Here is a 56,687-nt window from a genome sequence, read left to right on the forward strand (position 1 = left end):
GGTGCGGCGGCTCACCGGGATGTGGGTGTGCTCGGGCAGGTAGAGCCCGGCGAACCCGCGCTGCTCCAGTTCGCGCGCCAGCCGCACGGGTGTCACCGTCTCGTCGGTGAGGAAGATGGTTGTGGCGATCCGCATCGAACACCTCCGTCGTCTGTACGGGAGGCCAAGGTATGCCGCGCGCCGGTGAAATCCGAGACCATGTCAGCCATGAGCACGACCACAGGCAGGTCCGCAGGGCGGCGGGAAGGGACGTGGGATGGGAATGGGACTGGGCTTCTTCCTGCTGCCCGCAGGCGGTGTGCTGAGCCTGACCGGCGTGTTCCTGGGCAGCAGCACGCTGATCGGGCTGAGCTGGATCATGTGGGCGGCCGGGGTCCTGCTGCTGATCGCCCAGCGCTACCGCCGCCCGCCGGACCCGGCGCAGCTGGCCGTCGCCGCTGCCGCCGGGGACGCCCGTGCCGTACGGGGGCTGCGCACGCTCGCCCTGGACGCGCGGAGCCAGGGGCGGCCGGACGCCGCCGAACGGATGCTGCGGCAGGCGGTGAAGGCCGGGGACGTGGAGTCGATGTGGGAGCTGGGCCGGCTGGTCCAGGAGCGCGAGGGGCTGGCGGCGGCGGAACCGTGGTTCCGGATGGCCGCCGGGCGGGGCCACGTCGTCGCCCGGCGGCTGTTCCGGGCGGGCGGCGAGCTGAACCCGGACGGGACGAGCCCCCTGTAGCCGCGCGTGTACGAGGACGGGACGAGCCCCCCGTAGCCGCGTGCGTATGCGTACATGCGACTGCAGGGGGCTCGCCCTTGAGACCAGAAGTTCTGAAGGTCAGAACGTGCCGTAGCGGCCCGTCAGGTCGGCCTCCGTGCACAGGGCCGAGCCGATCAGGCAGGGCAGGCCCACGTACTTGCGGGTGTAGACGTTGGTGACCTTGCCGCCGTTGTAGATGTAGATGTGGTGGTTCGGCATCAGGCGGTGCTTGCCCGAGCGGATGGTCCAGTTGCCGCTCTTGGTCATGTTGATGGTGGCGGCACCGCTGATGGCCCCCTTGACCCCGCCAAGACCCTTGCAGAACGGGTTGGCGGCGTGCATGACGAACCGGATGTCCACGGAGTTCTTGCCCGACCCCAGCTTCTTGGCGGTCATGTGCTTGTCCGTGGCCGTCTTCGTGGCGACCTTCTTGCCGGTCGACTTCTTGTAGACGTGGGTGGGCTTGACGGACTTGTTGCCCACCACCTTCTTGTTGCTCCAGGTGACGGTGGCGTGCAGGGCCGCGCGGTACTTGTCCGACTTCCAGTCGAACTTGGAGCGGCCGTCGCCGCCATACTGGTAGCCCTTGGTGTAGTCGCAGCCGGCCGGCGGGGCGTCCACCTTCTTGAACGGCAGGAACGCCACCCAGCTGATGGTGGTGGTCTTGGCGGCGGCGGCCGCCTTGGCCTGCTGGACCGCCTCACCGCGCAGCCCGGCGAGGGAGCCGGTGGCGGGGACGGAGACGTTCATGCCCCAGCTCCTGGCCCCGGGGTGGCCGCCCTCGGGAAGGAGCGGGACCACCTGGTAGTCGTACTGGGCGCCCGCCTTGACCGCGGTGTCCCGGAAGGACTGCACGCCCGCCGCCGGCCGGGCGATCTCCTTGCCGTCGCGGGTGATGACGTAGCGGGCGTTCTCGGCGTAGGCCTTCCAGGACAGCTCCACGAAGCCCTGGCCGGCCGCGGAGGTGATGCCCTCGCCGGCCGACGAGGTGTCGACGACCGCGGTCTCGCCGGAGGCGGCCCGCACGACGCCGAGGCCCTGGGCCTCAAGGGTCTTGCCCTGGGCGCTGTCCGCGCTGAAGCCGGTCACGTCCTTCAGCCCGCCGTACGACTCGGCGGAGAGCTGCGACACGGCGAACGCCGGTGCGGTCCGGTCGGAGGAGGCGGTGGAGGCGGAGGCCGGTCCGGAGGTGGAGGCCGAGGCGAGAGCGGTCGCCTGAAATCCGCCCGCGACGAGCGCGAGCGGTGTCACGGAAAAGGCGGTCACCTTGGCGAAACGCGAGAACTGCATGTATTCCCCTTCATCCCCGTCGACGCCATGGGCGAGCCATGGCATCGGGTGCCCTGATGTCAGGCACCTGACAGAGACCCTAGGGAGGGGGGTGAGAGGCCGCAATTGACCGTTGAGGCATTGCCCTTAAGGGCAATGCCTCAACGGAGGAAAGTCCCGAGAACGCTCCGGTCGGAAATCAGAAGCCGCCGGTGTAGACGAAAAGGAAGGAGACCGGAAGGACCACACCCACGACACCGGCGGCGAGGCCGATGTAGCACTGGACCCGGTTGACCTCGACCTTGCTGATCAGGCCGAGGACCCCGAAGGTGATCGCGAGGGCGCCGGCCAGAACGGCGAAAATACCGAGGAAGAACGTGGCGATCAGCGCGATGACGCCCAGCCCGAGCGAGACGGGCGCATAGAGGGTTGCAGGGCTTTCGGTGGTTCCGGTTGCCATGTCGCGTCCCTTGTCGTGAGGTGTCGGTCGGCATCGTCCGAGGTGGAGGGGCGACGGGAACACCTTCCCGTCGTCCCTCCCATGATGGCATTCGCCGTCAGCACGCCCGGAACGGCCCCTGAGCGGTTCGGGACCGAGGGAACACCGCTCAGGCCAGGCCCAGCGCCACCGCCCTGGACAGGAACGCCAGCCGGGCCGTCTTCTCGGGCTTCTCGATCTCCGGGCCCAACTCGAACCCGATCCGCACCATCCGCGCGAGCGCCTTCTCGTTGCGGGCGTCCGGCTCGACGACGACCCGCAGGTGGGCCGGGTCGCTGAAGACGTAACCGATGAACACGGTCAGGAGGGCGTCCGTGTACCCCTTCACCGCTCCCTCGGCCTCGGCGGGCGCGATCAGCAGGTGGATACCGAAGTCCCCGGGCCGGACGTCGTAGCACTCGCCCACCGGGTCGGCGTCCGGCTCGTACGTCTGGAAGAGCGCGGCCGGGACACCGTCGCGCAGCGCCAGGTAGGCGTGGTGGGTGGGGAGCGAGTCGACGAACTCGTAGATCTCCTGGACCTGTTCACGGGTGTGGTCGGCCATGCCCCAGAACCGGGCGCGCTCCTCGGTGACCCAGCCGTGCAGCAGGCCCGCGTCGGCCGCCGGATCGACCGGGACCAGGCGGACCACGCCGAAGCCCTCGACCTTCTGCTCGTGGACGGCGGGGCGCAGGGCGGGGACGGTGGTGGCGGTCATGGTGGTGCTCTCCTCGGTGCGGTGCAGCAGGTTCCAGTCAGTGGTCACGGGGGCCAGCCGACCGCTCGCCCACAGCTCCGTCTGGTCGCGGTGGTGGGCGGAGCCCGGTACGCCGGACGCGCCGAACGGCACCACCCAGAGGCTGTCCGCGCGGCGGGCCAGGTCCCAGACGTACCGGGCGGCGGGGCCTCGGGCGAAGAGGTCGGTGATGCCGGGGACGCTGGAGGTGGAGAGCACGCAGTCGTGGTCGCCCGCGAGCCCCGGCCAGACCTCCTCGGGGGTCGCGCCCGGCAGCGCCTGCCACGGGGAGACCCGGTGGACCTCGCCCCAGGGGCTCGGGCCGGGGCCCTGCGCGAAGGTGGCGGCCACCGCTTCGGCCGAGGCCGCGACGACGGTCAGCCGCTCCTCGTACGGGAGGAGTCCGACGGTGAGCAGGGTCTCCAGGGCGTAGCCGATCCGGGGCACGGCGGCGAGCCAGGGGCGGAAGAGGGGCGGGTACGCGGCGGAGCGCCAGGGGTCGGCGTCGCCCGTGACGGGCCGCAGGGCGGGGTGGGCGGCCAGCCGGTGGGCGACGTCCGCGCGGAGTCGGGAGTAGAGGGTGGCGTCGGTGCTGTCCGCGTCCATGTGGCGGTCCCAGCGCAGCAGCCGGTCCCGCAGGCGTTCGGCGTCGGGGCCGAGGTCCGGGGCCCCGGCGAGCAGGGAGAGGAGCTGCCGGGAGGAGGCGAGACGGGTGTCGGTGTGGACGGCGGCCATGTCGGCGGGCGACCAGGGCGGGCCGGTGAGCCCCCTCGCGCCCCCGCCCGGGGGCGCGCCCAGCAGCTCCCGTATGCGGTCGGCCCGGTGCGGGGGTGCGAACTCGATGCCGAGGGGGGCGGCGAGACCGCGCTCGTTGGCCATCACGGCAGTGCCGGTGACGGCGTCGACCTCGGTACGGGGGGTGGGCTCGGCGCCCTCGCGCCAGGCGTACGCGGGGTCGTGCGCGGGGACGACCCGCAGCCGGTTCCCGTAGGGGCGTACGGGAACGTGCCCGGCGACCCGGTGCAGGGTGGCCCCGGTGGTGTCGGCGGCCAGGACCACGTTGACGGGTTCGACCCAGCCGTCCAGGGCGGCGTCGAGGTCGGCGACCGTACGGGCCCGGAGGAGCGCGGGCAGCACGTCGAAGCCGAGGTCACCGGTGACGCGGGGCGGGTAGCGGAGGCTGATGACGGGCCCGTCGGGGGCCGCGTCGGTGTTCGGATCGCCGTGTACGTCCCCGGTCGCGTCCCCGATGATCACCGGTCCCCGGTCCGTCTCCACGACCTCGACGCTCTGCGGCTCTCCCCCGGCGACCTCGACGGTCTCCGTGTGGGCATGGACCGCGTACCAGCCGTCCGGACCGAGCGCCTCCACGTCCCCGTCCGCCGTGCGGCGCAGCTGCTCCCGGTAGAGGTCCTGGTAGTCGGCCATCGCGTTGGTGATCGCCCAGGCGACGCCGCCCGTGTGCCCGAAGTGGGCGATGCCCGGGACGCCGGGGACGGCGAGGCCCACCACGTCGAACTCGGGGCAGGCCAGCCGGATCTGCTGGTAGACGCCCGGGGCCTCGATGAAGCGGTGCGGGTCGCCCGCGATGACCGGGGCCCCGGTGGTGGTGCGGGCGCCGGTGAGGAGCCAGCCGTTGGAGCCGGAGGTGCCGGGGCCGTCGGTGGCGAAGAGGGTCGCGCGGTCGTCGCCGAGCCTGCGGGCGACCTCTTCGCGCCAGAGTTTGGTGGGGAACCCGGCGAAGAGGATGTGGGTGGAGAGCCAGACTCCGAGCGGGGTCCAGGGCTCCCAGTGGCCGGGCGCGAGCCCGGCGGCGGCGAACTCCGGTGTACGGGAGGCTCCTTCGGCAAGCCCCGCGTTGACCCCGTCCACGTAAGCGTCCACCCAGGCGGCGGTCTCCGGCGCGAGACGGCCGAAGCAGCGGCGGGCGGTGTCGGCGAGCCGGGCCCGCCGGGCGAACCGGTCCCAGTCGACGGCCTCCGCACCGAGGTACGCGGCGGTCGTGCCGAGCACCCGGTGGCGCTCGGTCTCCAGCTGCCAGGCCCGGTCCAGGGCGGCGTTGTGGCCCTGGGCCCGGGCGAGCGCGAGAGCACTGCCGGCCTTCAGATGGGGTATCCCCCAGTCGTCCCGGAAGACCTCGAAGTGCTCCGAGCCGCCCTCGGCGCCCGTACCCTGCCTCTCGCTGTCGGCGTCGGCGGTCATCGCTCTGCCCCTCCCCTACTCCCGGTGGTTTTCAGCCACTCCTCAGCCCCCGGGATTTAGGTTAGCCTAACCTAAAGCGACCCTTCGGGCAGTGGGCCGGGGCGCCAGGAGAAGGTGGGAAGCACCGTGGGGCATGGCTGGGAAGGCGTCGTTCTCAAACTGTTCCGGGGGCGGGATTTCACGTTCACCGTGACCGGCGCGGAGCAGGTCACCGACCGGTTCCGCCGGGTGTACGTGACCGACGGAGGGCTGCTCGCCGCGACCGGCGGGGCGCACCCCACGATGTGGGTGCGGCTCTGGTTCGAGAAGGACGGCAAACCGCACCAGCGCGCCTACACCCTGGTCGACCCGGATCCCGAGGCCGGCACCTTCAGTCTGGAATTCGCCCTCCACGAAGGGCTCGCCTGCGACTGGGCGAAGGCGGCCGAGCCCGGAGACACGATCGACGCGACGCTCCAGGGCACCGGCTTCACGCTGCCCGACCCGGCGCCCGCGCGGCTCTTCGTGATCGGTGACCCGGCCGCGCTCCCCGCGATCAACTCGCTGCTGGAGGCCGTCCCGGAGACCCCGGCGACGATCTGGTTCGAGTCATCCGACGAAGGCGACCGGAAACTGCCGTTCCGCCTCGACGACGCCCACCACACCCTGCACCACGTGGAGCGCCGCGAGGGCGGTGCGCACCTGGTCGCCGAGGTGAAGGCGGCCCTGCCCGGGCTGCTGGGCGATGACCACTCGGACGCGTACGTCTGGGTCGCCTGCGACACGTCGACCACCCGGACCCTGTCGGCCTACCTCCGCAAGGAGCTGGGCCTGCCCAAGGACCGGGTGAACGCGCTGGGTTACTGGCGCCCGTAGCCGGACACGTCAGCCGTAAGGAGACCTCAGTCCTCGACCACGAGGGCCGGGGTCTCCTTCGTCAGCACCTGGCCCCGGAAGAACGCCGGGCTGCGGCGCTCCATCGCGACCATCAGCACCACGCCCAGGAGCAGCAGCCCGACCCCGATGACGAAGACCGAGCCGACGCCGAAGACCGAGGAGCCGGAGCCGTACGCCGGGTCCCACATGTCGTAGAGGGTCTTGCCGAAGACGGCGGCGAGCAGCAGTCCGCCGACGGCCGGGAAGATCCCCTTGAAGACCAGGTCCCGGGTGGAGCGGCGCAGTTCGGCGCGGAAGTACCAGGCGCAGGCGAAGGCGGTCAGCGCGTAGTAGAAGCAGATCATGAGGCCGAGCGCGTAGATGGTGTCGATCAGCACGTGCTCGCTGACCAGCGTCATCACGGTGTAGAAGACGCCGGTCCCGATGCCCGCCACGACCGTCGCCCGGCCGGGCGTCCTGAAGCGGGGGTGGACCTTCGCGTACGAGGCCGGCATCGCCTCGTACGCCGACATCGCGAGGACCGTGCGGGCCACCGGGATGAACGTGGTCTGGAGGCTGGCGGCGGCCGAGGCGAGGACGGCGACGAAGAGCAGCACGCCGAGCCCGGAGCCCATGACCGGTCCGGCCAGGGCCGCGAAGACGTTCTCGCCGGTGTCCGGGTTGGCGAGGCCGAGCCCGGTGGTGCCGGAGCCGACGGCCATCTGGGCGGCGACGGCGGTGGCCAGGTAGGCGCCGACCAGGACGACCATGGCGATGAGGGCGGCGCGGCCGGGGGTCTTGTCGCTGCCCGTGGTCTCCTCGTTGGCGGTCAGACAGGTGTCCCAGCCCCAGAACATGAAGATGGAGAGGGAGAGACCGGCCGTGAAGGCGGCGAAGGACTGGACGGCGAACGGGTTCAGCCAGGACCAGGAGAAGTCGAGTGAGGTGGCGAAGTCCGCGCCGCCGCTGCCCGCTTTGCTCAGGGCCATCGCCACGAAGAGCGCGAGCACGGCGAGTTGCAGGCCCACCAGGGCGTACTGGATGCCCTTGGTGGCGGTCATCCCCCGGTAGCTGATCGCGGTGGCGGCGGCGATGAGGACGAGGCAGGTGCCGATGTGGACGAGCTTGTTGTCGTCCAGGGCGGCAACCCATGGACTGCCTGTGACCTCGCCCGCCAGCAGCCAGAAGAACGAGGTGGCGACGCCCGCGAGGTTGGACAGGACGATGATCGTCGCGATGACCAGACCCCAGCCGCACATCCAGCCGACGCGCGGGCCGAACGCCTTCACCGTCCAGGTGAAGGAGGTGCCGCAGTCCGGCATGACCTTGTTGAGCTCACGGTAGGCGAAGGCGACGAGCAGCATCGGCAGGAACCCGGCCAGGAACACGGCGGGCATCTGCACACCGACCTCACCGGCGGTGGAGCCGAGGGTCGAGGTCAGGCAGTAGACGGGGGCGACGGTGGAGACACCGATGACGGCGCTGCCCATCAGCCCGACGGAGTTCCCGCCGAGCCCCTTGCCGCGTACACCGCCGTCCCCGTCACGGCCGTCGGCCGGGGTGCTTCCCCGTACCGTGTCTCCGGCCTGTGGCCGCGCGTCCAGCTGAGTCATGAGAGGGACGGTATGCGCTGCGATATCCACATCCGGAGCGTGAGACTCCAACGTCTCACCCTTGGTTACACCGGCCAATTACCGATGAATACTTCATGAATTCAAGGTCACATGCGCACAGAGCCTTGCAATGCACGCCGGTCACGCAAGGGTGGCCACGTACGGTAATCGCAGCACTGTCCGTTTTGTGCCGTTTCAAAATTTTCCCGCGCTCTGTGTGAGCGCCCTCAGCCGGGCCAGACGATCGCCTGCGTCTCGCTGTAGGCGTGCAGCGCGTACGAGCCCACGTCCCGTCCCACGCCGCTCTTCTTGAACCCGCCGAACGGGGCCTCCATGTTCCGCCCGACCGTGTTGACGCCCACCCCGCCCGCCCGCAGCTGCCGGGCGACACGGAAGGCGCGGGCCACATCGCCCGCCCAGACGTAGTCGATGAGGCCGTAGTCGCTGTCGTTGGCGAGCGCGACGCCCTCCTCCTCGTCGTCGAAGGGGACGACCACGACGACCGGGCCGAAGATCTCCTCGCGCACGACCCGCATGTCGGGGGTGCAATCGGCGAGGAGGGTGGGGGCCACGTAGAAGCCCCGGTCCAGGTGGGCGGGGCGGGCGCCGCCGGCGTGGACCCGCGCGCCCTCCTTCCGGCCCAGCTCCACGTAAGCCTCCACCCGGTCGCGGTGGGCGGCGGAGATGACGGGGCCGACGGCGGTGGACCGGTCGGCGGGGTCGCCGACGGTGAGCGCGTTCGCGTACGCGGCCAGCGCGGCGATCAGCTCGTCCTGGCGGGACCGGTGGACCAGGACGCGGGTCGGAGCCGTACAGATCTGTCCGCTGTAGAAGGAGAAGGTCGTGCCGATCCCCGCGACCGCCGAGTTGAGATCCGCGTCGTCGAGGACGAGTGCGGCGCCCTTGCCGCCCAGCTCCATCAGCTGCCGCTTCATCCCGCGCCCGCACACCTCGGCGATGCGCTGCCCGACGGCGGTGGAGCCGGTGAAGCTGACCATGTCGACGTCCGGGGAGTCGACGGCCGCCTCACCGGCTGAAGCGCCCGAGCCGGTGACGACGTTGACGACACCCGGCGGAACGCCCGCCTCAGCGAGGGCGGCGGCCATCCGGTAGACCGAGAGCGGGTCCTGCGGGGCGGGCTTCACGAGGACCGTGTTGCCCATCGCGAGGGCGGGCGCGATCTTGCCGGCCGGGTTGGCCCAGGGGTTGTTGTACGAGGTGATGCACGTGACCACGCCGACCGGCTGGCGGACGGCCAGCGCCCCGAAGACCCCGGCCCGGCCCATCGGACCTGCCTCGTTGATCTGCGGCGCGATGGCCTCCTCGACGGGCTCCAGGGCGCCGCGCGCGTACCGCCGGAAGCGGGCGGCGCCGACGGCGACCTGCATGGACCGGGCGGTGGAGGCGGTGGCTCCGCTCTCGGCGCGGGCGACGTCGGCGTGGGCGAGGAAGTCCCGCCGGATGAGGTCGGCGGCCCGGTCCAGGATCGCGGCACGCTCCTCGGGCCGGGTCCGCGACCAGGGCCCGAAGGCCTCTTTGGCGGCCGCGGCGGCCTCGTACACCTGGGCGCGGCTCGCCTCGGGGGCGAGGCCGACGACCTCCTCGGTGGCGGGGTCGATGACCTCGTAGTGGCCGTCGGCGGGTTCGTTCCACTCACCGCCGATGAAGAGCTTCCCGGGGGCGGGGCTTCCGGGCCGGGGGCTCACGCCGTACTCACCGTCCGGGTGTCGCGGCCCGAGCGCAGCACCGTCCCCGGCACCGCCCCCGTCACCTTGTCGTCGCGCAGGGTCTCGACGCCGTTGACGCGTACGGAGACGATGCCGATGGCCTTGGAGTCCAGGCGCGGGCTGTCCCCGGGCAGGTCGTGGACGAGGGTGGCGGGCCCGGCGTCGATCCGCTCGGGGTCGAAGAGGACGAGGTCGGCGTGGAAGCCCTCCTCGATCCGGCCGCGTTCGCGCAGCCCGAAGAGGCGGGCGGGATCGTCGGTGAGCATCTTCACGGCGGTGGTCAGCGGCACGAGCCTCCGCCCGCGCAGACAGTCGCCGAGGAACCGGGTGGTGTACGGGGCCCCGCACATCCGGTCCAGGTGCGCGCCCGCGTCGGAGCCGCCGAGCATGACGTCCTCGTGCTCCCAGGTGCGGCGGCGCAGGGCCCAGGAGTCCGGGTCGTTGTCGGTCGGCATCGGCCACAGGACCGTACGCAGCTCGTCGGCGGCGCAGATCTCGACCAGGCAGTGGAAGGGGTCCTGGCCGCGTTCGGCCGCGATGTCGTCGACGACGCGCCCACTGAGCCCTTCGTTGACGGTGCTGTACGTGTCCCCGATGACGTACCGGTCGAAATCGGCGAGGCGGCGGAAGACCCCGGCCTCCTTGCTGTCGGCGCGGCGCAGCATCTCGGCGCGGATGGCGGCGTCCCGGAGGCGTTCGATGCGCTCAGGGACGGGGAGCGCCAGGATCTCCCCCCAGCCGGGGATGAGGTTGAGGGCGCAGAAGGTGCCGAGGGACATGTTCATGGGGGCGAGGATCGGCATGGTGAGCGCGACGATCCGGCCCCCGGCCGCGCGGGCGCGTTCGCTGGGGACGAGCTGGCGCGGTACGCGTTCGGGGACGGCGGCGTCGATGGTGAGGACGTTCCAGTTGAGCGGGCGTCCGGCGGCGGCGGTCATGTCGACGAGGAGGTCGATCTCCTCGTCGGAGAACTGGTCCAGGCACCCGGCGACGATCGCTTCGAGCTGCGTCCCCTCGTGCTCACCCACGGCCCTGGAGAGGGCGAGCAGCTCCTCGGGGAGGGCGTGCCGGGAGGCGACGGGTTCGCCGTCGCCGTCGGCGTGGGTGGAGGACTGGGTGGTGGAGAGCCCCCAGGCGCCGGCGTCCATGGCGTCGTGGAGGAGGGCGAGCATGGCGTCCGTCTGGCCCGGGGTGGGCTGCCCGCCGACCGCGTCCGCGCCCATCACATGCCGCCGCAGGGCGCAGTGGCCGACCATGAACCCGGCGTTGACGGCGATACGGCCTTCGAGGGCGTCGAGGTACTCGCGGAAGGTGGACCAGGTCCAGTCGACGCCTTCCTCCAGGGCGGCCAGGGCCATCCCCTCCACCCGGGACATCATCCGGCGGGTGTAGTCGGCGTCCTCGGGCCGGTCGGGGTGGAGGGGCGCGAGGGTGAACCCGCAGTTGCCGCCGGCGACGGTGGTGACGCCGTGGTTCATGGAGGGGGTGGCGTAGGGGTCCCAGAAGAGCTGGGCGTCGTAGTGCGTGTGCGGGTCGACGAAGCCGGGGGCGAGGACGAGGCCGTCGGCGTCCTCGCTGGTGACGGCCTCCTCGGTGATGGTCCCCGAGTCGGCGATGACGGCGATCCTGCCGCCGCGGAGGCCGACGTCGGCGGTGTAGGCGGGGCCGCCGGTGCCGTCCACGACGGTCGCGCGGCGGATGAGGTGGTCGAGCATGACGGTTCCCTTCCGGTGGGTTCCTTCTTCGGCTCGGGTGGGACAGCCGGGTTACGCACGCTCGGGCCGCGGTACGCACCCCGGCTCCTCGACCGCCGGAGGGGCTCGGTTCGTGCGGGCCCTGGCCCCTCTTCAGGCAGAGGTGGCAGAACCGCGGAACCGCGAGGTCCGATGCACCGGATCCGTGTCGATCCTCGGGATCACGTGCTCCCCGATCAACCGGATCGTCGTCATCGTGTCCTGCGGGCTGATCCCGATCGGCAGCCCGAAGCTCAGCTGATCCGCCCCCGCCTGATCCCACCGCCGGCACTGCTTCAGCACCTCGTCGGGATCCCCGCAGATCATCAGCTCCTCCGCGATGAGCAGCTCCACGATCTCCTCGGTGTACTCCGGCAGCAGCTGCGGCCACTCCGGGATCCCCTCCGGCCGCGGAAACGTGTCGTGGTAGCGGAACAGCAGCGACTGGAGGTAGTTCAGCCCGCCCCCCACCGCGATCCGCACCGCCTCCGCATGCGTCTCGGCGCAGATCGCCGTCGACGTCACCATCACGTTGTCGTTGACGAACGCCCCCACCGGCTCCGCGTCCTTGACCGCGTTCTTGTAGGACTCGACGACCCACTCCATGTCGGAGACCTTCTGCACGCTGAAGCCCAGCACCCCGAGCCCCTTCTTCCCCGCCATGGCGTACGAGGACGGCGACCCGGCCGCGTACCACATGGCCGGGTGGGCACCCCCGTACGGCTTCGGCAGGATCTTGCGCGGCGGGAGCGACCAGTGCTTGCCCTGGAAGCCGACGTACTCGTCCTGGAGCCACATCTTGGGGAACTCGGCGATCGTCTCCTCCCACAGCTCCTTCGTGTGGTTCATGTCGGTGATGCCCGGCATGAACCCGAGGATCTCGTGGCTGCCGGCCCCCCTCCCGGTGCCGAACTCGAAGCGTCCCTCGGAGAGATGGTCGAGCATGGCGACCTTCTCCGCGACCTTCACCGGGTGGTTGACGGGGGCGAGCGGGTTGAAGATGCCCGAGCCGAGGTGGATGCGGTCGGTGGCGTGCGCGAGGTAGCCGAGGTACACGTCGTTGGCGGAGAGGTGCGAGTACTCCTCCAGGAAGTGGTGCTCGGAGGCCCAGGCGTACTTGAAGCCGGACTTGTCCGCCTGGATGACGTACTCGGTCTCCTCGATCAGTGCCTTGTGCTCTGCCTCGGGGTCCACCCTTGCACGCGCGGCGGGCACGTACCCCTGAACAAAGAGCCCGAATTCCACGGAGGTTCACCGTCCTCAAGTTTTCCTGCCCAGGTCTCCGACGGCTTCTGACGCACCGTCAGATAGCGATGCGACCGACTGTTCCACCGCCGCCGCGACCCGTCAATAGCTGACGATCCGTCAGGTGGCGTGATCACAAGAGGCTGACCCCCGCCAGCCACCCCCCGTCGATGACGAACGGCTGCCCGGTGATGTACGAGGAGTCCTCGGCGGTGAGGAAGAGGGCCAGCGCGGCCACCTCCTCGGGCCGGCCGATCCGGCCCATCGGCACGAGCTTGCGGTAGTACGCGTCCAGCGCCGCGTCGGACCTGCCCAGGTCGGCGTCCGGATCCAGCAGGGCCGGGTTGCTCATCGCCGTGTCGACCGCCCCCGGGCAGATGGCGTTGACCCGGATGCCCTTGCCCGCCAGCTCCACGGCGGCGACCTTCGTGAGGCCGAGGACGGCGTGCTTGGTCGCGGCGTACGCGCCGACCAGCGCCATGCCCGTCAGACCGGTGTACGAGGACGTGTTGACGATCGTCCCGCCCCCCGCCGCCTCGATCTCCGGCGCGAGCGCACGGATCCCGAGGAACGCACCCGTCAGGTTGACCTGCACCACCTGCTGGAACTCCTCCAGCGGGGTGTTGACCAGCTCGTTGAAGCGGAGGATGCCCGCGTTGTTGATGAGCCCGTCGATCTTCCCGAAGGCGTCCCGGGCCACGCACACCGCCTCGGCCCACTCCTCCTCCCGCCCCACGTCGAGCCGCACGAACCGGGCGGTGGCCTCCCCCAACTCCTTCGCCAGCGCCTCCCCTCGCTCCACCAGCACATCGGCGATGACAACCCGCGCCCCCTCCGCCGCGAAGAGCCGCGCCTCCTGCTCACCCTGCCCGCGCGCCGCTCCGGTGACCAGGACGACCCGCCCGTCCAGCTTGCCCATGACGTTCTCCCTACAGGCTGAGATGAGGGGCCACGTCCGCTCCGAACGCCGCCATCTGATCGGTCAGTTCGTCGACACTCCGACTCCGGAACCGCACCTGGATCTGGTGCACGCCGATCGCCGCGTACTCCCGCAGCGACTCCGCCAGCCCCTCCGGCTTTCCGGCGAGGGTCCGCCGCCCTACGGGCCACCCGGGCTCACCGACGTACAGCGGCTCGGTGATCGCACCGATGACGATCGGCTCCCGGACCCCCGCCTCCTCCCGCAGGGCGTGCACCCGGGCGATCTGCACGGGCAGCCGGTTGCGGGCATCGCCCTGCGGGAGCCAGCCGTCACCCCGTACGGCCGCCCGGCGCACGGCGGCGGGCGAGGAGCCGCCCACCCAGATCGGCACCCGTTCCCGCGCGGGGCGGGGCAGCTGCCCGAGGCCGCCGAAGGAGAACCGTTCCCCGGCGAACTCCGGGTACTCCTCCGGCCCGAGCGCCGCCCGCAGGGCGTCGATGCTCTCGTCCAGCACGCCCCCGCGCCCGTCGAAGTCCGCCCCGACCGCCTCGAAATCCTCCCGTACGTGCCCGGCCCCGACGCCCAGGATCAGCCGTCCGCCGCTGAGGTGGTCGAGGGTGGCGTACTGCTTGGCGGTGATCAGCGGGTGGCGCAGCCCGAGGACGGCGACATGGCTCATCAGGAGCACGCGCCGGGTGACCCCGGCGAGGAACGCGAGCGTGGCGACGGGGTCGTACCAGACCGTCCCCATCCCCTCCGCGAGCCGGCGCGGGATGGCGATGTGATCGCAGCTCGCGAGGTAGGCGAAGCCGCCGCGGTCGGCGGCCCCGGCGATGCGGACGAGGTCGGCGGGGGTCGCCGCCGCCTCCCAGGGCTCGGCGTAGATGGCGCTCCGCGACTGGACCGGGAGCTGTATCCCGTACAGCAGCGGTCCGTCGGGGGACGGCAGCGGCGGTGGCGGTATCGGCACGGCGGCCTCCTTCCGTTCGCCCCCGGGGCACTCCCCGCTCCGGATGACGGCCGCCATCGTCGTACCTGACGGCTCATCAGACAAGGGGCGGAGGGAAGGGGGAGGGCATGGGCTCCCCCCGCGCGAACCCGAGGAAGACGTGAATGCGGGACTCCGGTTGAATGGGCGGGAAATGCGGGCGCACCGCCACCATCGATTCCCCCCTTCCCTTTCCCATGGTGTTGGTCACAGGAAAAGCGCAGACCCGGAGAGCAACTGCCCCTTTTCACTCTCTCTGTCTGCTGGCGATGACACCTTTCGGCCCGCACCGGCCGGGAAATACCCACCGTACGTTCGTACGTCCGCCATACCATCGCCACAGGCCACCCGTGTGATCCCTACAGCCGGGACGGCCGCTCCCCATTCTGCGTCCCGGACCAAAAAAGGGCTCAAGTGAAGATTCGCAGCATTCTCGCCACGGCCGTCGCCGTCGCCGTGACGACGCCTGCCGTCATGCTCTCCGTCACCCCCGCGTTCGCCGACACCAAGCCCGCCGCACAGACGCCGGCCAAGCCGACCGTCAAGGAGCTCGAAAAGGCGGCGGCCGAGGCGGAGAAGGCGTACGACGAGGCCGTCGCGGCCGAGAAGACCGCGTACGAGGCGGTGGAGGCGGCGATCTCCGACACCGCGCCCCTCACCGTGGCGGCCAAGGCCGCCCGGAAGGCCGCGGACGAAGCCGCCACCGCGAAGGCCACCGCCGACCAGGCGGTCACGGTCGCGCAGGCCGCACGCGACGCCCTGACCGAGGACAAGGACGCCAGCGACGAGGACAAGGCCGCCGCCGAGACGGCTCTCGCCGACGCCAAGACCGCCGCCGCGACGGCAGCGACGGCGGCGACGAGAGCCGAGGCCGAGTCCAAGGCCGCCACCAAGCTCGCGGACGACGCAAAGGCCGAGGCGTACAAGGCCCTCAGCAAGGCGCAGGACGCCACGAAGGAGGCGCTCGCCGCCAAGACGGCCGCCGACGCGGCCCTGGAGCGCGCCAAGCAGGAGGAAGAGGAGAACCCCGGCGGCGGGGCGTGCGTGGACGAGCCCGGCCTCACCACGGTCGTGAAGGGCTTCCCCTCCACGGTCACCGCCGGCACCGTCACCACCTTCTCGGTCCGGGTGGCCAACGGCACCGAGAAGGACATGGAGAAGGTCCTCACCTACGCGAGCGTCCACGCGACCGACAAGAGCGGCGCCAAGGACATCGCCAAGTACCTGAAGCTGAAGTGGTCGACCACCCAGTCCCCGAAGTGGCAGGCCCTCGACGGCGACCTCTACATCGACGCCATCGGCGCGCTGAAGCCCGGCGAGCAGGCCGACATCAAGCTGCGCCTGGACGTCGACGCCAAGACCCCGGCCGGACAGGGCCTCACCTTCATCGCGGGTGACTACTTCAACAAGGATGGCTCCTGCGGCCTGACGCCCGACGCCGCCGTCAACGAGTTCGACATCGAGGCGGCGGCCGGCAAGCCCGCCCCCAAGCCGACCCCCAAGCCCAGCACCAGCACCAGCGCCCCGGCCGCAGGCTCCGGGGTCACTCCGCAGGGCTCGGGTTCGAGCGTCCCGGTGATCACCACGAGCGGCACCCTCGCCGCGACCGGTTCGTCCGACGCCACCACGCAGCTCGCCCTCGCGAGCGGCGCGGCCGTGGCGCTCGGCGCCGGCGCGATGTTCCTCGTGCGCCGCCGCGGGGCGGGCGCCGACGCCTGAGGCGTACGAGCGCGACCAGGAGGGGCCCCATCGCTTCGCCGCGGTGGGGCCTCTCCGTCGTACGCGTCCGTCGTACGCGATTCAGGCGCTGCACACACCTTGCCAGAGCGGCTCACCCCTCTCTATCTTCACCAGGGGAAAGCGCTTTCTATCGTTGCCCCCTCCACGAGAACCACCTCCCGCACGCGGTCGTGCGAGGGAGCGCTCCCACATGTCATGAACGCAACAACCTTCCATCCGAAGACGAATGGGGAGACGAACATGAGACGACCAGTCGCACGGCGGCTGCAGGCCGCCGTCGCCACCCTGGCCCTCGCGGCCGCCACCGGAGTGGTGCTGACGTCGGCGCCCGCGGCCTCGGCGGCGACCGGCAGCGCCACCGGGTACGCCACCCAGAACGGCGGGACCACCGGCGGCGCCGGCGGGCAGACCGTGCGGGCCACCACCGGCACCCAGATACACGCGGCCCTGTGCGGACGGGCCAGCAGCAGCACCCCGATCGTCATCGAGGTCGAGGGCACCATCAACCACGGCAACACCACCAAAGTCTCCGGCAGCAGCTGCAACACGGCAGCGGGCGTGATCGAGATCAAGCAGGTCAGCAACGTCACGATCGTCGGCGTCGGCAGCGGCGCCGTCTTCGACCAGCTGGGCATCCACCTGCGCGAGGCCCGCAACATCATCATCCAGAACGTGACCGTCCGGAACGTCAAGAAGTCCGGCTCGCCCACCTCCAACGGCGGCGACGCCATCGGCATGGAGACGAACGTCCGCAACGTCTGGGTCGATCACACCACCCTGGAGGCCTCGGGCGGGGAGTCGGAGGGGTACGACGGCCTCTTCGACATGAAGGACAACACCCAGTACGTGACCCTCTCGTACAGCATCCTGCGCAACTCCGGCCGCGGCGGGCTCGTCGGATCCAGCGAGACCGAGCTGTCCAACGGCTTCATCACCTACCACCACAACCTGTACGAGAACATCGACTCCCGCGCCCCCCTGCTGCGCGGCGGCATCGCCCACATGTACAACAACCACTACGTCAGGCTCAACGAGTCCGGCATCAACTCGCGGGCCGGGGCACGCGCCAAGGTGGAGAACAACTACTTCAAGAACTCCAAGGACGTCCTCGGCACCTTCTACACCGACGCGGCCGGCTACTGGCAGGCCAGCGGCAACACGCTCGACAACGTGACCTGGTCCAGCCCCGGCAGTACGACCAACCCCGCCGGGCCCGAAATGAAGTCCACCACCACGGTCGCCATCCCCTACACCTACCGTGCCGACGCGGCCAGTTGCGTCCCGGACGTCGTGAGCCGGACGGCGGGCGCCGGCAAGGGGAACAGGGTCTCGGACGGCAACTGCTCCCCGCAGACACCGGCTCCGGGCCCGACCGACCCGACCCCGGGGCCCACCGACCCCACCCCCGGACCCACTCCCCCCACCGGCACCAACCTCAGCATCGGCGCCGGCTCCGACGGCTCCAGCAAGGCCGCCGGGACGAGCTACGGCGACCTCCGCGACGGCAGCATGACCACCTACTGGTCCCCCGCCGGCGCCACCGGCTCCGCCTCGATCAAGTGGGCCTCCGCCACCGCCGTCTCCTCGGTCCACATCCGCGAGGCAGCCGGCGCCACGGGCAACGTCAAGGCCTGGCGGCTCCTCAACGGTGACACCGGCGCCGTCCTGGCCTCCGGCAACGGTGCGGGGCCCATCGCCTTCCCCCGCACCTCCCTGCGCAAGATCACCTTCGAGATCACCAGCTCGTCCGGCACCCCGAGGATCGCCGAGTTCGAGACGTACGCGGGCTAGCGGCGAAGACCCCGCCCACCACCTTCCTCGACCCGCGTCCCCCACGTACGTTCCGGGAGACGCGGGTCGAGGCCGTCCGGTCGGCGAGCGCCGTCCGGACAACGGCCGCCGTCCGGTCAGCGGGCTTCGGACAGCCAGCGCGCCGGCGTGTGGGCGCGGGCCTCGGCGGCGGTGAGCTGCGGGCGGTTCGCGGGGACCGTGACCCGGGCGCCGGGACCGGTGTTGCGGTGCTCGGCGAAGCGCTGGTCCTGCCACGGGAAGCCCGCGGACATGGTGGCGTACGGCGTCACGGCGTCGATCCCCGGGCCGAGGTGGCTGTCCCGGACGGTCAGCATCGGGCGCGCGGTGAGGTCCGACGACGGCACCCAGGGGCGGGCCAGCTTGTAGTACGCGTCCGGGGCGGTGCTCGTGACCCGGGAGCGCAGGACCAGGAAGCCGTACGGGTTGGCCCCGGCGGTGCTCGGCGCGAAGACGAAGCCGTACGGGGCCGAGGCCAGGTCCGTGCGGGTGAGCGTACGGAAGTGGCAGCGGTCGAAGACGGCGCTCGCGCGGCCGAAGACGAAGTCGACGTCCCCCTCCACGTAGCAGTCGCGGTAGTAGTGGCGGGCGAACGAGGTGAGGGCGGGGGAGTCGGCGTACAGGGTGTCCTGGTGGCCGAGGAACCGGCAGCCGTAGAACGCCGAGCGGTCGCCCTGGACCTTGATGGCGACGGCCTGCGTGCCCGTGTACTCGGGGTTGTCGGAGCGCAGCCAGTCGTTGGCGAAGGTCAGGTCGCGGGCGGTGAACCCGGCCGCCCGGACGGTGACGGAGGCCGATCCGCTGGTCCCCAGGGTTCCGGACCCGTCGGGCTTCGGCGTGCCCGCCGCGTTGCCGTACACGAGCACGGTGTCCCGGGCGTCGCCGCTCGCGCCGATCAGGGTGAGCCCCTCGCGGGCGGCCCCGACGAGGACCGTCGCCCGGTACACCCCGGGGGCGATCACGAGGGTGCGCCCGGTGCCGGTCGCCGCGTCGACGGCGGACTGTACGTCGGCGTGGTCGCCCCGGCCGTACGGGTCGACGTACAGCGTGCGGGGGTCCCGGCGCCGGGCCGGTGAGCCGTGGCGGCCGAAGGGGCGGGGGTGCGCGGTGCGGGCCCGGGCGGCGGGCGCGCCGAGGGTGAGGGCGGCGGTGGTTCCGGCGAACAGGGCGAGAGCGGTGCGCCTGCTGGGCATGGGTCTCCTCGGAGTGAGCGGCGAAAGGCCGGAGCGGCGCTCTCCGGGATGGTGGAAAGCATGCGGTGCCGCTCCGGCCGGTTCAGGGACGTGTCGGTTCAGGGACGCGCCGGTTCAGGGGCGCGCCGGTTCACCAGGTGCGGGCTCTCAGTGGCCGGACGACGCCTTGCCCGCCCCGGCCTTGAGCGCCACGAGCACCGGCACGACCAGCGGGTGGTGGACCGCCGTCCGCAGCCGGGGCGTCCAGCCGGCGCCCTCCGTGAGGTGCTCGCCGGGCACACCCGCGTTGTGCACGGCGATCAGGTCGGTCTTCTGGCCGTTGACGTAGTTGTTCCCGGCCGTGAGCGAGGACTCCGACCACTTCTTCAGGATCGTCGCCCGGTCGACCTCCCTCGTGAGCGTGAACGCGTTGTGCTCGGCCACCAGTTGGGACTCGGCGCCGATGCCGTACGTGTAGCCGTACGCGCTTCCCGTCGTCGCGACGAAGTGGTTGTTGTACGAGTCGACCTGGCCGAACCGCACGCGCGGCGCCCGCTCCTTGACGTCCTTGAAGAGGTTGTGGTGGAGGGTGACACGGAGCTTGCCCCGGTCGCTGGCGCCCGCACCGTCGCTGTTGCCGATGAGCATGGTCTTGTCGTGGTCCTTGAGGACGTTCCACGAGACGGTGACCAGGTCGGCGCCGCGCACGATGTCGAAGAGCCCGTCGTGCTGCTGGTAGACCTGGCCGAAGTAGTGGGGCTGGTCGGCGTCGGGCCGGCCGCCGTCGCTGAAGGTGTTGTGGTCGACCCAGACATGACGGGAGCCGTACACGACGAGGTTGTCGTACTCCGCGTTCCAGGCGCCCCCGGCCCCGTCCGTGGGGTCCCACTGGGGGAAGCAGTCGTAGGTGTCCTCGAAGGTGATGTTGCGGATGATGACGTTGGAGACGTCTCTCACCTGGAGCCCGGCCCCGATGATCTTCGGGTCCTTCCCCACGCCGATCAGGGTGGTGTTGGAGGGGACCTTGATGTTGACGGCCGCCGCCTGCTTCTTCGCGGAGGCGACGCGAGCGTCCTCCAGCGGGCCCGAGGGGACCGCGTCCCGGCCCCAGACCTCGGGGTCGTAGGCGGCGAGGTACTTCTCCAGCGTGTAGCCGCCGGTCTGGTACCGCTCGCAGCCGATCGGTGTGCCGGCGGCGTCGGAGTTGCCGTGCACGGTGCCGGAGACCCTGACGATCTTCGGCGCGTCGCCCGCCTCCGCGAAGGCGGCGATGAGCTCGGCCCGGTTGGTCACGGTGTAGACGTGGGCGGGGGTGGCGTCGGCGCCGCCGGTGGTGGAACCCTCGGCGGCGGCCCAGCCGTCCCCGGCGGGCAGAACGGCGCGCTCGACGCCGGTGCTGTGGTGGGTTCCCCGGTGGCTTCCCTGGTGCAGCGGGTGCGGGGTGGCCTGGGCCGGGGCGCTCATGACGAGGGCCAGCGAGGCGCAGCCCAGGACCACGGCGATGGCGCGGGTGCGGGTGTGGCGCGTGCGTGCGGGCATGACGAATCCTTCTCTGTCGTCGAGGAGAAAAGGGAGGGAGGAAGGCGGGAGGAAGGTGGGAGGAAGGTGGGAAGGAAGGCGGGCAGGAAGGCGGGCAGGAAGGCGGGAAGCGCGGCTGTCAGGCCGTCGCCGGCCAGCTGATCCACTCCGCCGGGACCGGTTCGTCCAGGCGGCGGAGATCGCGGGCGGCGAGCACGCCCTCATCCCGCAGGGCGCGGGCCGTCATCCGGGCCACCTCGACGGCGCCCACCGGCCTGAAGTGGGTGTTGTCCTGGACGCCGTCGGGGTGGTTGGGCGATTCACCCGGCTCCAGCCACAGGAAGTACGGCTCGGTGCCGTCCGGGCCGAGCTCCTGCCAGCGGGCGAGGGAGTGCGCCTGGAGGTCGAGCAGCGGAACGCCCTCCTCCACCGCCAGGGCGCGCATCGCCGCCGGGTACGCGCCGAGGCTGGGCCGGGCGGTGCCGTCGGCGGCGAACCGGCGGCGCTCGACCGAGGTGACCAGCACCGGCCGCGCGCGCCGTGCGCGGGCGCCCTTCACGTACTGGCGCAGGTACTCCTGATAGGTGGTGTACGGGTCCGTCCCGCGGGCCGGGTCCTCGGTCTTCTGGTCGTTGTGGCCGAACTGGACGAGGACGAGATCGCCGGGGCGGACCTCGGCGAGGAGCGCGGCGAGGCGGCCTTCGTCGATGAAGCTCTTCGAACTGCGGCCGTTCACCGCGTGGTTGGCGACCCTGAGGCGCGGGGCGAGGAAGAAGGGGAGCGCCATGCCCCACCCCGTCTCGGGCGCGGCGGAGGCGGGTTTCGGGGCGGCCGTGGAGTCGCCGGCGATGTGGACCGTACGGGGGCGGGGCCCGCCTCCCCCGCCCCCGCCGCCGTGGGCGAGCGCGGGGGTGGCGGCGAGGGCGAGGGGCAGGGTGAGCAGAGCGGTGGCGGTCTGTCTACGGGTGAGTGACACGGGAGGGGCTGCCTCTCTCGGGGAGGTGCACACGTGCTCGGGAGAGGGACCGGCGGCGGAGCGCGACCCGGACCGCCGCCGGTCCCCCGTCATGGGGAGGGGGACCAGCGGGACACGGCGGACGGCTGCCGGGTCAGCCGTTGCCGATCTCCTTCCACTCCTTGTTGGCGGCGTTCAGCTCCTCGGCCATGCCGTCCAGGAACGCCTTGGCCGTGATCTTGCCGAGCAGCACCTTCTGGAACTCCGGCTCGTTGTCGGCCTTGCTGATGTTGTTCCAGTCGGGCAGGTAGTACGGCAGGTCGACGATCTTCGTGGAGCCGTCGGTCAGGGTCTTCGCTGCCAGCGCGGTCGACTCGGCCTCGTTGATCCACGGGTCCTTCGCCGCTTCGGTGTTGGCCGGGATGGCACCGGCCGACTCGTTCCACTTGCTGTTGGACTCGTGGGAGGCGGCGAACTCGATGAACTTCCAGGCCGCGGTCTTGTTCCGGCTCGACCGGAAGAGGCCGAGACCGTCGACGGGGTTGGAGACCTGTACGCGGGTGCCACCGTCCCCGATGGGGGCGGGGATGCCAGCGAACTTGTCCTCGCCGAGGGCCTTGAGGTGGTCCTGGTAGGAGCCGAGGTTGTGGCTGAGCATGCCGATCGTGCCGGTGTCCCACTGGGCCACCATCTTGGTGAAGTCGTTGTTGACGTCGGCCGCGGGCGTGGTCCGCTTGTACAGCCCCGCGTACTTCTCCAGCGCGGCCACGTTCCTGGGGTCGTTGAGCGTGGTCCTGTCACCGTCCCAGAACTCGGTGATGCCGGACTGCCCGTAGATCGCGTCCAGCGCCTGGGCGATGGAACCGGCGCCGCCGCGGATCGTGTAGCCGAACTTGTTGTTCTTGGCGTCGGTGAGCTTGTCGGCCGCCGTGTAGAACTTGGCCCAGGTGTCGGGGGCTTCGAGCCCGGCCCGGTCGAACAGGTCGGTGCGGTACCAGAGCACGCCGTTGTTCGCGGACGTCGGTACGGAGTAGATGTCGTCGCCCCGGCCGGCCGCCGCGCGGACGCTCTCGACCATGGACTCGACGAGCTTGCCCTGGAGCGCCGAGCCCTCCAACCGCTCGTTGACCGGCTCCAGGGCTTCCTGCGACACGATGTTGGCCAGGTAGGCCGTGCCGACCCCGCCCACGTCGGGCAGCCCGCCGCCCGCGATGGCGGTGTCGTACTTGGACTGGACGTCGGCGATCGGGACCGGGACGTACTTGACCTTGATGTCCGGGTTCTGCTTCTCGAAGTCCTTGATGATCTCGGTCCAGATGGCGGTGCGCGGACCACCGTTGTTGTCCCAGAAGGTGATCTCGCCCTTCCCGCTGCCTTCCGTGCCGGACCCGCTGCCGTCGTCGCCGCACGCGGTGGCCGTCAGCGCGAGCACTGCGGTGAGGGAGACAGCGGCGGCCGCGCCGCGCCCCCGCTGTGTCTTCGAGATGTTCATCGTCGGCTCTTCTCTGTGGTGAGGTTTCTGCTGCGGAATGCGGTGAAACGACCCGTTCCTGCGGGGCCTGTTCCGGCGGGGCCCGTCCCGGCCGGTGCGGTGGCGAAGAGGCCGAGGAGGGCCCCGACCCAGCGCCAGGGGGTGGCGGCGAAGACCGGGCCCGAGGGCCGGAACCCGTCGCCGGTGTCGGCGGAGAACCGGCAGCGCGCACCCGCCGTGACCTCGACGCGCAGCCGGGCCCGTCCACCGGGGGACGCGCGGGGCTCGGCCGCGTCCCGTTCCCGTAGGGCGACGCTTTCGGCGAAGCGGTGCACAAGGAGCGGCGTCCCGTCCGCCCCGGCCTCCAGACCGATCCAGCTGAAGGCGTCCCCGAGCACGGCGAGCCCGGCCTTGGCCCCCGGCTCGTCGCTGTCCAGCGCGAGGTCCACCTCGACGGTGAACTCCTCGGCGGGCAGGCGCTGGACCAGAACGCTGGGCAGCAGCCGCAGGTCGTGCGCGTACGCCGTCCGTACGCAGGTGAGCCGCAGCCCGTCTTCCCCAGGCGCCCCTCCGACCCAGCCGGGGTCGGGGTTGGCCGTCCACTGCCACTGCCTGCCGGGCCGGCCGCCGGGGAAGTCGTCGTCGACGGCGGGTGCCGTCACCGCCTGCTCGGGGGCGGCCGGCTTGGTGTGCACGGAGACGGGTTCGCCAGCGTCGCCGATGACGGGCCAGCCCTCGGCGTCCCAGCGCATCGGCTGGAGGTGGACGACCCTCCCGTACGCTCCCCGCGCCTGGAAGTGCAGGAACCAGTCCTCCCCCGCGGCCGTCCGCACCCAGGCGCCCTGGTGGGGGCCGTTGACGCCGGTACGGCCTTGGGCGAGGACGACGCGTTCCTCGTACGGGCCGGAGAACTCGCGCGACCGGAAGGCGCCCTGCCAGCCGGTCTCCACTCCCCCGGCCGGGGCGAAGATCCAGAAGTGGCCGTCATGGCGGTAGAGCTTGGGGCCTTCGAGGGTGAACCAGCCGGGGAGCTGGTCACCGTCCACCAACGTCGCTCCCGCGTCGAGCAGTTCGCGGCCGTCCGGGCTCATCCGGTGGCCGGTGAGGCGGTTCTTGATGCCGGAGCGGGACTTGGCCCAGGCGTGCACGAGGTAGGCCTCGCCGGTCTCCTCGTCCCACAGGGGGCAGGCGTCGATGAGCCCCTGGCCCGCCTTGAGCAGGTGCGGCGCACTCCAAGGGCCTTCGACGCGCGGGGCGTTGACCTGCTGGATACCGTGGTCGGGGTCGCCCCAGAAGATCCAGAACCGTCCGCCGTGGTGGCGCAGCGAGGGGGCCCAGACGCCGCGGTCGTGGCGGGGGGCGGCAAAGTCGGCGGCGGGTTCGAGCCGGTCCAGCGCGTGCCCGACGAGCGTCCAGTTGACCAGGTCGCGGGAGTGCAGGAGCGGCAGGCCGGGGGCGCGGCCGAAGCTGGACGCGGTGAGGTAGTGGTCGTCGCCGACGCGGACGACATCGGGGTCGGACCAGTCGGCGTTCAGGACGGGGTTGCGGTAGGTGCCGTCACCGAGGTCGGCGGTCCAGGGGCGGCCCCCGGCCTGACCGCGCCGGCTCACCGGGTCACCGCCGCGCGCGCGTACCCGGCAGCGGTCGCCCGGTCCAGCGCGCCGTCCGCGACGACGGTGATGATCCGGCGTACGACGGAGGACCCGGCGGGCACCGGCAGCCGCTCCTTGGCCGCGAGGGAGGAGCCGACGCCCGGGTACTCGGCCGTCCGCACGAACCACGGGTCGCGCCGGGTCTCCTCGGTCGCCCCCACGAACACGAGGGTCCAGCCGGTCCCGGCGAGGGCCAGCCAGTCGGCCGTACGACCGTGGACCTCCCCCTCGCCCTCACGCGTGGCGGTGAACACGGTGGGAGCGGCGGCCTCCTTGGGGGCGCGCCAGAAGAATCCGCCGTACCCGGCTCCCGGGCGGCCGTTGGTGGCGGGGCTGCCGATGGAGAGGTCCGTGTCCCCGTGGTTGGTGAGCACGAAGGAGAGGTCCAGCTCCCAGGCGCGACCGTCGATCCGGGTCGCGGTGACCGTCCGGTGCTCGCGCAGGAGTTCACCGCCCGCCGCCTCCCAGCCCAGCTCCTGGGTGAAGCCGTCCGGGCTGCGGTGCGGGCGGGCGAGGTGGCGCTGGACGCCGTGGTTGTCGAGCGCGGTGGGGCCCCGGCCCCGTACGAAGGTGCGGCCGCCCCAGAAGTTGTACCCGGCCACATCGGGCACGGCGACCGAGACGCCCAGGTGGTGGACGTGGTCGGCCGGGCGCTCCTCGGTGACGGTGACCCCGCCGAGGGTGGTCACGGGGTGGAGGCGGGGGCGGTCGGCCGCGCCGGGCCCGTAGCCGTAGTGCGCGACGGTGGTGGTGCCGCAGGCGAGGGTGGCGGGGAGGTCGGGGAACGGGGCCGTGGCGTGGCCGGTCATGGGGTGGCACCCGCACTCACCCGGGCCCAGGGGGCGCCCAGCTCGGAGAAGAGGCTGAGGGACTCGGCCCCGGCGGCGACCAGGGCGTCGATGCCGGGGACGACCCGCCGTGCCCCGCCGCCGGGCCCGTCGTACCGGGTCGCCCAGGCGCCGGCGGGCAGCGGTACGGGCTCGGGGGCCGTACGCACGGCTTCGACGACCCGCATGAACGCCCCCGTGCACGCGGGCGGCGCCAGGAGCGGCGTGCCGTGCTCCAGGTGGTCGGCGAGGTTCTCCAGGAGGTCGGTCCGGCCGTGGACCGTCTCCTCGGGGCCGTGTCCGGCGCGCTGGAGAAGGACACGGTCCTGCTTGTACCAGAAGGTGATCCGGCCCCGCTCGCCGTGGACCATGACGTACGGCTCCCCGGCCTGTTCGGCGCAGAGGGTGACGGCGACGGTGACGGGCAGCCCGTCGGTGGTGGTGATCCGAACGCTGCTGGTGTCGTCCGCCTCGATGTCGTTGGCCCGGAAGAGCTCGGCCTCGATGGACGCCACGTCCTCGGCCCTTCCCGCGCAGGCGAGTTCGAGCGCGGTGGCCACGGCGTGCGCCAGCGGGTTGGTGAGGACGCCGTCGACCACGTCCGTGGCCCCGAGCCTGCGCCGCCCGGCCCACGGTGCCCGCCGGTAGTAGGCGTCGTCGCGGACCCACGCCCCGGCTGCGCCGATGCCGGTGACGTTGCCGATGGCTCCGGTGCGTACGAGCTCGCGGATGACGGGCAGGGCGTGCGACCCGAACGACTGGAACCCCACCTGGCAGGCGACGCCGGCCTGCCGGACCCCTTCGGTCATGCGCGCGTAGTCGGCCCAGGTCGCGGCGGGCGGCTTCTCCAGCAGGAGGTGGACGCCGCGGGCGGCGGCGGTCAGGGCCAGGTCGGTGTGGGTCTGGATGGGGGTGCAGATGATGGCGGCCCGGGCTCCGGTGGAGGCGAGGAGCGCGGCGAAGTCGTCGGACTGCTCGGGCGGTTCGTGACCACCGGAGACGGCACCGAAACCGGAGTCGGCGAGCTCTTGCGTGCTCAGCGGCTCCAGCTCGCAGATCCCGGCCAGCCTGACCCGGCCCAGGTGCTGGAGCCGGCGGAGGTTGGCGAGGTGCCAGCGTCCGTGCCCCCGGGCACCGGCCAGGACGACGGGGACGGGAGCGGTCGTACGCGTCGCGGTCATCCCTTCACCGCCCCGGCGCTGAAGCCCGTGATCAGCCACTTCTGGATGAAGGCGAAGACGATCACCACGGGCACCGCCGCGATGACCCCGCCCGCCGCGAGCGCGCCCAGGTCGACGCTGTCCGCGCCGATCAGGGTGTTGAGGCCGACCGGGATCGTCTGCTTGTCCTGCTCGCTCAGGAACATCAGCGCGAACAGGAAGTGGTTCCAGCTGTGGACGAAGGCGAAGGAGCCGACCGCGATCAGCCCGGGCCGCAGCAGCGGCAGCACGACCGTGCGGAAGGCGGTGAAGCGCGAGCAGCCGTCGACCCAGGCGGCCTCCTCCAGGGAGACCGGGACGTTCTTGATGAACCCGCTGATCAGGATGATCGACAGCGGGAGCTGGAAGACCGTCTCCGCGATGACGACGCTCCCCAGCGAGTTGATCATCTGGAGGTTCCGGAAGATCTCGAAGAGCGGCACGAGCATCAGCGCGCCCGGGATGAACTGCGAGCAGAGCAGCGCCAGCATGAACGCGCCCTTGATCTTGAAGTCGAACCGGGCGAGCGCGTAGCCGCCCGCCAGGGCGACCACGGTCGTGGCGATGAGGGTCGCGACCCCGACGATCATGCTGTTCTGGAAGAAGACGGCGAAGCTGCGCTCGTTCCAGACCTTGGAGAAGTGCACGCCGGTCATCGGCCAGGGCACCAGCGAGGTGGAGCCGGCGGGCCGTACGGCGAACAGCAGCATCCAGTAGAACGGGATGAGCGTGAACAGCAGGTAGAGGCCGAGCGGCAGATAGATCTGCCACCGCGGTACGTCGTCGAAGGCGCGCTCACGCGCGGCGCGGCGGCGCGAGGAGGGCGGCGGGGGCGTGCTGTGGGACGCGGTCCGCTGGGCGGTGCCGCGCTTCTCCGTGAGTACGACGCTCACTTGTGGTCGCCTCCGAACTTGCTCAGGCGCAGATACGCGATCGAACAGAAGAGGAGGATCACGAAGGCGACGGTGGTGAGCGCGGAGGCGTACCCGAAGTCGTGGCCCTCGATCCCGGTGTTGGCGACGTAGAGCGGCAGGGTGGTGGTCACCCCGGCGGGCCCGCCGCCGGTGAGGGTGTAGAGGAGGTCGACGTTGTTGAACTCCCAGACGCCGCGCAGCAGGGTGGCGAGGATGATCGCGTCCCGCAGGTGCGGCAGCGTGATGTGGAAGAACTGCCGCAGCCGGCCCGCCCCGTCGACGGACGCCGCCTCGTACAGCTCCTTGGAGACGGACTGGAGGTCGGCGAGGATGAGGATCGCGAAGAAGGGGACCCCGCGCCAGAGTTCGGTGACGGTGGCCGCCCAGAAGACGGTCCCGGTGTCCGAGAGGACCGAGGTGCCGTACTCGCCGATCCCGGCGTCGGCGAGGTAACGGCTGAAGCCGGTCGAGGAGTTGTAGAGCAGGATCCAGATGGTGCTGGTCAGCACACCGGAGACGGCCCAGGGCGAGAAGACCATGGCGCGGGAGATGCCGCGCCCGATGAAGGTCTGGTTGACGATCAGGGCGAGCGCGAGGCCGAGGAGCAGTTGCAGCGTGACCTGGGTGAAGACCCACTGGGCGCTGAAGCCGAGCGCCGGCCAGAACTGGTCGTCCTCGGTGAAGATCCGCCGGAAGTTGTCGAGCCCGGCGAAGCCGTTCCGCCACGGCTTGGTGACGTTGTAGTTCTGCAGGCTGTAGTAGAAGACGCTGATCACCGGGTAGGCGATGAAGCCCAGCATCAGCAGGCCCGCGGGCGCGATCAGCAGATACGGCAGGCGGCGGGGGCTCGCCGAACGGCGCCGGGGCGCCTTGGGCGCCTCGGTCGGCGGGGGCTGCGGCGGTGTGGCCACGGCTGCGGATGGGGCCATGACGCGTCTCCGATCTCTGGGAAGTGCTGGGGGCGCTTCTCTGCGAAGTGCTGGGTGCGCTGGGTGCGTTGCCTGCGCCCGTCGGCCTCGCAAGGATGAAAGCGCTTGCTACAGGTCACAGGCCACTGAGCGGCCCGGGGCCGGGGCCCGGGCACTGCGGTCTGCGGGCCGGCTCAGCCCGCGTACGGGTCGGGAACCTCTCCCTCCCGGGCCAGGAACGCGAAGTCGCATCCGGTGTCGGCCTGGCTGATCTGCTCCTGGTACAGCGCCCCGTACCCGCGTCCGTAGCGGGCGGGCGGCGGGGACCAGGCGGCCCGGCGCCGCTCCAGCTCCCCCTCGTCCACGTCGAGCCGCAGGAGCCGGGCCTCGACGTCGAGGGTGATCAGGTCGCCGGTGCGGACCAGGGCCAGCGGCCCGCCGACGAAGGACTCGGGCGCGATGTGCAGGACGCAGGCCCCGTAACTGGTGCCGCTCATCCGGGCGTCGGAGATCCGCACCATGTCCCGTACACCCTGCTTCAGCAGGTTGTCCGGGATCGGCAGCATGCCGTACTCGGGCATGCCGGGTCCGCCCTGGGGCCCCGCGTTGCGCAGCACCAGCACATGGTCCGGAGTGAGGGCCAGAGCTGGGTCGTTGATCGTGCGCTGGAGCTCCTGGTAGTCGTCGAAGACGACGGCGGGCCCGGTGTGGCGCAGCAGGTGCGGCTCGGCGGCGATGTGCTTGATGACCGCGCCGTCGGGGCAGAGGTTGCCGCGCAGGACCGCCACCCCGCCCTCCTCGGCCAGCGGGTCGCGACGTTCCCGGATGACGCGGGCGTTGTGGACGGCCGCCCCGTCGAGCTGTTCGCGCAGGGTGGCGTGCGCGACCGTGGGACGGTCCAGGTGGAGTACGTCGGTGAGCCGGCCGAGGAAGCCGGGCAGGCCGCCCGCGAAGTGGAAGTCCTCCATCAGGTACCGCCCGCCGGGGCGGAGATCGGCGAGGACGGGCACCGTACGGGCGATCCGGTCGAAGTCGTCGAGCGTGAGCTTCACACCGGAGCGGCCCGCCATGGCGATCAGGTGGATCACGGCGTTGGTGGAGCCGCCGAGCGCGAGAACGGTGGCGACGGCGTCCTCGTACGCCTCGGGGGTGAGGATCTGCGACAACGTCCTCTGCCGCCACACGAGTTCCACGATGCGCAGCCCCGAGGCGGCCGCCATCCGCTCGTGCCCGGAGTCGACGGCCGGGATGGACGAGGCGCCCGGCATGGTGACGCCCAGCACCTCGGCGGCGGCCGTCAGGGTGGAGGCGGTGCCCATCGTCATGCAGTGGCCGGCGGAGCGGGCGAGGCCGTTCTCCAGCTCGCCCATCTCGCAGTCGCCGATGAGCCCGGCGCGCCGCTCGTCCCAGTACTTCCACATGTCCGTGCCGGAGCCGAGGATCTCGTTGCGCCAGTGCCCCGGCAGCATCGGCCCGGCGGGCACGAAGACGGTCGGCAGGTCCACCGACGCGGCGCCCATCAGCAGGGCGGGCGTCGACTTGTCGCAGCCGCCGAGCAGCACGGCCCCGTCGACCGGGTAGGAGCGCAGCAGCTCCTCGGTCTCCATGGCGAGCAGGTTGCGGTAGAGCATCGGGGTCGGCTTCTGGAAGGTCTCCGAGAGCGTGGAGACCGGGAACTCCAGCGGGAACCCGCCCGCCTGCCAGACCCCCCGCTTGACCGCCTGAGCACGTTCGCGCAGGTGGGAGTGGCAGGGGTTGATGTCGGACCAGGTGTTGAGGACGGCGATGACCGGCTTGCCGAGGTGCTCCTCGGGGAGGTAGCCGAGCTGGCGGGTGCGGGCGCGGTGGCTGAAGGAGCGCAGGCCGTCGGTGCCGTACCACTGGTGGCTGCGCAGCTCCTCGGCCGCGATGAGGCGGCCTTCACGTCCCGTCCGGTCGTCTGTCACAGGGACCACTCCGCTATCTGCTCGGCGACCTCGGCGCGCCGGTGCTCGGGCAGGACCCGGCTCGGTGCGCGGACGTCGCGACGGCAGAGGCCCAGGGCGGAGAGAGCCTCCTTGACGACGGTGACGTTGTTGGCGGACTGCTCCTCGGCACGGAGCTCCTCGAAGCGGCGGATGCGCTCCCACACCTTCATGGCAGCCACGTAGTCCCCGGCGCGCAGCGCTTCCAGCATGTCGAGGGAGACGGCCGGGGCGACGTTGACGAGCCCGGAGGTGAAGCCGGTGGCGCCGGTGGCGAAGTAGGAGGGGGCGTACAGCTCGGCGAGACCCGCGACCCAGACGAACCGTTCCAGTCCGGCGTCCCGGGCGAAGGCGCCGAAGCGGGCCGCGTCGGGGACGGCGTACTTCACGCCGATGACGTTGGGGCAGCTGTCGGCCAGCTCACCGAGCCGCTCCCCCGCGAGCTGCGGGTTGCGGATGTACGGGACGACGCCCAGCCCCGGAACGGCCTCGGCGATGGCCCGGTGGTAGTCGACCCACCCCTCCTGGGCGACGTAGGGGTGGACCGGCTGGTGGACCATCACCATGGCCGCTCCGGCCCCGGCGGCGTGCTCGGCGGCGGCGACCGCGGTCGGCACGTCGTGGCCGACGCCCACCAGGACGGTGGCGCGCCCGGCGGCCTCCTCGGCGGTCAGCTCGGTGACCAGGCGCCGCTCGTCGGGGGTGAGGGCGTAGAACTCCCCGGTGTTGCCGTTCGGGGTGACGATGCGGACGCCGCCGTCCAGCAGTCTGCGCGTCAGGGCGCGGTGGGTAGCGGTGTCGATGGTGCCGTCCTCGGCGAACGGGGTCACCGGGATCGCCACCACGTCTGCGAGGGCCGCCTTCAGCTCAGAGAAGTCCATGCGGACCGGCCTTTCGTCGGGTTGCTGGTGGTGGTGCGTGTCCAGCAGACGGTTCACGCCGTGCCACCCCCGTCTTCGTCGTCGGGGAAGGCACGGCGTACGAACGATGCGATGTGGTGGTGCAGAGCCCCTGCGGCGGCCTCCGCGTCCTCGGCGAGCGCGAGCCGCAGGATCTCCCGGTGCTCGGCCGCCTCGCGCTCCCAGGACGGGACCGCCGACCAGGCCACGGTGGACACGAGGGCCGCCTGGTCGCGGACCTCGTCGAGCATCCGGGAGAGCAGGGGGTTGCCGCAGGGCAGGTACAGGGCACGGTGGAAGTCCCGGTTGGCCAGCGACCGATCGGCTGTGTCGTCCGCCAAGTCGGCCCGCTCCAGGGCTTCCTGGGCGGCCTCCAGCGAGGCCTTCCGGTTGACGGACCGGCGCAGCGCCTCCGGTTCGAGCAGGAGGCGTACGTCGTACACCTCCCGGGCCATGGTCGCGTCGACGAGCCGTACGGTGACGCCCTTGTACTGGCTCATCACCACGAGCCCCGTACCCGCGAGGGTCTTGAGCGCCTCCCGGACGGGCGTCTTCGACACCCCGAACTGCGCGGCGAGTTCCGTCTCCACCAGCGCCTGTCCCGGTCTCAGCTGCGCGGTGAGGATGGCGTGCTTGATGGCCTCCAGCACGTACTGGGTCCGGGACGGGATCGGGGCAGGGGCGAAGGTCATGGGTGACGGGCTCTCACATCTCGCGTATCGCGTCTCATATATGACGTACGAAGTACGACGCGATGAAGCTAGAGCGGCCCGGAATGTTTCGTCAACGCTTCGGACCGAAGAACTTTCCAGACGGGCGGGGCACTTGACGCGGTCGCGCGGGCTCCTTAGCTTGTCCACGCATGTGAATGCAATCCAAGGGTTTGAAACGCGGGTGGCTGCGGGCAGCGTTCTCAACCCGGGCACCCCCCGGGCGACGCCCGCCGGAACGCCCCCCTTGAACGCCCCCTGAGCGCCCGGCACCGCACTCGTCCCGTCCCGCCCTGCCCGCCCCGCCCCCGGCACTCCGCATCGAGGAGATCCCCTTATGCCCGCTCCGCGCACCATCCTGCTGACCGGCGCCGCCGGCGGCCTGGGCACCCTGATGCGAGGCCTGCTGCCCGCGTACGGATACGATCTCCGGCTCCTGGACCTGGTACCGATCGAGGACGAACCGGAAGCGATCACCGCCGACTTGGCGGACCGTAAGGCACTGCGCGAGGCGGTACGCGGGGTGGACGCGGTGATCCACCTGGCAGGCATCTCCCTGGAATCGACCTTCGACAAGATCCTGCGGGCGAACATCGAGGGCACGTACAACCTCTACGAGGCCGCGCGCGAGGAGGGCGTCGCCCGCATGGTGTCCGCATCCTCGAACCACGCGATCGGCTACACCCCGCGCCCGCGACCCGGCGACCCGCTGATCCCCATCGACACCCCGCACCGCCCGGACACCTTCTACGGCCTGTCGAAGTCCTTCGGCGAGGACCTGGCACAGCTCTACTGGGACAAGCACGGCGTCGAGACCGTCTCGGTACGGATCGGGAGCTGCTTCCCGGAGCCCACCTCGGTACGGATGCTGTCGGTCTGGATGAGCCCCGGCGACGGCGCCCGCCTCTTCCACGCGGCCCTGACCGCCGAGGCGGTCGGCCACACGGTGGCCTACGGCTCCTCCGCCAACACCCGCCTGTGGTGGGACCTGACGACGGCACGCGCCCTCGGCTACGACCCGCAGGACGACTCGGAGCCGTACGCGGCCAAGCTGGTGGCCGAGCAGGGCGAACTGGACCCGGCGAACCCGGCACACGCGGGGATCGGCGGCCACTTCGTCACGGACCCGCCCATCTGGCCGCACTGAGGCGGCGGCGCACGACTGGTCCCTGCGCGGCCCGTTGACCGATGCCAGAGCACTGACCAGCGTCACCCAAGGCATGAGCTTGTTGTTCAAGGACTCTGCTTGATCATCAGGCCCATGCGTTGAAGAGCGTTCCGCCCAGCGTGGTGATGCCGTAGGAGCGGATCTGGCGCCACTCACCCTTTGTAAGCACCGAGGTGTCCACGTCGGAGAGGGGTGTGGCGAGCTGCTCGGTACTCAGAACCACGAAGCCTGCTTCAGCGAAGGTAGAGGCCCACGGCGGAGGGGGGAAAAACTCCTCTGAGTGGTAGACGGGCCGCCGACCGTGGCGGCGGCCGGTTCGGAATCAGTCCGCCTTCGCCTCGAAGGCCCGAGCAACCGCCCAGGTGTCCTCGACTGCATGGCGGCCGGAGGGAAGGGCAGCGTGTTCGATGCAGCCGTTGTCCGAGCCGCCGTACGTGCTCTTGTTCCAGGACGCACCCTCGAATTCGGGATCTACAGCTCGGGAAGCCGCGTTCTCGATCACGATCTGGTTTCCTCGATGAACTCGCGAATGTACTGGCTGAGCGCCGTCGGCGACAGGGCCTCGCGCGGCTGCTGGGTACCTCCTCGCCCGGGCCGGACGCGCCCGGCGCCGACGCCGTACGGGATCTGCGGGCGCAGGCCTTCCCCGCTGCCAGGGGAGGCGGGGCCCTCGACGTCTCCCGTGCGTGAGGAGGCGCCGGACGTACCGGAGTCGGGAGCCGTCGACGCTCGTACGGCCCCGCGGCTGATCGGGGCGCTGCGGTTCCGAGCCCGCGGAGGTGCGCCCGTGCGCCGCCGACCGTGCACGGGAAGGAAGCCGCCGCGTCCCTCCCGCGCACGGGGTCATGGGGGGTGCCGGTCAGCAGTTCGGGATCACGGTGCCGTTGTTGTCGCGGGCCTCGTCATTGCCCCAGCGGGAGAGGTAGTACGCGGAGACGTAGGCGTTGCGGCCGTTCTTGCCCGCGTAGACGCTGTCCAGGTCGGTGCGCAGCCACCAGTGGTTGAACTGGGTCGCCGTACCGACGCGTGCGCCCCACACCTTGCAGTAGACGTAGTTCGTGCCGGCGTTGAGGATGCCCTGCGCGTCGGCTGTGTTGGGAGCCGCGTAGCCGGTGGCGTTGGCGAAGGTGTCGACCCAGAACTTGCCGCCGCCACCGCAACCGTTGTCGCTGGTCAGGTATTTGGCGTAGTACGAGCCCGGATAGGGGCTCAGCGACTGGCCGTTGATGACGATGTTCTGGCCGACGCCGTTGAGGAGCTGCTCGTAGTGGATGTGGGCGCCGGAGCTGTTGCCGGTGGACCCGGTGGTGCCGATCTGCCGGCCCTGGCCGACCTGCACCCCGTTGGCGACGGAGAAGGCGTTGAGGTGGAAGTAGTAGGTCTGCCAGCCGCCGCCGTGGTCGATGGAGATGTAGTTGCCCGCACCGCCGGGCTGGGAATGGCGGTAGGCAGTGCCGGGGGCGGAGGCGAGGACCGGGGAGCCGGCGGTGGCGCCGCCGTCGGTGCGGACGAAGTCGAGAGCCCGTCTGACCTCGGCGGAGTGGTGGCTGTAGGTCCACTGCTGGCCGCAGGCATAAGGCGCCTTGAAGTTGGGCGCGGCGGCGGCGGGGGACGCGGTGGCGGTGACGGTGAGCAGCCCGCCGAGGAGGGCCAGCAGGGCTAGGAGGCTCGTACGCGTACGTATTCGGGGAGAGCGGCGCATGGGCGGGGGAATCCTCCGGGTCGACAACCGTGCAGTGGGGTGCGGGTGTGCGGAGTGCCGTGGAATCTACGCGAGTTGAACGAAGTCCAGAGTGCCGCAATCCGGGTCCGGTGGACAGACCGCGTGTCCTGGGAGCCTCGGGCTCAGAGGTCGGCGAACAGACCGTCGAGCGGGGCGGGGACCTGGTAGGCGTCGAGGGCTTCGACGAGGACGCGGCCGTAGTGAATCTTGCGTCCCTTCTTCGTACCGAGAAAGCGCCTCAACTGCTGCTGCGGGGAACGGCCTTGCTGGGCGGGCTGCCGCAGGAATATCTGGAGCGCGCGCAGGTCGCCCTCCGCCTGGACGAGCTGCTCCACCCGCGCCACGCCGAGGGCGCGGATCAGCTCCTCCTCCAGATCGGCCGCGCAGACGAAGAACTCCTGCTCCGCCGCCGCCCCGGCCCGCTCCCACCCCCGCTCGTAGAAGCCGCGCTCCCGCTCGTCGCAGAGGCCCGTGAGGCGGATGCCCAGTCCGGAGGGCCCGAGGAGACCGGCGAAGCGGGCGACGCTCATCGCGCCGCCCATCGGAAGTACGCAGACCCCCTCGGCGGCGAGGTCCCGGCCTCGGCTCTCGGCCAGCGCGTTGACGGCTGCGGCGTCGCTGGCGCCTTCGAGAAGGACGGCGGTCCGTACGGGGAGCTGCTCGGCCAGCTCGCGGGCGGGGTCGCCGGGCCCGCCGGCGGCCCATGCGGTGACCGCCTCACGGAACGCGCTCATGTCAGCCATGGGACGAGTCTCGGCTCTCTCCGGCCGGTACGGTGGCGAATTTCCGCCGACACGGAGAAGCCGACGGGTGTCGGCGGGTATCTCAGAGATCACGTCCGCACAGTACGGAGCGGACCAGGTGCCGCGAATCCGCAGACCGGGGGTGCGGGACCACGTAGGTTCGCGTCCATGACGACCGCATCGCAGGAGTCCTTCCTGCGGACCTTCCACGCCGAGCGCCCCGCAGTGACAGCGGATGCCTTCGGTGGCGCCCGGGCGGCGGACGGACGCTCCAGCTACGAGATCCTGAGCGACCGGGTCACCGGCCACAGGCGCGTACTGGATCTCGGCTGCGGTGACGGCCTGCTGCTGGAGGTCCTGGCCCGGACCGGGGGGCGCCGGCTCGCGGGCGTGGACCTCTCGCCCGAAGCCGTGGCACTCGCACGACGCCGACCGGGACTGGGTGCCGCGACGGTGGTGGAGAGCCGCGCCCAGGCTCTTCCCTTCGCCGACGACAGCTTCGACGCCTGCGTGTCCCACATGGCGCTGATGCTGATGGGGGACGTCGAACAGGTCGTCGCGGAAGTCGTCCGCGTGCTGTCTCCCGGATCCACGCTGGCCTGCGTGATCGGAGGCGGGGCGGTGGGCGGCGAGGCGTACGGCCTGTTCCTCGGGCTGCTGAGAGCGGTGATCAGGGAAGCGCCTGCCGCGCAGCGGGTGCCCGTGCTGGGGGACGAACGGACACGGAGCCGGGAGGGGCTCGCCGGCCTCCTCGGACCGGCGGGCTTCACGCCGGTCGACTGGGAGACCGTCGCCATCGACCTGAGCGGCCCTCCTGAGCAGGTGTGGGCCGCCCTGTCCGGCGTCTACGACATGGGCCCGCTCGATCCGCGTACCGTCACGTCACTGCGGGAGACGTTCCTCGCCCGGGCGGAAGGGCTGGCGATGCCGAACGGGCTCGTGCCTTGCGGAATGAAGGTCCATGTCGTGACAGCCCGCCTACGGTGACGCGATGGAGACCACAGCCCTCGAGTTCACGGCCGTCGCCTTCCCGAGAACTTTCACGCTCCGCCTCCGACGCTCCGGGCCAGGCGCTCGAGGCGTTGCCCCTTACAGCACGTCCTCAGGTTTCCGTGTCGGCATAAGCCGGGTCACGCAGGGGCCGCGGCGCCCCGGCGCCGGGGATGGGCGGGAGGAAGCCGTGCCGGCCCGTGACATCGAGGTGCTCGGCTTCCCGGCCGGGGGCGGACTCACCGGAGAGAAGGGGATCACATGATCGTGTGACAGGTTCTTCAAAAGTTCTTCATGGTCTCCGGCCTACCGTCATCCTGCCCGCCGCATCTGCGGCCGGGTGCGATAGGAGGAGCAGGAGAACCGATGAGGACGAACCGGGTACTACTGGCCGCGACGGCGTCAATCCTGGCCTTCGCACTGACCGGCTGCGGCGGCGATGACGGCGGCGCGAAGGTTCCTTCGGCTGGCGGTGCCAGCACGTCCGCCTCGGCGAGAGCAGCCGAGGGTGGCGGTGAGGATGACCTGGCCGGGTACGTGAAGGGCCAGCGCGAGTGGGTGAAGTGCATGCGTGACAACGGCATCGACGTCCCCGACCCGGACGAGACCGGGCAGGTCGACTTCTCCGGGCAGGGTCTCGCCCTCAAGAAGGACCCGAAGTTCATGGACGCTTCGGAGAAGTGCTCCGCGAAGAAGCCCGCCGTCCCCGAGAGCGTCGAGGCGGCCAGCCGACCCAAACTCACCCCCGAGCAGATCAAGACCAAGCGTGAATACGCCGAGTGCATGCAGAAGAACGGTGCCCAGGACTTCCCTGACCCGGGCCCGGACGGCTACGGCGGCGACATCAACTCCGGTGCGCCGGAGTGGGATCAGAGCTCGGCAGGTGCGCAGCGGGCGACGCGCACCTGCGCCCCCATCATCGGCGCTCCGACCAACCCGTCGGCCGGCAAGGGCTGACGTGACGGACATCGATGACGAGCCCCGGGGGGCTCCCGGGCCGCCGCACCACGGGCGGGGGCGGCGTACGGTGCTGATCGCTTCCGCCGTGGCCGTGGTGGCGGCGGTCGCCGTGGTCGGCGCGCTCGGACTCGGCGGCGGGGATGACGGAGATCCGAGCGCGCCGCCCCGGTCCGGCACCGTCGTCGCGGTGACACGGGCGACGTTGACCGAACGAACTTCTGTAGAGGGACAGTTGGGTTACGGCACGGAGCTTCCGCTGCCCGTCAAGGCACAGGGGACTGTGACCTGGCTGCCGGAGACGGGTGCCACGGTCGAGCGCGGCGACGAGCTGCTCCGGGTAGACGACCGGCCGGTGGTCCTGATGTACGGAAGCCTGCCGATGTACCGGTCCCTGGGTCTGACGGCCCAGGAGAACGAGCAGGGGTCCGACGGCGGAAACTCGGACGAGCAGCAGCGTGACGGAGGAGGGGACGGCAAGTCCCCGAACGCCTCTCGATCGATGGCGCCGGGGGGTGCCGGAACCGAGAGGTCCCCCGGCTCCTCCCTGACGGTGCGCGAGCTCAAGGGTATGGACGTCATGCAGTTCGAGACGAATCTCGCCGCCCTGGGCTACACCGGCTTCACCGTGGACGAGAAGTTCACGAGCCTCACGGCCGACGCCGTCAGGCGTTGGCAGAAGTCGCTCGGTGTGGCTCAGACCGGCACGGTCGAGGTGGGCGACGTCATCTACTCGGCGAGCAAGGTACGGATCGGTCAGCCCGGCACGCGGCTCGGTTCCCCCGTCGGGGAGAACACCCTCACGTACACCGGAACGGCTCGCAAGGTGACTGTCAACGCCTCTGCCACAGAGGCCGCTTGGGCCGTCCGCGATGCGCGCGTCACGGTCGAGCTGCCCAACGGCAACCCGGTTCCGGGCAAGGTGGCGGCGATCGGCAAGCAGGCGACCGCGCCCGAGGGGGGCGGAGGCGAGGGCGGCGGGAACAGCCGGCCCGCCACGATCCCGGTGACCGTCACCATCAAGGACCAGAAGGCCGTCGGTCAGCTGGAGAGCGGACCCGTCACGGTCGAGTACGTGGGCAAGGAGGTCAAGGGCGCGTTGACCGTCCCTGTCTCCGCGCTCGTCGCCCTCGCCGAGGGCGGACACGGTTTGGAGACCGCGGACGGCCAATTCGTCGCTGTGAAGACCGGGCTGTTCGCCGATGGCAACGTCGAGGTCAGCGGCGCCGCGGTCCGCGAGGGCATGAAGGTGAGGATCCCCGAGTGAGCGGCGGCGCGAGAACGGTCGTGGAGTTCGACGCGGTGTCCAAGACCTATCCGGGCGGCGTGGCCGCCGTACGGGATGTGAGCCTGCGCATCGAGCAGGGTGAACTGGTCGCGATCGTCGGCCCGTCGGGGTCGGGCAAGTCGAGCATGCTCAACCTCATGGGCAGCCTCGACCGCCCGTCCGCAGGCCGGGTCTTCGTTGACGGCCACGATGTCGCGAGCCTGTCGGACCGGGAGGTCTCCGCGCTGCGGGCCACCCGGATCGGCTTCGTCTTCCAGCAGTTCCACCTGGCCGTGGGCGTCCCCGTACTGGACTCGGTCGCGGACGGACTGCTCTATGCGGGCATGCCCATGCGCCGGCGCCGGGCCAGAGCGTCGGCCGCCCTGGAACGGGTCGGGCTCAGCCACCGCGTCCACCACCTCCCGCATCAGCTCTCCGGCGGCGAGCGCCAGCGCGTCGCCGTGGCCCGCGCCGTGGTCGGCGGTCCGTCGGTGCTGCTTGCGGACGAGCCGACCGGCAACCTCGACTCGACATCAGGCGCGGCGGTGCTGACCCTGCTGCGCGAGCTGAATGCCGCGGGCACGACCGTCGTCGTCATCACCCACGACCGTGAGATCGCCGCCGAGCTGCCACGCCGCATCGAGATGCGCGACGGCCGCCTGGTCACCGACATCGCGCAGAACACGACGATCGGGGCTCCCCGGTGACGGACCGCACGACCGACTCCTCCCGGCAGGACGGCCGGAAGGCAGACCCCGAGACCATCCGGATCCGTGCGCTGACGCCCGCGCCCCCGGCCGTCGGGGCTCGGGAACCTTCAGGTCCGCGGGCCGGTCTGCGCGCCGCCCGGCTCGGTCCCGCGGACGTCGTCCGGCTCGGCGGCACCGGCCTGCGGACCCGCCCGCTGCGGGTCTTCCTGTCCGCCCTCGGCATCGCCATCGGCGTCGCCGCCATGATCGCGGTGGTCGGCATCTCCGGCTCCGGACAGGCGGAGGTGGACCGTCGGCTGGACGCCCTCGGCACGAACCTGCTGCGGGTCGCCCCGGGAGAGACTCTCGACGGCGCCGAAGCCGAGCTCCCCGTGGAGTCCGTGGCGATGATCGGGCGGATCCCCCCCGTCCAGCAGGTGGCCGCCACCGGATCGACGGGCGCGCACGTCTACCGCAATGACCGCATCGCCATCGGCCGCACCGGCTCCCTCGACGTCCTGGCGGCCGGCTCCGAGCTGCTCCCGGCTGTCGGCGGCCACATCAGCAAGGGCCGCTGGCTGGACTCCGCGACGGAGGAGTACCCGGCCGTTGTGCTCGGCGCGACCGCCGCCCAGCGGCTCGACGTGTACACCCCGGGCACCCGGGTCTGGCTCGGCGGCCGTTGGTTCTCGCTGGTGGGCGTCCTCGATCCGGTGCAGCTCGCGCCGGAAGTCGACAGTGCCGCGCTGGTCGGCTGGCCTGCGGCCAGGACATACCTCCGCTTCGACGGGCACCCGTCGACGATCTACGTCCGGGCGGAGGAGAGCCAGGTCACGTCGGTACGGGCGGTGCTCCCGGCCACGGCCAATCCCGCGAAGCCCGGCGAGGTGCAGATCTCCCGACCCTCCGACGCGCTCGCGGCCCGCGAGGCGACCAGGTCAGCTCTTACCGGCCTGCTGCTCGGCCTCGGCGGCGTCGCACTCCTGGTCGGCGGAGTCGGCGTCGGCAACACCATGGTCATCTCGGTCCTGGAACGCCGGCCGGAGATCGGTCTGCGTCGGGCCCTGGGGGCGACGAAGGGACAGATCCGCACCCAGTTCGTGACGGAGTCCCTGCTGCTGTCGCTGATCGGCGGCCTCGGCGGAACCGTGCTCGGGACACTGATCACGGCCGGGTACGCCTTCAGCCGGGACTGGCCGACGGTCGTCCCCGTCTGGGCGAGCGCGGCCGGCATCGGCTCGACGCTGCTCATCGGCATGATCGCGGGTCTGTACCCGGCGGTCCGGGCGAGCAGGCTGTCACCAACAGAGGCGCTGTCCGGCACATGACGGAACGATCGCCGGCCCATCGCCGCAGCCGCGGGAACGAGGGCTCCAAGTCAGCGCTTCAGGAGCATCTGCGTGGTGCCATTGGCGTACGAGGCAGGGGCGGCCTCCTAGGAGACCGCCCCTGATGTGCTCTTACCTCGACCTGCTCAGCGCTCGCGCGGCATCAGCACTTGGTGTAGCTGCCACCGTTGCTCAGCAGGTCGTCACGGACCCAGCCGCGGACGCCGGTCGAGTCGTTGCGCAGGTAGGTCCAGGTAGCGCCGTCGTTGCCCACCGTGTAGCAGTGGTAGTCCAGCGTCTGGGTCGAGTAGGCCACACCGTTGATGGCGCAGCCGGTGCTGGAACCGCTGCGCTGGTTGGCGCCGTTGGCCCACTTGCCCCACGAACCGCCGTCCTTGTCCGAGGCGCCGGTACCGCAGTTGGCGTGCGCGGCGGCCGGAGTGGCGGTGGCCATCGGGACGGCCAGGGCGACCATTGCGACGGCGGGAAGAATTGCTGCGAGTCGACGCTTCACTTAGAACCCCCAATAGTGTCGTTCGTCGGCACTGCACCCAGGAGCCTGACGGCACCCAGGGGAATGCAGCGGCCTTCGCACCAACCGAAGTGCGACTGGCATAAACACGATCATCCGCCGTAGTTCCTGAAGAAATGATTCCGCCGCCAACTGGCCGCATTCGGCACTTGATTGACCTAAAGTGAGTTGAGCGACGAAAATCCGCCACTCCTGAGCTGTCGCTGACCAATTCCGCGCCTTTGTGGAACCCCTCCCGCAGCTGGCGGCCGTCCCGTAGTCCGGGAAACCCGACCGAAGGAGTCCTGGTGAGCGCACATGTCCCGAAGTCCGTTGCGGGAGGCCCGCGATGAGCTTCCGACTTCGGGTGCTCGGTGTTCTGATGCTGATCGCCGTGACTGCCACGGCCGCCACCGGCTGGCTCACCCTGCGACAGGCCAACCGGCAGGTGCAGGAGGCCGTCTCGGCCGGCCAGAAGGAGGTCTCCCAGGTCATCACAGAGCTGCGCGCGTACGGCTTCGCGCACGGCACCTGGGACGAGTTCGCACCGGTGGTCAGCGCGCTGTCGAAGAACACCGGGCAGCGCGTCCGGGTCGCCACGGAGACCGGCGTCCTGCTCACCGACTCCGACGCCCTCGCGGGCCGCGAGCCGCGCCCGCTGGGCAGTCAGCCCCCGGTTCTGGTCGACCCGCGCCCGGTGCTGCGGTTCGACCAGGGGCTGACGCCGAGCGCGGTCACGAAGCTGACCGTGGTGGCGATCTTCGAATACCGCATAGCAGCGGCCGACGCGGCATGCCTGACCCAGGCGGGGGCGGAGATGACGGTCCGCACCGACCGCACGGGCATCCCCGTGGTCACCGCCGAGAACCGACCGACCCAGTGCATGGAGCCACAGCCCGCCAACGACTCTCAGCGAGCCCGGGATGCGGCCGCGGCCAAGGTGTGCCAGTCCGTCCAGCCCCTCGTCCCATGCCTCCAACGCATATTCAACGAGCGCACCGCCTCCGTCGCCCCGCCCCGTCTCGAAGTGCGCCTCGGATACCAGGACGAGTCCCCGCCCACGATCGCCGCCGCCCCCACCGTTGCCGTCGCCCTCGGAGTCGCGCTCGCCGCGGTCCTCGGGGCGCTGCTGCTGAGCCGGGCTGTGCTGCGGCCCGTGCGGGCCATGACGCTCGCCGCCGAGGGCCTTGGTGAAGGGAATCTGGAGCGGCGCGTTCCGGTCGCCGGGCGGGACGAGATCGCCCAGCTCGGTAGAGCGTTCAACCGTATGGCGGACTCCATCCAGGCCGGTGAGGACCGCCAGCGCCGCCTCACCGGCGACATCGCGCACGAGCTGCACACTCCGCTCGCCAACCTGCGCGGCTACCTGGAAGCCCTGCGGGACGGGGTCATCGAGCCGACGCCCGAACTGCTCGACTCGCTCCACGAGGAGGCGCTGCTCCAGCAGCGGATCGTGGACGACCTCCAGGACCTCGCGCTCGCCGAGGTCGGCGCGCTGACCTACCACCGCTCCGAGGTCGATCTGCGAGACCTCCTCGAAGCCACCCGCACCGCGTACCGCGCCCACGCCGGGACGGTCGGCGTGACGCTGGAGGTGGAAGCCCCGCAGCCGGTGTACGTGACCGCCGACGTGGACCGGCTCCGCCAGGTCGTCGGCAACCTCGTCGGCAACGCGCTGCGCGCCACGCCGTCCGGCGGGCGCGTGACACTGGCCCTCGTCCCGCGCGACGAGCTGGCCGTCCTCGAGGTGCGGGACACCGGCAAGGGCATACCGGCGGAGCACCTGCCGCGCCTCTTCGACCGCTTCTGGCGGGCGGACGCGTCACGGGGGCGGGCGACCGGCGGCAGCGGTCTCGGCCTGTCGATCGCCCGGCAGATCGTGACCGACCACCAGGGCACCATCGACGTGAGGAGCACGGTCGGGGTGGGCACGACGTTCACCATCGTCCTGGGCGCGCGCCCGGCCCCGCCCCTCCGACCCGCTCAGGTTCCGTCCACGAGCCGGTAGCCCCGTCCGTACACCGTCTCCAGCAACCTCGGGCCCCCCGGTGCCTCCAACTTCCGCCGCAGGTTCATCACGTGCACGTCGACCGTCCGCTCCAGCACGTCCTGATCGAAGCCGAAGACCCGCCCGATGATCTGGGCCCGGGTGAAGACCCGCCCGGGCTCGCCGGCCAGCGACTCCAGGATGGAGAACTCCTTCGACGTCAGCACCACCGGTCGGCCCGCGACCCGGACCTCGAACCGCGCGGTGTCCAGCTCCACCTCGCCGACCCGCAGCAGTGTCGTCCCTGCCGACGCCGACTTCCTGGACCGCCTCAGCAGCGCCCTCACCCGCGCGGTCAGCTCGCGCGGGCTGTAGGGCTTGGTGAGGTAGTCGTCCGCGCCGAGATCGAGCCCGAGGAGCATGTCCTCCTCGGTCCTGCGAGCAGTGAGCAGCAGGATGGGGACGTCCTCGGTGCCTGGCTCGGTTCTCAGAATGCGGCACACGTCGAGTCCGTCGACGTACGGCAGCATTACGTCTAGCACGATCAGGTCGGGCCGGATCGACCGCGCTCTCTCCAGGACGGCGCGACCGTCGGCCACGACCTGCACCGCATTGCCTTCCCGTTCCAGGTAGATCCGGATCAGTTGAGACTGTTTCCCGTCATCCTCGGCGACCAGAATTCGAGCGCTCAACGCTTCCCCCCAACGAGATCCTGTTAATTCCAGCACCGTAATACAGAAGTCGAGCATTCCGGTCGCCGGTCACCTCTGTGCGGAGCCAGTCTGGCGGGCGCGGCCACCGCGCCGCCTTGCAGAGGCGGCGAGGCGCGCGCCGTCGTCGCCGGTGCTGCAACGCCCGGACATCCTCACGTCTTTGTGGGGTAGGCGGATGACATACCGCTTGGAGGAGGAACCATGTCTGGACTGATCGCCCGGCTCACCCGGTTCAGCCGCAGCCCTCAGGGCCGGCGGACGATCGCGTCGGCCCGACGTGCCGCGGCCGACCCGCGCAAGCGGGCTCAGGCTCGCCGCCTGTTCGGCCGGCTGCGTGGACGGCGGTGACCCCGACGCTTCGGCGATGACGCCCGCCCGGTAGTGACGCACGCCGGCGCGGCACCCGGCTCCGCGTGCCGACGACGATGGCCGCCAGTTCGACGGCCGTCGGCGCGCTGAAGTGCTCGCCGAACACCCAGCCGGAAGCACCGAGGTCCCACGCCTTGGCCAGCGGCACCATGCGGTCGATGTCCAGCGCCGACGGCGCCCTCCGCAATACTCGTGCCCCATGAGCAAGTTCCGCGACCTCAACCTCAAGCATCGATGCGGACTGACCTCCGCCCCTCCGGGGTCGTGGCCCTCGTGCGCGGGCGGCGGCTGAGGGGACCGGGCACCGCCACCCCGGGGATCCGTGGCCATCGGCCTCAGACGGTTTTGAGCAGGCCGCGGAGGTCGGTCATGCGTGTCTTGATGTCGGTGGTCTCGGTGCACGCGCCGCAGGTGCCCGGCCACGGACAGGGCGGTCAGGGCGCTGCTGATGGCCTGCTGACCGTAGAGCGGGACCCCGGAAGAGTGAACCGGCCAGTCCCGAAGCTCGGCCGCCGAAGCTTGAGACCCGAGCCCCGGCCACGCCCTCAGCGCACGCTCGTCTGCGACTCCCTCAGTCGGAGCGTGGGTCGGCGGGGCCGGTGTCGCCCATGGCTCTGCGGTCCTCGTCTGTCCACTTGCGGGTGTCGCGGGGGGCGACGTACGGCTCCTCCGTCTGTGGGTGGCCGCCGATGACGGCCCGCTCACGGGCCATTTCCGCGTCGAGTTCCAGGCCGAGCAGGATCGCCAGGTTGGTGATCCACAGCCAGACCAGGAAGATGATCACGCCTGCCAGAGCGCCGTAGGTCTTGTTGTACGAACCGAAGTTGGCGACGTAGAAGGCGAAGGCGGCTGATGCCACCATCCAGATCAGCAGCGCCAGCAGGCTGCCCGGCGACACGAACTTGAAGCCCCGTCCCTTGGCGTTCGGCGCCGCCCAGTAAAGGAGCGCCAGCATGATGGTCACCAGCAACACCAGGACGGGCCACTTGGCGATCGACCAGACGGTCATGGCCGTGTCGCCGACGCCCAGAGCGGTGCCGATCTGGCGTGCGATCCCGCCCGAAAGCACGACGATCAGCGCGCTGACACAAGCCAGAACCATGAGCACCAGCGTCAGGCCTACGCGGACCGGGAGCACCTTCCAGGCCGGGCGGCCCTCGGGCACGTCGTACACGGCGTTCGAGGTCCGGATGAACGCGGCGACGTAACCGGACGCGGACCACAGCGCGGCCAGCAGACCCACGATGGCCATGACCCAGCCGGTTCCACTGCTGGACTGCAGCTGGGTCACCGCGTTGGTGAGGACGTCACGCGCCGCTCCCGGGGCGAGCTTCTGCATGTTGTCCAGGACGGTCTGCGTGGTCTCCTTGCCCGCGATGCCGAGCAGGGAGACCAGGACCAGCAGGGCCGGGAACAAGGCCAGGATGCCGTAGTACGTCAGTGCCGCGGCCCGGTCGGTCAGCTGGTCCCGCTTGAACTCCCCCAGCGTGCGTTTCAGTACCGCGCCCCACGACCCCTTCCCGAGCTTCGCGGGCGAGTCGGGCGAGTCGGCTGAGTCACGGTCCGCCTGCGCGTGCGAACCGACACCCGGCCGGCCTCCTTCCGGGCCCAGCCCGTCTTGATCGTGCTGTTCGTTCGCCATAGGTAGCACACAACCTCAAGGGTGGCGGGTAGGCGACCTCACAGCCGCTCGATGCCGCCGGACGGAGGAGGTGCCCGTGGGGCGGACCCCATAGGTGGAGGGGCCGTACTCGTCGCGGACACACCTCCCGGTGTCGGACCGGTCCTGGAGCGACCGGGTCAGTTACGGGCTTGGCGGGCGGCGTCCTGGCCGACCTCGCGCAATCCCGTTCCCACCTCCTGGCCCGCGTCCCGCGCCGTCTGCCTCGTGGTCTGAGCCGCCTCCTGCGCGGTGTTCTTCACCGCTTCCACAGCTTCCGTGGCAGGCCCGCGCATTTCCTCTTGGACGTCCTGGGCGACGTCCTGGGCGGTCTGCTTCACGGGTTCGAGGAGTTCGTCGGAGCGTTCGCGCAGTTGTGCGCCGACGCGTTCCTCTGCGTCCGTGGTGGGGAGCAACGCGGCGGCGAGCATGCCGGCACCGAAGGCGATGATGCCCGCTGCGACGGGGCTGCCCTGCGTCTGGCTCGCGATCCGGTCAGGGGCCTGGCGCACGGAGTGGCCCACCTGGTCGGCGGTGTGCTTGACGGCCTCGCCCGCCTGCCCCGCGGTGTCCGCGACGCCCTGCGTACCTGAGGCCGTGGCGTCCTTGGTGTCGCTCGCCGCGCCCATGACGCGCTCCTTCACGCGGGTGATCCGCCGCTGCGTGGCGTCCGCCTTGCGCCGGGCGGCCTTTCCCGGGGTCACCTTGTCCGCGAGGCGGTCCACGTTGTGCGCGAGGTGGGCCCGAGTCTCTTCCACATCGGACTTCAGCTCGTCGGGTTGCGTGCCCATTGCGCGTCCTCCTTCAGCGTTTGCACGGTGCGTTCGGGCTTGGCGCTGACCGTCTGGAGGCGTTTGCGGCCGACCACGAAGAGAAGGGCTCCCACGATCGCCCAGAACCCGGTCACGATCAGCGCCGCCCATGCCAGGTCGACCACGTGCGCGAGTCCGAAGATCGCGGCCAGGCTGCCCATCAGCAGCACCAGGTGTCCGGCGTACCCGGAGCCGGCGACCATGCCGGCCGCCTTACCCGCTCGGGTCGCGCTCTCCTTGATCTCGGCCTTGGCCAGCTCGACCTCTTCGCGCACCAGCTGCGTGAGGTCTTCACTGATCTCGCCGACCAGTTCCCCGATGGAAGGATCCGCCGACGGTGCGCGGGTGGAACCGGCGGGTGAGGCCCCCGGCTGGGCGGGGGCGTGCTCCGAAGATGATGTGACCACGGCTCGGCTCCCCTCTACGACTGCGGATCCGGAAACGGCTCGCTCGCCCGAACCGGTCCCGGTCCCGGCGCGATGCTCCCCTCATACGACGGAGAGAGGTCGGAGGAGGGCGCCGTCGGGTGGGCGTCCGGGGCTCCCGCCGCCTCTCGGCCCGTACTCCTGTCCGTCGCGCTCGCAGACCGCGCGGCGTCATCGCCCGCGGACTTGGCGCCCTTGGCGAGCCGGGCGGTGGCGAAGCCCGCGAGTGCCGCGCCCGCCAGGAACGCCCCGGGGCGACGGCGTGCGAAGTCCTGCAGATCGCTGAGGAGCCCGTCCGGCCCTCGGCTTTCGAGGCGGGAAGCTGCCTGGTGCCCACGGTCTGCCAGCTGCCTCACCGCGCCTGTGGCGGAGGAGTCGCTGTCGCCGTTCCGGCTCATGTCGTGCAGATCGTCGGCCAGCCGCCGTACGTTGTCCGCCAGGCGCTGTGTCTGTGAGCGCGCCTGTCGCTCCAGCTGGTCTCGCAGCTCGCCCACGACATCCTGGGCCCGTGCCGTGACCTCGCCCGCCACGTCGGCTGCTTGTTCTTTGGCGGTGTCGGCCACGTCACCGGCCTTGTCGGCCACCAGATCGGTGCCTTCGCTCGCCTTGTCCCGTGCGGTTCGCGCCGCTGCCGCCGTCGTTCCACTGTCCGGACGGCTCGAACTTTCGAAGTCGCTCAACGCTCCTCCTAGGTCGGCCCTACAGGGGGAGGTGTACCAATTCGTCCCCCACTGTCGACGTCTCTTCAATGGTTGCAAAGAAGGGAAACATGCGCGATATGTACAAACGGGACAGAAGAGTCCGCGTCTCGACTGCTCCAGATGTCCGGCCACGGGCGGGCGGGGCATCCGAGCCGCGACGGGATACACATGCCGCGCCCCGCCCGTCGGGGCGCATCTGAGCGCGGCGATCGCCGTCGCGTAGGGCTACGTGGACGCGGACGGCGGCAAGGGGATCGGCATGACCGATGCGACGAACGTTGCACTCGCCGCCGCATACCGCACCGAGGCCATCTTCACCTCCGACCGCCGCTTCCGAATGGTCAGCCCTCTGACCGGGCACAGAGCGTTGAAGTTGCTGCCGGACGACCTCTGACGAGGGCGGAGCGCGCCAAAGCGCCCGAACGGGCACGCCGGCCGCTCCCAGGGCCAACCCCTGCGGGCTCCGGGAAGACGGCCGGACGCGTTCACCGGCCCGCTTGTCCAGCGAACGGCCCCCTCACCGCCGGTACAACCCCTCGATCTCCCCCGCGAAGTCCCGCGCGATCGCGTCCCGCTTCAGCTTCAGCGACGGCGTCAAGTGCCCCCGCTCCTCCGTGAAGTCGACCGGCAGCACCACGAACTTCCGGATCGACTCCGCCCTCGACACCAGGCGGTTCGCCTCGTCCACCGCCTTCTGGAGCGACGTGCGCAGCTCCTCGTCGTTGACCAGCTCCCGTAGCGGCACGTCCTGCTTCTTCACCATCCGGCGCCAGTGCTGGAGGCCGTCCGGCTCCAGGGTGATCAGCGCCGTGATGTACGAGCGGTTGTCGCCGACCACCATGCACTGGCTGACCAGGGGGTGGGCGCGGAGCCAGTCCTCCAAGGGGGCGGGGGTGACGTTCTTGCCGCCCGACGTGATGATGATGTCCTTCTTGCGGCCCGTGATCGTCAGGTAGCCGCCCTCGTCCAGCGTGCCCAGGTCGCCCGTCGGGAACCAGTCGCCGTCCAGGAGGTACGGGACCGGCTCCGCGCGTTCGGTGTCCCAGTAGCCCCGGAACACCTGGCCGCCCCGCAGCAGCACCTCCCCGTCGTCCGCGATGCGCACCGACGTACCCGGGAGCGGCCAACCCACCGTCCCCAGGCGGGGTTTGAGGGGCGGGGTCACCGTGTGGGCCGCCGTCGTCTCCGTCAGGCCGTACCCCTCGAAGATGCCGATGCCCGCTCCCTCGTAGAAGGCGGCGAGCCGGCGGCCCAGCGGGGATCCGCCGCAGATCACGTACCGGACCTTGCCGCCCAGCGCCGCCCGGATACGGCGGTAGACCAGCGGGTCGTACAGGGCGCGTGCCGCGCGCAGGCCGAGGCCGGGGCCCGGTCCCGTACCGTGTTCGGCGGCCTCGACCGCCCTGCCGTAGCGCTGCGCTATGCGGGCCGCCCGGTCGAACGACGAGGCCCGGCCCATCTCCTCCGCCGTCGCCCGGCCCGTGTTGTAGACCTTCTCCAGAACGTACGGGATGGCGAGGAGAAAGGTCGGGCGGAAGCCCGCCAGGTCGGCCAGGAGGTCTTCCGTCTGGATGGACGGGGCATGGCCCAGGCGCACCCTCGCCCGCATGCAGCCGATCGCCACCATCCTCCCGAACACGTGCGAGAGCGGCAGGAAGAGGAGCGTGGACGCCGGGTCCTTCGAGACCGACTTGAAGACCGGGTGCAGGAGTTCGATCGCGTTGTCCACCTCGGCGAAGAAGTTGCCGTGGGTGAGGACACAGCCCTTCGGGCGGCCCGTCGTGCCCGAGGTGTAGATGAGCGTGGCCGGGCTGTCGGGTTCCAACGTCGCCCTGCGCGCCGCCACCGCCGCGTCCGGGATGTCCCTGCCCAGTGACGTGAGGTGGCCGATCGCGCCCGTGTCGAACTGCCACAGGTGCGCCAGGTCGCCCAGCTGCTTGCGCTCCTGGCTGATCAGGCGGCCCTGCTCCTTCGTCTCCACCGCACACGCCACCGCGCCCGAGTTCTGGAGGATCCAGCGGGCCTGGAAGGCGGAGGAGGTCGGGTAGATGGGGACCGTCACCAGGCCGGCCGCCCAGGCCGCGAAGTCCAGCAGCGTCCACTCGTACGTCGTACGGGCCATGATCGCGACCCGGTCCCCCGCCCGCAGCCCTTCCGCCATCAGGCCCTTCGCCACCGCCAGCACCTCGGCGGCGAAGTCGGCGGCGGTCACGTCGTGCCAGGTGCCCTCGGCAACCTTGCGGCTGAGCACCGCCTCGGCCGGGGCCTCGCGGGCGTTGTCGAAGGGGATCTCCGCCAGCGAGCCGCGCAGGACCGGGGGCGCGAACGCCGGTACGGAGACCTCCTGGACCCGGCCGTCCGGGCCTCTCTTCTTCGTCGGCTCCACCAGGACCGGGGTGGCGGGTGTGGATCCGGATGCGGGGGCGGATGAAGGCGTTGACACGTGCGGCTCCTCGGTGGCGGGGTCGGGCGGGTCTTCGTCGCCGGGTCGTCCGTCCGGCAGGGGTGACAGAATCCGTCCGGCAGGGGTGACAGAAAGAGCGGTCAGGGTCGTTCCAGGATGGCCGTCACGCCCTGGCCGCCCGCCGCGCAGACCGAGATCAGCCCCCGTCCCGGGGCCTCCCGTTCCGCCAGCAGCTTGGCCAGCGTCGCGACGATCCGTGCGCCTGTGGCGGCGAAGGGGTGGCCCGTGGCCAGCGAGGAGCCGGCCACGTTCAGGCGGGACCGGTCCAGCGGGGACAGGCCCTGGTCCTCCCAGGCGGCGAGGGTGGCCAGCACCTGGGAGGCGAACGCCTCATGGATCTCGTACAGGTCGAAGTCCTCGATGCCCAGGCCCGCTCGCTCCAACAGGCGCGGCACCGCGTACGCCGGGGCCATGAGCAGGCCGTCGTCGCCGTCGACGTAGTCCACCGCCGCCGTCTCGTAGAGGGTGAGGTAGGCCAGGGGCTCGAAGCCGTGCTCCCGCGCCCATTCCTCGCTCGCCAGCAGCACCGTCGCCGCGCCGTCCGTGAGGGGCGTGGAGTTGCCCGCCGTCATCGTGGCCGTTGCCGGGTCGTCCGTACCGAACACCGGCTTCAGCTTGGCGAGTTGCCCGGGCGTGGAAGTGGGGCGGAGGTTCTGGTCGCGGGTCAGGCCCCGGTACGGGACGACGAGGTCGTCCAGGAAGCCGCGTTCGTACGCCGCCGCCAGGCGCTGGTGGCTCGTGGCGGCCAACCGGTCCTGGTCCTCACGGCCCACCGCCCAGCGGCGGGCCGTGCGGGCAGCGTGTTCGCCCATCGAGAGGCCGGTGCGCGGCTCGGCGTTGCGCGGGATGTCCGGGACCAGGTGGCGGGGGCGCACGGCGGACAGGGCCTTGAGGCGGGCGCCCGTCGTCCTCGCGCGGCGGGCGGCGAGCAGGATGCGGCGCAGGTCGTCGTTGACGCCGAGCGGGGCGTCGCTCGTGGTGTCGGAGCCGCCCGCGACGGCCGAGTCCACGGCACCCAGGGCGATCTTGTTGGCGGCGGCGATCACGGCCTGGAGGCCCGTACCGCAGGCCTGCTGGATGTCGTACGCCGGTGTGCGCGGGTCCAGCGCCGAGCCGAGGACGGTCTCGCGGGCCAAATTGAAGTCGCGGCTGTGCTTGAGGACCGCGCCCGCCACGAACTCGCCGAGCCGCTCTCCCGCGAGGCCGTACCGCTCCACGAGCCCGCCGAGCGCGGCCGTGAGCAGGTCCTGGTTGGAGGCGGTCGCGTACGGGCCGTCCGAGCGGGCGAAGGGGGTGCGGCTGCCGCCGATGACCGCGACGCGGCGGGGGGCGGGGATGTTCATGCGGCCCGTCCGGAAACGGTCCGTGCGGAAAGGGCCCGTGCGGGGACGGCCCACACGGGGGCCGTCCGTAGGGGAATCGTCCGTCCGGGATCATTCATCTCGACCAGCTCCTGACTCTTGAGTAACCTTACTCTGGAGTAAATCTACGACCGAGCAGGGAGTCAGGACAATGGCCGATCGCTATCTGCACCTCACCGGCACAGCACCCGGCCGCTTCCTCACCCGCCGCCTCGGCCTCCCGCAGCCCGCCCCGCTGCGTCGCTGGACCCTGGAGACCCCGCGCCTGGACGGGCCGCTGCTGCACCTGACGGCGGGGACTTCGGCGGTCGCGGGGGTGGCGGAGACGCTCTCCCGAGCAGGGCTCCCCCTCACCGACCGTGCCGACCGGCCCGCCGCGATCGTCCTCGACGCCACCGGGGTCGCCACCGCCGCCGGGCTCGGTGACGTCCACGCCGCCCTGCACCCCGTCGTCCGCTCCCTCGCGCCGGGCGGGCGGATCGTCGTCCTCGGTACGGTGCCGTCGCCCGACGACCATCATCAGGCCGCCGCCCAGCAGGCCTTGGAAGGGTTCGTCCGGTCACTGGGCAAGGAGATCGAGCGCGGCTCCACCGTTCAGCTCGTACGGTTTCCGGGCGGGGCGAGCGCCCAGGCCGCCGAATCCACCCTCCGCTTCCTGCTCTCCCCGCGCTCCGCCTACGTCAGCGGCCAGGTCATCGAACTGACCGCCGCCGCCCCCGATCCCGTCGCCGACCCGGCCGCCCCCCTCGCCGGCCGCACCGCCCTGGTCACCGGCGCCGCCCGGGGCATCGGCGCGGCCGTCGCCTCGGTGCTCGCCCGTGACGGGGCCCAGGTCATCGCCCTGGACGTACCGGGAGCCCGCGAGGAGCTGGAGCGTACCGCCGACCGGCTCGGCGCCACCGCCCTCCCCCTGGACATCACCGCACCCGACGCCGCCGACCGCATCGCCGCAGCCGCACCCGACGGCCTCGGCGTCCTCGTCCACAACGCGGGCATCACCCGCGACCGCCGCCTCGCCAACATGCCCGCCGACCGCTGGGCGTCGGTCATCGAGGTCAACCTGGACAGCGTGCTCCGCACCACCGACGAACTGCTCGAGGCGGGCGCCATCCCACGCGGCGGGCGGATCGTCGCCACCGCCTCCATCGCGGGCATCGCCGGCAACACCGGGCAGACCAACTACGCGGCCGGCAAGGCCGGGATCATCGGCCTGGTCCGCTCGCTCGGGCCGCGCGCCGCCGCCGATCACGGCGTCACGGTCAACGCGGTGGCGCCCGGCTTCATCGAGACGAAGATGACGGCTGCCGTACCGCTCTTCATCCGCGAGGCGGGCCGCCGTATGAACTCCCTTTCCCAGGGAGGCCTTCCGGTCGATGTCGCCGAGGCCGTCGCCTGGTTCGCCCAGCCCGACTCGACCGCCGTCAACGGCCAGGTGCTGCGGGTCTGCGGCCAGAGCCTGCTGGGAGCGTGACCGCGATGACCTCCCTCAGCGCCTCCCTCGTCCGCGGGGCCGTCACCTCGCCCTTCAAACACCCCGGCCGGCCGGGCGCCACCCTGCCCACCGACCGCCTCACCCGCCGGGCCGCCCCCGCTGCCCCCGGCGCCCTCGCCGCGTACCGCGGGATCTGCGGCTTCCCGGAACCGGCGTCCGGGCCGCTCCCGCTCACCTACCCCCATGTCCTCGCCTTTCCGCTCGCCATGCGGCTGATGACCGGGCGTGGCTTCCCGCTGCCGGTCGTCGGGCTCGTCCACACCTGGATCGAGATCAGGAGCCACCGGCCGGTGCAGCCGGGCGATGCCCTCGAACTGACGGTGCAGGCAGCTGAGTTGGCGCCGCACCGGCGCGGCACCGAGGTCACGATGGCGACCGAGGCGCGGGTGGGCGGGGAGCTGGTGTGGGAGTCGCGCAGCGGCTATCTCTCGCGGCACGCGACGAAGGCCGAGGCGGCCCCGAGAGGCGAGGAGGAGGTCCCCGCTCTCCCCGCCGTCGCCGAGTGGCGGCTGCCCGGCGATCTCGGGCGGCGGTACGGAGCCGTCTCCGGCGACCGTAATCCGATCCACCTCCACCCGCTGACCGCCCGCCTCTTCGGCTTCCCCCGGGCCATCGCGCACGGCATGTGGACGGTGGCCCGCTGCCTGGCCGAGGCGGACGGACAGCCCGGTGAACCCCGTACCGCACGAGCCGAGTTCAGGGCGCCTGTCCTGCTGCCCGGCACCGTGACGTACGCCGCCGACCCGGCCGGGAACGCCTTCGCCCTGCACGGTGGGAGCGGGCGCGTGCACCTCACGGGGACGGTGACCCGCGCCTCCTGAGGCGCACCGCGTCGCGCACGCGGTGCCTACGCGTCCACCGGCGGCTGCCACGGCCGGGCGTGCATCAGGTTCTCCAGGCCTGCCCAGGCGAAGTTCATCAGGGTCGCCGCGGCCTCCTTCGCCGAGACGCCCGGGGTGTCGTTGGCCCAGCCGGCCAGCGACTCGGCGGCGCCCACCAGGGCCTGCGCGAGGCCCGCCACATCGCGGTCCGCGAGGGCCGGGTCGCGGTGCGCCTCGCGGGCGGCGGCGCCGATCAGGCCCGTCACGAACGCAACGATCTCGTCGCGCATCACCACGACCTCACTGATGAACGGCTCCCCGTGGGAACGCGCCTGGCGGTGCAGCACCGCCCAGCCGTCCGGGTTCTCCGCGGTGTGGGTGAAGAACGCCCGAAGCCCCGACCAGAGTTGGCCGTCGGCGGGCAGCTCCGGGTCCACCCCGGCCTGCACCGCTGCCACCAGGGCTTCCGCCTCGCGCCGGATGCAGGCGGAGAAGAGATCCTCCTTGGAGTGCAGGTAGAGGTAGACCAACGGCTTGGAGACGCCCGCCAGCTCCGCGATCTCGTCCATCGAGGCGGCCCGGTACCCACGCTGCCCGAAGGTCTGCACCGCGGCGTCCATCATCTGCCGCTCACGCACGGCGCGTGGCATCCGTTTGCTCTTCACAGCACCCACGTCCGACTTCCTCCCCGCCCCACGGTCCTGCTCCCCGGCCAAGAGTACGGCGCCGGGCAGGCCTCCGCCGTACGGAGCCTCCGCCCACGCGCGAGAGCCCCCGGTCCGCCTCGCGGTGAGGCGGGCCAGGGGCGCTCAGGGCCGTACGGGCGGGGCCGGATGCCGCTAGGCGGTGACCGGAACCGCGTCCTTCGGTGCCGCCGCGCGGTCGCGGTCCTCGTCCGGGTCGGCGTCGTCGAACGCGTCGATCGGGGAGGCGGAGGCGGAGTTGTACCTGTCGTGGTCGAGGATCTTCTCCCGGGCCGAGACGAGGACCGGGACCAGGGCCTGGCCGGTCACGTTGGCGGCGGTGCGGATCATGTCCAGGATCGGGTCGATGGCCATCAGCAGGCCGACACCCTCCAGCGGGAGGCCCAGCGTGGAGAGGGTCAGGGTCAGCATGACCGTCGCACCGGTGAGGCCGGCGGTGGCGGCGGAGCCGATCACCGAGACGAAGGCGATGAGGATGTAGTCACCGATGCCCAGCTGGACGTCGAAGATCTGCGCGACGAAGATCGCCGCCAGCGCCGGGTAGATCGCGGCGCAACCGTCCATCTTCGTGGTCGCCCCGAACGGGACGGCGAAGGAGGCGTACTCCTTCGGGACGCCGAGGCGCTCGGTGACCCGCTGGGTGACCGGCATGGTGCCGACCGAGGAGCGGGAGACGAAGGCGAGCTGGATCGCGGGCCAGGCGCCCTTGAAGAACTGGAGCGGGCTGACCTTGGCGACGGTGGCCAGGAGCAGCGGGTAGACGCCGAACATCACCAGGAGGCAGCCGATGTAGACGTCGGCGGTGAACGTCGCGTACTTGCCGATCAGGTCCCAGCCGTAGGTGGCGATGGCGTAGCCGATGAGGCCGACGGTGCCGAGCGGGGCGAGGCGGATGACCCACCACAGGGCCTTCTGGAGGAGCTCCAGGATCGACTGGCTGAGCGTGAGGATCGGCTGGGCCCTGTCGCCGAGCTTGAGGGCCGCGATACCGGCGACGGCCGCCATGAAGACGATCTGGAGCACGTTCAGCTCGGTGAACGGCGTGATCACGTCGGTCGGGATGATGCCGGTCAGGAAGTCGATCCAGCTGCCGGTGCGCTCGGGCAGCTTGCCGTCCTTGGGCGTCAGACCGGTGCCGGAGCCGGGGTTGGTCAGCAGGCCGATGGTGAGACCGATGGCGACCGCGATCAGCGACGTGATCATGAACCAGAGCAGGGTGCGGGTCGCCAGCCGGGCGGCGTTGTTGACCTTGCGCAGGTTGGTGATCGACACCAGGATCGCGAAGAAGACCAGCGGGGCCACGGCCAGCTTCAGCAGCTGGACGAAGATCGAGCCGACCTTGTCGAGCGTGGTGACGAGCCAGGAGACGTCCTGGCTGCGGGCCAGCCAGCCGAGCAGGACGCCGAGGACCAGACCGGCGACGATCTGGGCCCAGAAGGGGACCTTGGGTATACGTGAACCGGGGCCGGAGCCGGTGGACGGCTGCTCGGCCTCGGGGGCGGCGGACGCGGAATTCGCGGACACGGACACACTCCAGTGGGGACGCATCGGGACGTA

Annotated in this window: 51 protein-coding genes (1 of these 51 cut by a window edge); 15 read left to right on the forward strand and 36 right to left on the reverse strand. The window is 71.3% G+C overall.

Annotation, left to right across the window (positions count from 1 at the left end; all coding sequences use genetic code 11):
- Positions 1-135, reverse strand: the start of a protein-coding gene (locus tag AMK21_RS19815; protein WP_073879704.1) for an LLM class F420-dependent oxidoreductase. It extends 711 nt beyond the left edge of the window; the window shows 135 of its 846 coding nt (coding positions 1-135); the start codon lies at positions 133-135; its stop codon lies beyond the left edge, outside the window.
- 127 nt (positions 136-262) lie between these two features.
- Here AMK21_RS19815 and AMK21_RS19820 point away from each other — a divergent pair, with 127 nt between their 5' ends.
- The gene (locus AMK21_RS19820) at positions 263-718 is read left to right on the forward strand and encodes a tetratricopeptide repeat protein (RefSeq protein ID WP_073879706.1); all 456 of its coding nucleotides are present in this window, start codon (positions 263-265) and stop codon (positions 716-718) included.
- Between the two features lie 99 nt (positions 719-817).
- Here AMK21_RS19820 and AMK21_RS19825 read toward each other — a convergent pair whose 3' ends face one another.
- From AMK21_RS19825 to AMK21_RS19835, 3 genes are all read right to left on the reverse strand, one after another.
- Positions 818-2,029: a hypothetical protein gene (locus AMK21_RS19825; protein ID WP_073879708.1), complete on the reverse strand. Its 1,212-nt coding sequence runs from the start codon at positions 2,027-2,029 to the stop codon at positions 818-820.
- 178 nt (positions 2,030-2,207) lie between these two features.
- A complete protein-coding gene (locus AMK21_RS19830; protein WP_073879710.1) occupies positions 2,208-2,468 on the reverse strand; it encodes a hypothetical protein in 261 nt (86 codons plus the stop codon).
- A 148-nt stretch (positions 2,469-2,616) separates the two neighbouring features.
- Positions 2,617-5,424: a GNAT family N-acetyltransferase gene (locus AMK21_RS19835; RefSeq protein WP_073879712.1), complete on the reverse strand. Its 2,808-nt coding sequence runs from the start codon at positions 5,422-5,424 to the stop codon at positions 2,617-2,619.
- Positions 5,425-5,550: 126 nt separating this feature from the next.
- On the opposite strand from AMK21_RS19835, the gene AMK21_RS19840 reads away from it, so the two are divergent.
- A complete protein-coding gene (locus AMK21_RS19840) occupies positions 5,551-6,279 on the forward strand; it encodes a siderophore-interacting protein (protein ID WP_073879922.1) in 729 nt (242 codons plus the stop codon).
- Between the two features lie 26 nt (positions 6,280-6,305).
- Here AMK21_RS19840 and AMK21_RS19845 read toward each other — a convergent pair whose 3' ends face one another.
- From AMK21_RS19845 to AMK21_RS19870, 6 genes are all read right to left on the reverse strand, one after another.
- Positions 6,306-7,892 (reverse strand): APC family permease, encoded by a 1,587-nt coding sequence (locus AMK21_RS19845; protein WP_073879714.1) that lies wholly within the window; start codon positions 7,890-7,892, stop codon positions 6,306-6,308.
- A gap of 227 nt (positions 7,893-8,119) precedes the next feature.
- Positions 8,120-9,598: an aldehyde dehydrogenase family protein gene (locus AMK21_RS19850; protein ID WP_073879716.1), complete on the reverse strand. Its 1,479-nt coding sequence runs from the start codon at positions 9,596-9,598 to the stop codon at positions 8,120-8,122.
- Positions 9,595-11,334, reverse strand: coding sequence for an N-acyl-D-amino-acid deacylase family protein (locus AMK21_RS19855; protein WP_073879718.1), 1,740 nt, complete (start codon positions 11,332-11,334; stop codon positions 9,595-9,597). The genes AMK21_RS19850 and AMK21_RS19855 overlap by 4 nt, the downstream gene beginning before the upstream one ends.
- Positions 11,335-11,466: 132 nt before the next feature.
- Entirely contained in the window at positions 11,467-12,597 is a 1,131-nt protein-coding gene (locus AMK21_RS19860; protein WP_073879720.1) for an LLM class flavin-dependent oxidoreductase, read from the reverse strand.
- A gap of 133 nt (positions 12,598-12,730) precedes the next feature.
- Positions 12,731-13,516 carry an SDR family NAD(P)-dependent oxidoreductase gene (locus AMK21_RS19865; RefSeq protein ID WP_073879721.1) on the reverse strand — a complete coding sequence of 262 codons (786 nt, stop codon included), beginning with the start codon at positions 13,514-13,516 and terminating at the stop codon, positions 12,731-12,733.
- 10 nt (positions 13,517-13,526) lie between these two features.
- The gene (locus AMK21_RS19870) at positions 13,527-14,435 is read right to left on the reverse strand and encodes a TIGR03619 family F420-dependent LLM class oxidoreductase (protein WP_420712517.1); all 909 of its coding nucleotides are present in this window, start codon (positions 14,433-14,435) and stop codon (positions 13,527-13,529) included.
- 486 nt (positions 14,436-14,921) lie between these two features.
- Here AMK21_RS19870 and AMK21_RS19875 point away from each other — a divergent pair, with 486 nt between their 5' ends.
- Both AMK21_RS19875 and AMK21_RS19880 read left to right on the forward strand, forming a co-directional pair.
- Positions 14,922-16,226, forward strand: coding sequence for a peptidase (locus AMK21_RS19875; RefSeq protein WP_073879723.1), 1,305 nt, complete (start codon positions 14,922-14,924; stop codon positions 16,224-16,226).
- Positions 16,227-16,487: 261 nt separating this feature from the next.
- Positions 16,488-18,038, forward strand: a complete 1,551-nt coding sequence (locus AMK21_RS19880; RefSeq protein ID WP_073879726.1) for a pectate lyase family protein — start codon at positions 16,488-16,490, stop codon at positions 18,036-18,038.
- 116 nt (positions 18,039-18,154) lie between these two features.
- Here the strand turns inward: AMK21_RS19880 and AMK21_RS19885 are convergent, their stop codons facing one another.
- The 12 genes from AMK21_RS19885 to AMK21_RS19940 all read right to left on the reverse strand — a co-directional run bounded on the left by AMK21_RS19885 (position 18,155) and on the right by AMK21_RS19940 (position 32,227).
- Positions 18,155-19,249, reverse strand: coding sequence for a pectinesterase family protein (locus AMK21_RS19885; protein ID WP_073879728.1), 1,095 nt, complete (start codon positions 19,247-19,249; stop codon positions 18,155-18,157).
- Between the two features lie 147 nt (positions 19,250-19,396).
- Positions 19,397-20,767, reverse strand: coding sequence for a pectate lyase family protein (locus AMK21_RS19890; RefSeq protein WP_073879730.1), 1,371 nt, complete (start codon positions 20,765-20,767; stop codon positions 19,397-19,399).
- Between the two features lie 118 nt (positions 20,768-20,885).
- Positions 20,886-21,722 (reverse strand): rhamnogalacturonan acetylesterase, encoded by an 837-nt coding sequence (locus AMK21_RS19895; RefSeq protein ID WP_073879732.1) that lies wholly within the window; start codon positions 21,720-21,722, stop codon positions 20,886-20,888.
- A gap of 133 nt (positions 21,723-21,855) precedes the next feature.
- Positions 21,856-23,193: an ABC transporter substrate-binding protein gene (locus AMK21_RS19900; protein ID WP_073879734.1), complete on the reverse strand. Its 1,338-nt coding sequence runs from the start codon at positions 23,191-23,193 to the stop codon at positions 21,856-21,858.
- Complete coding sequence (locus AMK21_RS19905) at positions 23,190-24,782, reverse strand: glycoside hydrolase 43 family protein (protein ID WP_073879736.1); 1,593 nt, start codon at positions 24,780-24,782, stop codon at positions 23,190-23,192. Before AMK21_RS19905 ends, AMK21_RS19900 begins: the two co-directional genes overlap by 4 nt.
- Complete coding sequence (locus tag AMK21_RS19910) at positions 24,779-25,633, reverse strand: PmoA family protein (RefSeq protein WP_073879738.1); 855 nt, start codon at positions 25,631-25,633, stop codon at positions 24,779-24,781. Before AMK21_RS19910 ends, AMK21_RS19905 begins: the two co-directional genes overlap by 4 nt.
- A complete protein-coding gene (locus AMK21_RS19915) occupies positions 25,630-26,832 on the reverse strand; it encodes a Gfo/Idh/MocA family protein (protein ID WP_073879740.1) in 1,203 nt (400 codons plus the stop codon). Before AMK21_RS19915 ends, AMK21_RS19910 begins: the two co-directional genes overlap by 4 nt.
- Positions 26,829-27,743 carry a carbohydrate ABC transporter permease gene (locus AMK21_RS19920; RefSeq protein WP_073879742.1) on the reverse strand — a complete coding sequence of 305 codons (915 nt, stop codon included), beginning with the start codon at positions 27,741-27,743 and terminating at the stop codon, positions 26,829-26,831. The genes AMK21_RS19915 and AMK21_RS19920 overlap by 4 nt, the downstream gene beginning before the upstream one ends.
- On the reverse strand, positions 27,740-28,693 hold the full coding sequence (locus tag AMK21_RS19925; RefSeq protein ID WP_073879744.1) for a carbohydrate ABC transporter permease: 954 nt from the start codon (positions 28,691-28,693) through the stop codon (positions 27,740-27,742). The genes AMK21_RS19920 and AMK21_RS19925 overlap by 4 nt, the downstream gene beginning before the upstream one ends.
- Positions 28,694-28,866: 173 nt before the next feature.
- Positions 28,867-30,618: an L-arabinonate dehydratase gene (gene araD, locus AMK21_RS19930; protein WP_073879746.1), complete on the reverse strand. Its 1,752-nt coding sequence runs from the start codon at positions 30,616-30,618 to the stop codon at positions 28,867-28,869.
- Positions 30,615-31,517 carry a dihydrodipicolinate synthase family protein gene (locus tag AMK21_RS19935; RefSeq protein ID WP_073879927.1) on the reverse strand — a complete coding sequence of 301 codons (903 nt, stop codon included), beginning with the start codon at positions 31,515-31,517 and terminating at the stop codon, positions 30,615-30,617. Before AMK21_RS19935 ends, araD begins: the two co-directional genes overlap by 4 nt.
- Before the next feature lie 53 nt (positions 31,518-31,570).
- Positions 31,571-32,227, reverse strand: a complete 657-nt coding sequence (locus tag AMK21_RS19940; protein ID WP_073879748.1) for a GntR family transcriptional regulator — start codon at positions 32,225-32,227, stop codon at positions 31,571-31,573.
- 355 nt (positions 32,228-32,582) lie between these two features.
- On the opposite strand from AMK21_RS19940, the gene AMK21_RS19945 reads away from it, so the two are divergent.
- On the forward strand, positions 32,583-33,392 hold the full coding sequence (locus AMK21_RS19945; RefSeq protein ID WP_073879750.1) for an NAD-dependent epimerase/dehydratase family protein: 810 nt from the start codon (positions 32,583-32,585) through the stop codon (positions 33,390-33,392).
- A gap of 106 nt (positions 33,393-33,498) precedes the next feature.
- Here AMK21_RS19945 and AMK21_RS19950 read toward each other — a convergent pair whose 3' ends face one another.
- The 4 genes from AMK21_RS19950 to AMK21_RS19965 form a co-directional block, all read right to left on the reverse strand.
- Positions 33,499-33,636 (reverse strand): hypothetical protein, encoded by a 138-nt coding sequence (locus tag AMK21_RS19950; protein WP_234421991.1) that lies wholly within the window; start codon positions 33,634-33,636, stop codon positions 33,499-33,501.
- Positions 33,637-33,735: 99 nt separating this feature from the next.
- Positions 33,736-33,915, reverse strand: a complete 180-nt coding sequence (locus AMK21_RS19955; RefSeq protein ID WP_073879752.1) for a DUF397 domain-containing protein — start codon at positions 33,913-33,915, stop codon at positions 33,736-33,738.
- Positions 33,916-34,272: 357 nt separating this feature from the next.
- Complete coding sequence (locus AMK21_RS19960; protein ID WP_073879754.1) at positions 34,273-35,115, reverse strand: M23 family metallopeptidase; 843 nt, start codon at positions 35,113-35,115, stop codon at positions 34,273-34,275.
- A gap of 143 nt (positions 35,116-35,258) precedes the next feature.
- A complete protein-coding gene (locus AMK21_RS19965) occupies positions 35,259-35,879 on the reverse strand; it encodes a TOPRIM nucleotidyl transferase/hydrolase domain-containing protein (protein ID WP_073879756.1) in 621 nt (206 codons plus the stop codon).
- A 168-nt stretch (positions 35,880-36,047) separates the two neighbouring features.
- Here AMK21_RS19965 and AMK21_RS19970 point away from each other — a divergent pair, with 168 nt between their 5' ends.
- The 5 genes from AMK21_RS19970 (at position 36,048) to AMK21_RS19990 (ending at position 41,110) form a co-directional block, all read left to right on the forward strand.
- Positions 36,048-36,866, forward strand: coding sequence for a class I SAM-dependent methyltransferase (locus AMK21_RS19970; RefSeq protein WP_073879757.1), 819 nt, complete (start codon positions 36,048-36,050; stop codon positions 36,864-36,866).
- A gap of 369 nt (positions 36,867-37,235) precedes the next feature.
- Entirely contained in the window at positions 37,236-37,826 is a 591-nt protein-coding gene (locus AMK21_RS19975) for a hypothetical protein (protein ID WP_073879759.1), read from the forward strand.
- A gap of 1 nt (position 37,827) precedes the next feature.
- Positions 37,828-39,093: a peptidoglycan-binding protein gene (locus AMK21_RS19980; protein ID WP_073879761.1), complete on the forward strand. Its 1,266-nt coding sequence runs from the start codon at positions 37,828-37,830 to the stop codon at positions 39,091-39,093.
- Complete coding sequence (locus AMK21_RS19985) at positions 39,090-39,800, forward strand: ABC transporter ATP-binding protein (protein ID WP_073879763.1); 711 nt, start codon at positions 39,090-39,092, stop codon at positions 39,798-39,800. The genes AMK21_RS19980 and AMK21_RS19985 overlap by 4 nt, the downstream gene beginning before the upstream one ends.
- 71 nt (positions 39,801-39,871) lie before the next feature.
- Positions 39,872-41,110 carry an ABC transporter permease gene (locus AMK21_RS19990; protein WP_199863245.1) on the forward strand — a complete coding sequence of 413 codons (1,239 nt, stop codon included), beginning with the start codon at positions 39,872-39,874 and terminating at the stop codon, positions 41,108-41,110.
- A 163-nt stretch (positions 41,111-41,273) separates the two neighbouring features.
- Here the strand turns inward: AMK21_RS19990 and AMK21_RS19995 are convergent, their stop codons facing one another.
- Entirely contained in the window at positions 41,274-41,624 is a 351-nt protein-coding gene (locus AMK21_RS19995; protein WP_073879765.1) for a hypothetical protein, read from the reverse strand.
- Between the two features lie 346 nt (positions 41,625-41,970).
- On the opposite strand from AMK21_RS19995, the gene AMK21_RS20000 reads away from it, so the two are divergent.
- The gene (locus AMK21_RS20000) at positions 41,971-43,629 is read left to right on the forward strand and encodes a sensor histidine kinase (RefSeq protein ID WP_073879767.1); all 1,659 of its coding nucleotides are present in this window, start codon (positions 41,971-41,973) and stop codon (positions 43,627-43,629) included.
- Here the strand turns inward: AMK21_RS20000 and AMK21_RS20005 are convergent.
- A complete protein-coding gene (locus tag AMK21_RS20005) occupies positions 43,605-44,300 on the reverse strand; it encodes a response regulator transcription factor (RefSeq protein WP_073879769.1) in 696 nt (231 codons plus the stop codon). The genes AMK21_RS20000 and AMK21_RS20005 overlap by 25 nt on opposite strands.
- Before the next feature lie 222 nt (positions 44,301-44,522).
- Here AMK21_RS20005 and AMK21_RS35465 point away from each other — a divergent pair, with 222 nt between their 5' ends.
- Positions 44,523-44,669: a hypothetical protein gene (locus AMK21_RS35465; protein WP_199863239.1), complete on the forward strand. Its 147-nt coding sequence runs from the start codon at positions 44,523-44,525 to the stop codon at positions 44,667-44,669.
- Between the two features lie 592 nt (positions 44,670-45,261).
- On the opposite strand, the gene AMK21_RS20010 is transcribed toward AMK21_RS35465, so the two are convergent.
- The 4 genes from AMK21_RS20010 to AMK21_RS20025 form a co-directional block, all read right to left on the reverse strand.
- Positions 45,262-46,332, reverse strand: a complete 1,071-nt coding sequence (locus AMK21_RS20010) for a YihY/virulence factor BrkB family protein (RefSeq protein ID WP_073879771.1) — start codon at positions 46,330-46,332, stop codon at positions 45,262-45,264.
- Between the two features lie 158 nt (positions 46,333-46,490).
- The gene (locus AMK21_RS20015) at positions 46,491-47,141 is read right to left on the reverse strand and encodes a DUF3618 domain-containing protein (RefSeq protein WP_073879773.1); all 651 of its coding nucleotides are present in this window, start codon (positions 47,139-47,141) and stop codon (positions 46,491-46,493) included.
- Complete coding sequence (locus tag AMK21_RS20020; RefSeq protein WP_079181210.1) at positions 47,117-47,569, reverse strand: phage holin family protein; 453 nt, start codon at positions 47,567-47,569, stop codon at positions 47,117-47,119. The genes AMK21_RS20015 and AMK21_RS20020 overlap by 25 nt, the downstream gene beginning before the upstream one ends.
- 14 nt (positions 47,570-47,583) lie before the next feature.
- Positions 47,584-48,267, reverse strand: coding sequence for a hypothetical protein (locus AMK21_RS20025; RefSeq protein WP_073879775.1), 684 nt, complete (start codon positions 48,265-48,267; stop codon positions 47,584-47,586).
- Positions 48,268-48,547: 280 nt separating this feature from the next.
- Here AMK21_RS20025 and AMK21_RS37140 point away from each other — a divergent pair, with 280 nt between their 5' ends.
- Positions 48,548-48,682: a hypothetical protein gene (locus tag AMK21_RS37140; RefSeq protein WP_420712516.1), complete on the forward strand. Its 135-nt coding sequence runs from the start codon at positions 48,548-48,550 to the stop codon at positions 48,680-48,682.
- A gap of 123 nt (positions 48,683-48,805) precedes the next feature.
- Here AMK21_RS37140 and AMK21_RS20035 read toward each other — a convergent pair whose 3' ends face one another.
- Entirely contained in the window at positions 48,806-50,731 is a 1,926-nt protein-coding gene (locus tag AMK21_RS20035) for an AMP-dependent synthetase/ligase (protein ID WP_073879777.1), read from the reverse strand.
- A 101-nt stretch (positions 50,732-50,832) separates the two neighbouring features.
- Positions 50,833-52,095: an acetyl-CoA C-acetyltransferase gene (locus tag AMK21_RS20040; protein ID WP_073879779.1), complete on the reverse strand. Its 1,263-nt coding sequence runs from the start codon at positions 52,093-52,095 to the stop codon at positions 50,833-50,835.
- A 169-nt stretch (positions 52,096-52,264) separates the two neighbouring features.
- Between AMK21_RS20040 and AMK21_RS20045 the strand changes: the two genes are divergently transcribed.
- Both AMK21_RS20045 and AMK21_RS20050 read left to right on the forward strand, forming a co-directional pair.
- Complete coding sequence (locus AMK21_RS20045; RefSeq protein ID WP_073879781.1) at positions 52,265-53,584, forward strand: 3-oxoacyl-ACP reductase; 1,320 nt, start codon at positions 52,265-52,267, stop codon at positions 53,582-53,584.
- A 5-nt stretch (positions 53,585-53,589) separates the two neighbouring features.
- The gene (locus AMK21_RS20050; RefSeq protein ID WP_073879933.1) at positions 53,590-54,426 is read left to right on the forward strand and encodes a MaoC/PaaZ C-terminal domain-containing protein; all 837 of its coding nucleotides are present in this window, start codon (positions 53,590-53,592) and stop codon (positions 54,424-54,426) included.
- A gap of 26 nt (positions 54,427-54,452) precedes the next feature.
- Here AMK21_RS20050 and AMK21_RS20055 read toward each other — a convergent pair whose 3' ends face one another.
- Together AMK21_RS20055 and AMK21_RS20060 are read right to left on the reverse strand one after the other, a co-directional pair.
- The gene (locus tag AMK21_RS20055; RefSeq protein ID WP_073879783.1) at positions 54,453-55,100 is read right to left on the reverse strand and encodes a TetR/AcrR family transcriptional regulator; all 648 of its coding nucleotides are present in this window, start codon (positions 55,098-55,100) and stop codon (positions 54,453-54,455) included.
- Positions 55,101-55,265: 165 nt separating this feature from the next.
- A complete protein-coding gene (locus AMK21_RS20060) occupies positions 55,266-56,654 on the reverse strand; it encodes a dicarboxylate/amino acid:cation symporter (protein ID WP_073879785.1) in 1,389 nt (462 codons plus the stop codon).
- Positions 56,655-56,687: the final 33 nt, after the last annotated feature.

It is taken from the genome of Streptomyces sp. CB00316 (assembly GCF_001905595.1).
Lineage (GTDB): Bacteria > Actinomycetota > Actinomycetes > Streptomycetales > Streptomycetaceae > Streptomyces.

Excerpts from the sequence above, each read along its gene's own strand:
- AMK21_RS19825 (WP_073879708.1), bottom strand. The coding sequence starts at position 2,029 with ATGCAGTTCTCGCGTTTCGCCAAGGTGACCGCCTTTTCCGTGACACCG.
- AMK21_RS19910 (WP_073879738.1), bottom strand. The coding sequence starts at position 25,633 with ATGACCGGCCACGCCACGGCCCCGTTCCCCGACCTCCCCGCCACCCTC.
- AMK21_RS20045 (WP_073879781.1), top strand. The coding sequence starts at position 52,265 with ATGGCCGATCGCTATCTGCACCTCACCGGCACAGCACCCGGCCGCTTC.
- AMK21_RS19845 (WP_073879714.1), bottom strand. The coding sequence starts at position 7,892 with ATGACTCAGCTGGACGCGCGGCCACAGGCCGGAGACACGGTACGGGGA.
- AMK21_RS19880 (WP_073879726.1), top strand. The coding sequence starts at position 16,488 with ATGAGACGACCAGTCGCACGGCGGCTGCAGGCCGCCGTCGCCACCCTG.
- AMK21_RS19925 (WP_073879744.1), bottom strand. The coding sequence starts at position 28,693 with ATGGCCCCATCCGCAGCCGTGGCCACACCGCCGCAGCCCCCGCCGACC.
- AMK21_RS19835 (WP_073879712.1), bottom strand. The coding sequence starts at position 5,424 with ATGACCGCCGACGCCGACAGCGAGAGGCAGGGTACGGGCGCCGAGGGC.
- AMK21_RS20015 (WP_073879773.1), bottom strand. The coding sequence starts at position 47,141 with ATGGGCACGCAACCCGACGAGCTGAAGTCCGATGTGGAAGAGACTCGG.
- AMK21_RS19890 (WP_073879730.1), bottom strand. The coding sequence starts at position 20,767 with ATGCCCGCACGCACGCGCCACACCCGCACCCGCGCCATCGCCGTGGTC.
- AMK21_RS19830 (WP_073879710.1), bottom strand. The coding sequence starts at position 2,468 with ATGGCAACCGGAACCACCGAAAGCCCTGCAACCCTCTATGCGCCCGTC.
- AMK21_RS19900 (WP_073879734.1), bottom strand. The coding sequence starts at position 23,193 with ATGAACATCTCGAAGACACAGCGGGGGCGCGGCGCGGCCGCCGCTGTC.
- AMK21_RS19960 (WP_073879754.1), bottom strand. The coding sequence starts at position 35,115 with ATGCGCCGCTCTCCCCGAATACGTACGCGTACGAGCCTCCTAGCCCTG.
- AMK21_RS37140 (WP_420712516.1), top strand. The coding sequence starts at position 48,548 with ATGACCGATGCGACGAACGTTGCACTCGCCGCCGCATACCGCACCGAG.
- AMK21_RS19965 (WP_073879756.1), bottom strand. The coding sequence starts at position 35,879 with ATGGCTGACATGAGCGCGTTCCGTGAGGCGGTCACCGCATGGGCCGCC.
- AMK21_RS19885 (WP_073879728.1), bottom strand. The coding sequence starts at position 19,249 with ATGCCCAGCAGGCGCACCGCTCTCGCCCTGTTCGCCGGAACCACCGCC.
- AMK21_RS20040 (WP_073879779.1), bottom strand. The coding sequence starts at position 52,095 with ATGAACATCCCCGCCCCCCGCCGCGTCGCGGTCATCGGCGGCAGCCGC.
- AMK21_RS19945 (WP_073879750.1), top strand. The coding sequence starts at position 32,583 with ATGCCCGCTCCGCGCACCATCCTGCTGACCGGCGCCGCCGGCGGCCTG.
- AMK21_RS19820 (WP_073879706.1), top strand. The coding sequence starts at position 263 with ATGGGACTGGGCTTCTTCCTGCTGCCCGCAGGCGGTGTGCTGAGCCTG.
- AMK21_RS35465 (WP_199863239.1), top strand. The coding sequence starts at position 44,523 with ATGTCTGGACTGATCGCCCGGCTCACCCGGTTCAGCCGCAGCCCTCAG.
- AMK21_RS19855 (WP_073879718.1), bottom strand. The coding sequence starts at position 11,334 with ATGCTCGACCACCTCATCCGCCGCGCGACCGTCGTGGACGGCACCGGC.
- AMK21_RS19935 (WP_073879927.1), bottom strand. The coding sequence starts at position 31,517 with ATGGACTTCTCTGAGCTGAAGGCGGCCCTCGCAGACGTGGTGGCGATC.
- AMK21_RS19915 (WP_073879740.1), bottom strand. The coding sequence starts at position 26,832 with ATGACCGCGACGCGTACGACCGCTCCCGTCCCCGTCGTCCTGGCCGGT.
- AMK21_RS19865 (WP_073879721.1), bottom strand. The coding sequence starts at position 13,516 with ATGGGCAAGCTGGACGGGCGGGTCGTCCTGGTCACCGGAGCGGCGCGC.
- AMK21_RS19970 (WP_073879757.1), top strand. The coding sequence starts at position 36,048 with ATGACGACCGCATCGCAGGAGTCCTTCCTGCGGACCTTCCACGCCGAG.
- AMK21_RS20010 (WP_073879771.1), bottom strand. The coding sequence starts at position 46,332 with ATGGCGAACGAACAGCACGATCAAGACGGGCTGGGCCCGGAAGGAGGC.
- AMK21_RS19940 (WP_073879748.1), bottom strand. The coding sequence starts at position 32,227 with ATGACCTTCGCCCCTGCCCCGATCCCGTCCCGGACCCAGTACGTGCTG.
- AMK21_RS20050 (WP_073879933.1), top strand. The coding sequence starts at position 53,590 with ATGACCTCCCTCAGCGCCTCCCTCGTCCGCGGGGCCGTCACCTCGCCC.
- AMK21_RS19975 (WP_073879759.1), top strand. The coding sequence starts at position 37,236 with ATGAGGACGAACCGGGTACTACTGGCCGCGACGGCGTCAATCCTGGCC.
- AMK21_RS20000 (WP_073879767.1), top strand. The coding sequence starts at position 41,971 with ATGAGCTTCCGACTTCGGGTGCTCGGTGTTCTGATGCTGATCGCCGTG.